Source organism: Aliiroseovarius sp. PTFE2010, from assembly GCF_049943335.1.
In the GTDB taxonomy this organism is placed as follows: Bacteria; Pseudomonadota; Alphaproteobacteria; order Rhodobacterales; family Rhodobacteraceae; genus JBNFVY01.
This window is the reverse complement of sequence record NZ_JBNFVY010000004.1, coordinates 222,342-277,608: the sequence shown is the minus strand read 5'-3', so window position 1 is coordinate 277,608 and position 55,267 is coordinate 222,342. Positions and strand designations below refer to the sequence as shown.

The 55,267-nt window shown below is 62.4% G+C and carries 58 protein-coding genes (2 of these 58 only partly in view); 40 read left to right on the top strand and 18 right to left on the bottom strand.

What is annotated here, in order from left to right:
- The 31 genes from ACP2AV_RS09405 to ACP2AV_RS09255 all read left to right on the top strand — a co-directional run.
- Window positions 1-1,205 carry the 3' portion of a carboxyl transferase domain-containing protein gene (locus ACP2AV_RS09405; protein WP_426372421.1) on the top strand. The gene continues 394 nt to the left of window position 1, outside the view, so 1,205 of the gene's 1,599 nt are visible here — the last part of the coding sequence; its start codon lies off the left edge, out of view; the stop codon is at window positions 1,203-1,205.
- 184 nt (window positions 1,206-1,389) lie between these two features.
- Window positions 1,390-1,638 carry a hypothetical protein gene (locus ACP2AV_RS09400; RefSeq protein ID WP_426372420.1) on the top strand — a complete coding sequence of 83 codons (249 nt, stop codon included), beginning with the start codon at window positions 1,390-1,392 and terminating at the stop codon, window positions 1,636-1,638.
- Window positions 1,638-3,515, top strand: a complete 1,878-nt coding sequence (locus ACP2AV_RS09395; protein ID WP_426372419.1) for an acetyl/propionyl/methylcrotonyl-CoA carboxylase subunit alpha — start codon at window positions 1,638-1,640, stop codon at window positions 3,513-3,515. The genes ACP2AV_RS09400 and ACP2AV_RS09395 overlap by 1 nt, the downstream gene beginning before the upstream one ends.
- Window positions 3,512-4,174, top strand: coding sequence for a glutathione S-transferase family protein (locus ACP2AV_RS09390; protein WP_426372418.1), 663 nt, complete (start codon window positions 3,512-3,514; stop codon window positions 4,172-4,174). The genes ACP2AV_RS09395 and ACP2AV_RS09390 overlap by 4 nt, the downstream gene beginning before the upstream one ends.
- Entirely contained in the window at window positions 4,171-5,022 is an 852-nt protein-coding gene (locus tag ACP2AV_RS09385; RefSeq protein WP_426372417.1) for a hydroxymethylglutaryl-CoA lyase, read from the top strand. The genes ACP2AV_RS09390 and ACP2AV_RS09385 overlap by 4 nt, the downstream gene beginning before the upstream one ends.
- A 394-nt stretch (window positions 5,023-5,416) precedes the next feature.
- Window positions 5,417-5,782, top strand: coding sequence for an NADH-quinone oxidoreductase subunit A (locus ACP2AV_RS09380; RefSeq protein ID WP_426372416.1), 366 nt, complete (start codon window positions 5,417-5,419; stop codon window positions 5,780-5,782).
- Window positions 5,782-6,321: a NuoB/complex I 20 kDa subunit family protein gene (locus ACP2AV_RS09375; RefSeq protein ID WP_426372486.1), complete on the top strand. Its 540-nt coding sequence runs from the start codon at window positions 5,782-5,784 to the stop codon at window positions 6,319-6,321. Before ACP2AV_RS09380 ends, ACP2AV_RS09375 begins: the two co-directional genes overlap by 1 nt.
- 5 nt (window positions 6,322-6,326) lie before the next feature.
- On the top strand, window positions 6,327-6,929 hold the full coding sequence (locus ACP2AV_RS09370) for an NADH-quinone oxidoreductase subunit C (RefSeq protein ID WP_426372415.1): 603 nt from the start codon (window positions 6,327-6,329) through the stop codon (window positions 6,927-6,929).
- Window positions 6,930-7,826: a sulfotransferase gene (locus ACP2AV_RS09365; protein WP_426372414.1), complete on the top strand. Its 897-nt coding sequence runs from the start codon at window positions 6,930-6,932 to the stop codon at window positions 7,824-7,826.
- A 3-nt stretch (window positions 7,827-7,829) separates the two neighbouring features.
- The gene (locus ACP2AV_RS09360; protein ID WP_426372413.1) at window positions 7,830-9,044 is read left to right on the top strand and encodes an NADH-quinone oxidoreductase subunit D; all 1,215 of its coding nucleotides are present in this window, start codon (window positions 7,830-7,832) and stop codon (window positions 9,042-9,044) included.
- Between the two features lie 28 nt (window positions 9,045-9,072).
- Window positions 9,073-9,336 (top strand): hypothetical protein, encoded by a 264-nt coding sequence (locus tag ACP2AV_RS09355; RefSeq protein ID WP_426372412.1) that lies wholly within the window; start codon window positions 9,073-9,075, stop codon window positions 9,334-9,336.
- Window positions 9,336-10,499: an NADH-quinone oxidoreductase subunit E gene (locus ACP2AV_RS09350; protein WP_426372411.1), complete on the top strand. Its 1,164-nt coding sequence runs from the start codon at window positions 9,336-9,338 to the stop codon at window positions 10,497-10,499. The genes ACP2AV_RS09355 and ACP2AV_RS09350 overlap by 1 nt, the downstream gene beginning before the upstream one ends.
- Window positions 10,500-10,540: 41 nt before the next feature.
- A complete protein-coding gene (locus ACP2AV_RS09345) occupies window positions 10,541-11,434 on the top strand; it encodes a hypothetical protein (protein WP_426372410.1) in 894 nt (297 codons plus the stop codon).
- A gap of 10 nt (window positions 11,435-11,444) precedes the next feature.
- Window positions 11,445-11,663 (top strand): DUF5337 domain-containing protein, encoded by a 219-nt coding sequence (locus ACP2AV_RS09340; RefSeq protein ID WP_426372409.1) that lies wholly within the window; start codon window positions 11,445-11,447, stop codon window positions 11,661-11,663.
- A gap of 11 nt (window positions 11,664-11,674) precedes the next feature.
- The gene (gene nuoF, locus ACP2AV_RS09335) at window positions 11,675-12,973 is read left to right on the top strand and encodes an NADH-quinone oxidoreductase subunit NuoF (protein WP_426372408.1); all 1,299 of its coding nucleotides are present in this window, start codon (window positions 11,675-11,677) and stop codon (window positions 12,971-12,973) included.
- Window positions 12,974-12,976: 3 nt separating this feature from the next.
- Window positions 12,977-13,477 carry a DUF3291 domain-containing protein gene (locus tag ACP2AV_RS09330; RefSeq protein WP_426372407.1) on the top strand — a complete coding sequence of 167 codons (501 nt, stop codon included), beginning with the start codon at window positions 12,977-12,979 and terminating at the stop codon, window positions 13,475-13,477.
- Between the two features lie 143 nt (window positions 13,478-13,620).
- The gene (locus ACP2AV_RS09325) at window positions 13,621-14,034 is read left to right on the top strand and encodes a DUF5333 domain-containing protein (RefSeq protein WP_426372406.1); all 414 of its coding nucleotides are present in this window, start codon (window positions 13,621-13,623) and stop codon (window positions 14,032-14,034) included.
- 11 nt (window positions 14,035-14,045) lie between these two features.
- Window positions 14,046-14,432 carry a DUF5333 family protein gene (locus tag ACP2AV_RS09320; RefSeq protein ID WP_426372405.1) on the top strand — a complete coding sequence of 129 codons (387 nt, stop codon included), beginning with the start codon at window positions 14,046-14,048 and terminating at the stop codon, window positions 14,430-14,432.
- A gap of 12 nt (window positions 14,433-14,444) precedes the next feature.
- Complete coding sequence (gene nuoG, locus ACP2AV_RS09315) at window positions 14,445-16,466, top strand: NADH-quinone oxidoreductase subunit NuoG (RefSeq protein ID WP_426372404.1); 2,022 nt, start codon at window positions 14,445-14,447, stop codon at window positions 16,464-16,466.
- Window positions 16,463-16,873, top strand: a complete 411-nt coding sequence (locus tag ACP2AV_RS09310; RefSeq protein WP_426372403.1) for a hypothetical protein — start codon at window positions 16,463-16,465, stop codon at window positions 16,871-16,873. The genes nuoG and ACP2AV_RS09310 overlap by 4 nt, the downstream gene beginning before the upstream one ends.
- Window positions 16,874-16,887: 14 nt before the next feature.
- Window positions 16,888-17,928, top strand: a complete 1,041-nt coding sequence (gene nuoH / locus ACP2AV_RS09305) for an NADH-quinone oxidoreductase subunit NuoH (protein ID WP_426372402.1) — start codon at window positions 16,888-16,890, stop codon at window positions 17,926-17,928.
- Window positions 17,929-17,958: 30 nt separating this feature from the next.
- The gene (nuoI, locus tag ACP2AV_RS09300) at window positions 17,959-18,450 is read left to right on the top strand and encodes an NADH-quinone oxidoreductase subunit NuoI (RefSeq protein ID WP_426372401.1); all 492 of its coding nucleotides are present in this window, start codon (window positions 17,959-17,961) and stop codon (window positions 18,448-18,450) included.
- Window positions 18,447-18,854, top strand: coding sequence for a carboxymuconolactone decarboxylase family protein (locus ACP2AV_RS09295; protein ID WP_426372400.1), 408 nt, complete (start codon window positions 18,447-18,449; stop codon window positions 18,852-18,854). Before nuoI ends, ACP2AV_RS09295 begins: the two co-directional genes overlap by 4 nt.
- On the top strand, window positions 18,851-19,459 hold the full coding sequence (locus ACP2AV_RS09290) for an NADH-quinone oxidoreductase subunit J (protein ID WP_426372399.1): 609 nt from the start codon (window positions 18,851-18,853) through the stop codon (window positions 19,457-19,459). The genes ACP2AV_RS09295 and ACP2AV_RS09290 overlap by 4 nt, the downstream gene beginning before the upstream one ends.
- Before the next feature lie 68 nt (window positions 19,460-19,527).
- Window positions 19,528-19,833, top strand: coding sequence for an NADH-quinone oxidoreductase subunit NuoK (gene nuoK, locus ACP2AV_RS09285; RefSeq protein ID WP_426372398.1), 306 nt, complete (start codon window positions 19,528-19,530; stop codon window positions 19,831-19,833).
- 7 nt (window positions 19,834-19,840) lie between these two features.
- On the top strand, window positions 19,841-21,949 hold the full coding sequence (gene nuoL, locus ACP2AV_RS09280) for an NADH-quinone oxidoreductase subunit L (protein ID WP_426372397.1): 2,109 nt from the start codon (window positions 19,841-19,843) through the stop codon (window positions 21,947-21,949).
- Window positions 21,949-23,484, top strand: coding sequence for an NADH-quinone oxidoreductase subunit M (locus ACP2AV_RS09275; protein WP_426372396.1), 1,536 nt, complete (start codon window positions 21,949-21,951; stop codon window positions 23,482-23,484). Before nuoL ends, ACP2AV_RS09275 begins: the two co-directional genes overlap by 1 nt.
- 10 nt (window positions 23,485-23,494) lie before the next feature.
- On the top strand, window positions 23,495-24,934 hold the full coding sequence (gene nuoN, locus ACP2AV_RS09270; protein ID WP_426372395.1) for an NADH-quinone oxidoreductase subunit NuoN: 1,440 nt from the start codon (window positions 23,495-23,497) through the stop codon (window positions 24,932-24,934).
- Window positions 24,924-25,676 carry a biotin--[acetyl-CoA-carboxylase] ligase gene (locus ACP2AV_RS09265; protein ID WP_426372394.1) on the top strand — a complete coding sequence of 251 codons (753 nt, stop codon included), beginning with the start codon at window positions 24,924-24,926 and terminating at the stop codon, window positions 25,674-25,676. The genes nuoN and ACP2AV_RS09265 overlap by 11 nt, the downstream gene beginning before the upstream one ends.
- A gap of 12 nt (window positions 25,677-25,688) precedes the next feature.
- Window positions 25,689-26,471: a type III pantothenate kinase gene (locus ACP2AV_RS09260; RefSeq protein ID WP_426372393.1), complete on the top strand. Its 783-nt coding sequence runs from the start codon at window positions 25,689-25,691 to the stop codon at window positions 26,469-26,471.
- Entirely contained in the window at window positions 26,464-28,125 is a 1,662-nt protein-coding gene (locus tag ACP2AV_RS09255) for a ribonuclease J (protein WP_426372392.1), read from the top strand. Before ACP2AV_RS09260 ends, ACP2AV_RS09255 begins: the two co-directional genes overlap by 8 nt.
- 318 nt (window positions 28,126-28,443) lie before the next feature.
- Here ACP2AV_RS09255 and ACP2AV_RS09250 read toward each other — a convergent pair whose 3' ends face one another.
- Both ACP2AV_RS09250 and ACP2AV_RS09245 read right to left on the bottom strand, forming a co-directional pair.
- Complete coding sequence (locus tag ACP2AV_RS09250; RefSeq protein ID WP_426372391.1) at window positions 28,444-30,051, bottom strand: DEAD/DEAH box helicase; 1,608 nt, start codon at window positions 30,049-30,051, stop codon at window positions 28,444-28,446.
- A gap of 210 nt (window positions 30,052-30,261) precedes the next feature.
- The gene (locus tag ACP2AV_RS09245) at window positions 30,262-31,848 is read right to left on the bottom strand and encodes a hypothetical protein (RefSeq protein ID WP_426372390.1); all 1,587 of its coding nucleotides are present in this window, start codon (window positions 31,846-31,848) and stop codon (window positions 30,262-30,264) included.
- A gap of 208 nt (window positions 31,849-32,056) precedes the next feature.
- Here ACP2AV_RS09245 and ACP2AV_RS09240 point away from each other — a divergent pair, with 208 nt between their 5' ends.
- On the top strand, window positions 32,057-32,476 hold the full coding sequence (locus ACP2AV_RS09240; RefSeq protein ID WP_426372389.1) for an OsmC family protein: 420 nt from the start codon (window positions 32,057-32,059) through the stop codon (window positions 32,474-32,476).
- A 192-nt stretch (window positions 32,477-32,668) separates the two neighbouring features.
- Here the strand turns inward: ACP2AV_RS09240 and ACP2AV_RS09235 are convergent, their stop codons facing one another.
- From ACP2AV_RS09235 to ACP2AV_RS09215, 5 genes are all read right to left on the bottom strand, one after another.
- On the bottom strand, window positions 32,669-33,448 hold the full coding sequence (locus ACP2AV_RS09235) for a hypothetical protein (protein ID WP_426372388.1): 780 nt from the start codon (window positions 33,446-33,448) through the stop codon (window positions 32,669-32,671).
- 73 nt (window positions 33,449-33,521) lie between these two features.
- On the bottom strand, window positions 33,522-34,001 hold the full coding sequence (locus tag ACP2AV_RS09230; RefSeq protein ID WP_426372387.1) for an invasion associated locus B family protein: 480 nt from the start codon (window positions 33,999-34,001) through the stop codon (window positions 33,522-33,524).
- Window positions 34,002-34,073: 72 nt separating this feature from the next.
- Entirely contained in the window at window positions 34,074-35,108 is a 1,035-nt protein-coding gene (locus tag ACP2AV_RS09225; RefSeq protein ID WP_426372386.1) for a VPLPA-CTERM sorting domain-containing protein, read from the bottom strand.
- A gap of 313 nt (window positions 35,109-35,421) precedes the next feature.
- A complete protein-coding gene (locus ACP2AV_RS09220; RefSeq protein WP_426372385.1) occupies window positions 35,422-37,029 on the bottom strand; it encodes a peptide chain release factor 3 in 1,608 nt (535 codons plus the stop codon).
- A gap of 138 nt (window positions 37,030-37,167) precedes the next feature.
- Window positions 37,168-37,782 (bottom strand): hypothetical protein, encoded by a 615-nt coding sequence (locus ACP2AV_RS09215; protein WP_426372384.1) that lies wholly within the window; start codon window positions 37,780-37,782, stop codon window positions 37,168-37,170.
- 247 nt (window positions 37,783-38,029) lie between these two features.
- Between ACP2AV_RS09215 and ACP2AV_RS09210 the strand changes: the two genes are divergently transcribed.
- Window positions 38,030-38,614, top strand: a complete 585-nt coding sequence (locus tag ACP2AV_RS09210; protein WP_426372383.1) for a hypothetical protein — start codon at window positions 38,030-38,032, stop codon at window positions 38,612-38,614.
- A gap of 121 nt (window positions 38,615-38,735) precedes the next feature.
- Here the strand turns inward: ACP2AV_RS09210 and ACP2AV_RS09205 are convergent, their stop codons facing one another.
- Window positions 38,736-39,746: a Hint domain-containing protein gene (locus tag ACP2AV_RS09205; RefSeq protein WP_426372382.1), complete on the bottom strand. Its 1,011-nt coding sequence runs from the start codon at window positions 39,744-39,746 to the stop codon at window positions 38,736-38,738.
- Window positions 39,747-39,989: 243 nt separating this feature from the next.
- Between ACP2AV_RS09205 and ACP2AV_RS09200 the strand changes: the two genes are divergently transcribed.
- The 6 genes from ACP2AV_RS09200 (at window position 39,990) to ACP2AV_RS09175 (ending at window position 45,390) form a co-directional block, all read left to right on the top strand.
- Window positions 39,990-40,769, top strand: a complete 780-nt coding sequence (locus ACP2AV_RS09200) for an SDR family oxidoreductase (protein WP_426372381.1) — start codon at window positions 39,990-39,992, stop codon at window positions 40,767-40,769.
- A 696-nt stretch (window positions 40,770-41,465) separates the two neighbouring features.
- Complete coding sequence (locus ACP2AV_RS09195) at window positions 41,466-42,551, top strand: ABC transporter ATP-binding protein (RefSeq protein WP_426372380.1); 1,086 nt, start codon at window positions 41,466-41,468, stop codon at window positions 42,549-42,551.
- Between the two features lie 135 nt (window positions 42,552-42,686).
- A complete protein-coding gene (locus ACP2AV_RS09190; protein WP_426372379.1) occupies window positions 42,687-42,899 on the top strand; it encodes a twin-arginine translocase TatA/TatE family subunit in 213 nt (70 codons plus the stop codon).
- A 27-nt stretch (window positions 42,900-42,926) separates the two neighbouring features.
- Window positions 42,927-43,592: a Sec-independent protein translocase protein TatB gene (tatB, locus tag ACP2AV_RS09185; RefSeq protein WP_426372378.1), complete on the top strand. Its 666-nt coding sequence runs from the start codon at window positions 42,927-42,929 to the stop codon at window positions 43,590-43,592.
- Window positions 43,589-44,554, top strand: a complete 966-nt coding sequence (tatC, locus tag ACP2AV_RS09180) for a twin-arginine translocase subunit TatC (protein WP_426372377.1) — start codon at window positions 43,589-43,591, stop codon at window positions 44,552-44,554. Before tatB ends, tatC begins: the two co-directional genes overlap by 4 nt.
- Complete coding sequence (locus ACP2AV_RS09175; protein ID WP_426372376.1) at window positions 44,551-45,390, top strand: ATP-binding protein; 840 nt, start codon at window positions 44,551-44,553, stop codon at window positions 45,388-45,390. Before tatC ends, ACP2AV_RS09175 begins: the two co-directional genes overlap by 4 nt.
- A 163-nt stretch (window positions 45,391-45,553) precedes the next feature.
- Here ACP2AV_RS09175 and ACP2AV_RS09170 read toward each other — a convergent pair whose 3' ends face one another.
- The 3 genes from ACP2AV_RS09170 to surE form a co-directional block, all read right to left on the bottom strand.
- Window positions 45,554-46,699, bottom strand: coding sequence for a LysM peptidoglycan-binding domain-containing protein (locus ACP2AV_RS09170; protein ID WP_426372375.1), 1,146 nt, complete (start codon window positions 46,697-46,699; stop codon window positions 45,554-45,556).
- A gap of 166 nt (window positions 46,700-46,865) precedes the next feature.
- Window positions 46,866-47,510, bottom strand: coding sequence for a protein-L-isoaspartate(D-aspartate) O-methyltransferase (locus ACP2AV_RS09165; RefSeq protein WP_426372374.1), 645 nt, complete (start codon window positions 47,508-47,510; stop codon window positions 46,866-46,868).
- Complete coding sequence (gene surE / locus ACP2AV_RS09160; protein WP_426372373.1) at window positions 47,507-48,289, bottom strand: 5'/3'-nucleotidase SurE; 783 nt, start codon at window positions 48,287-48,289, stop codon at window positions 47,507-47,509. The genes ACP2AV_RS09165 and surE overlap by 4 nt, the downstream gene beginning before the upstream one ends.
- 154 nt (window positions 48,290-48,443) lie before the next feature.
- Between surE and ACP2AV_RS09155 the strand changes: the two genes are divergently transcribed.
- Window positions 48,444-48,983 carry a TetR/AcrR family transcriptional regulator gene (locus ACP2AV_RS09155; RefSeq protein ID WP_426372372.1) on the top strand — a complete coding sequence of 180 codons (540 nt, stop codon included), beginning with the start codon at window positions 48,444-48,446 and terminating at the stop codon, window positions 48,981-48,983.
- Here ACP2AV_RS09155 and ACP2AV_RS09150 read toward each other — a convergent pair.
- From ACP2AV_RS09150 to ACP2AV_RS09120, 7 genes are all read right to left on the bottom strand, one after another.
- Window positions 48,969-49,613: an SDR family NAD(P)-dependent oxidoreductase gene (locus ACP2AV_RS09150; protein WP_426372485.1), complete on the bottom strand. Its 645-nt coding sequence runs from the start codon at window positions 49,611-49,613 to the stop codon at window positions 48,969-48,971. The genes ACP2AV_RS09155 and ACP2AV_RS09150 overlap by 15 nt on opposite strands.
- Window positions 49,614-50,018: 405 nt before the next feature.
- Window positions 50,019-51,488: an amidophosphoribosyltransferase gene (purF, locus tag ACP2AV_RS09145; protein ID WP_426372371.1), complete on the bottom strand. Its 1,470-nt coding sequence runs from the start codon at window positions 51,486-51,488 to the stop codon at window positions 50,019-50,021.
- Between the two features lie 230 nt (window positions 51,489-51,718).
- Window positions 51,719-52,273, bottom strand: coding sequence for a CvpA family protein (locus tag ACP2AV_RS09140; protein WP_426372370.1), 555 nt, complete (start codon window positions 52,271-52,273; stop codon window positions 51,719-51,721).
- Window positions 52,274-52,300: 27 nt separating this feature from the next.
- Window positions 52,301-53,662, bottom strand: coding sequence for a DNA repair protein RadA (radA, locus tag ACP2AV_RS09135; protein ID WP_426372369.1), 1,362 nt, complete (start codon window positions 53,660-53,662; stop codon window positions 52,301-52,303).
- A gap of 9 nt (window positions 53,663-53,671) precedes the next feature.
- Window positions 53,672-54,124, bottom strand: a complete 453-nt coding sequence (locus tag ACP2AV_RS09130) for a paraquat-inducible protein A (protein ID WP_426372368.1) — start codon at window positions 54,122-54,124, stop codon at window positions 53,672-53,674.
- Window positions 54,121-54,606 (bottom strand): hypothetical protein, encoded by a 486-nt coding sequence (locus ACP2AV_RS09125; protein WP_426372367.1) that lies wholly within the window; start codon window positions 54,604-54,606, stop codon window positions 54,121-54,123. The genes ACP2AV_RS09130 and ACP2AV_RS09125 overlap by 4 nt, the downstream gene beginning before the upstream one ends.
- Before the next feature lie 243 nt (window positions 54,607-54,849).
- A protein-coding gene (locus ACP2AV_RS09120; protein WP_426372366.1) for an ABC transporter ATP-binding protein crosses the window boundary here: on the bottom strand, window positions 54,850-55,267 show its 3' portion. It continues 329 nt past the right edge of the window; the window shows 418 of its 747 coding nt (coding positions 330-747); the start codon falls outside the window, past its right edge; the stop codon is at window positions 54,850-54,852.

The window sequence follows — 55,267 nt, the reverse complement described above, 5'->3', positions numbered from 1 at the left end:
AAGAATGCCATCTGCCTTGCATCTATCTGGTCGACAGCGGCGGCGCGAACCTGCCCAACCAGGACGAGGTTTTTCCAGACCGCGATCATTTTGGACGCATCTTTTACAATCAGGCCCGGATGAGCGCCAAGGGCATCGCCCAGATCGCCGTGGTCATGGGGTCGTGCACGGCGGGCGGGGCCTATGTGCCGGCCATGTCGGACGTGACCATCATCGTCAAGGAACAGGGGACGATCTTTTTGGCCGGCCCGCCGCTGGTAAAAGCGGCCACCGGCGAAGTCGTGAGCGCCGAAGAGCTGGGTGGCGGAGACGTTCACACCCGCCTTTCGGGCGTCGCCGATTACCTGGCCGAAGACGACAGCCACGCTTTGGCGCTGGCTCGTCGCGCGGTTGGATCGCTGGCCAAGGGGCCGGCATTTGATTGGGGGCAGGGCGAAGATCCCGCGTATGACCCCGAAGAAATCCTGGGCGTCGTTCCGGCCGACCTGCGGACCCCTTACGACATCCGCGAGGTGATCGCGCGGCTGGTCGACGGCAGCTATTTCGACGAATTCAAACCGCGCTTCGGCGATACTCTGGTCACCGGGTTCGCGGCGGTCAAGGGCTGCACCGTGGGGATCGTCGCCAACAACGGCGTGCTCTTCAGTGAAGCGGCCCAAAAAGGCGCGCACTTCATCGAACTGTGCTCACAGCGCAAGATCCCCTTGGTTTTCCTGCAAAACATCACCGGCTTTATGGTCGGGCGAAAGTACGAAAATGAAGGTATCGCCCGCCACGGGGCAAAAATGGTCACAGCCGTGGCCAGCACCTCGGTGCCCAAGATCACGATGTTGGTGGGCGGCAGCTTTGGCGCGGGCAATTACGGCATGTCCGGGCGCGCCTACCAGCCGCGCTTTTTGTGGACATGGCCCAACGCGCGCATCTCGGTGATGGGCGGCGAACAGGCCGCCGGCGTTCTGGCCACTGTCAAGCGCGACGCCATCGAGCGGCAGGGCGGGGAATGGAGCCCCGAGGAAGAAGCCGCCTTCAAGCAACCCACCATCGACATGTTCGAACGCCAGTCGCATCCCCTCTATGCCTCGGCGCGTCTGTGGGATGACGGAATTGTAGACCCGCGCAAATCGCGCGAGGTTCTGGCCTTGTCCCTGCGCGCCGCCCTGAATGCCCCGATCGAAGATACGCGCTTTGGCGTGTTCCGGATGTGAGGGCGCCATGGCTGTGACTTTCCAAGACACCCGGTTCAGATGCCCCGCCGCAAGGCCGGCTCGCCGACCGGGCCGCATGGCGCAAGCCGGGCGGCGAAACGCTATTCGTTGTGCCCGATTTTATCCTGATCCCGAACGGCTCTGCGAGCCGCTTGCAAGGATCGCGGACGCCGGGGTGCGCGCCATGATCACCCCGCGTTCCGCAAAGCGTTTGGCTGTGAAACTGCCCATCTTGTCGGCCCCCTTGGCCGATGACGCCGTCACCAAGGCCGCCAGATTGGCGGCTCTGGGCGATAGGCCCACGGACGGGGCAGGCGCCAGCGTGGATGCAGGCATCACCGCGATCCAGGCCATGCAACCGGCCGCGCAAATCACCCAACACATGTCACACCAGGGCGCAGACCTGATGAACGGCGGCTGGAGGAGGCCCTGATGTTCCATAAGATACTGATTGCCAACCGAGGCGAAATCGCCGTGCGGATCGCCCGGACCGCGCGTAAAATGGGCGTGGCCACTGTTGCGGTCTATTCCGACGCGGATGCGGGCGCGGCCCATGTCGCGGCCTGTGACGAGTCGGTGCATATTGGCGGACCTCAACCTGCCGACAGCTACCTGCGCGGCGATGTCATCATCGCGGCGGCGCTCGAACGGGGCGCTCAGGCCATTCACCCCGGCTATGGCTTTCTTTCCGAAAACCCGGATTTCGTCGATGCCGTCGAGGCGGCGGGCCTGACATTTATCGGACCGTCAGCTGATGCGATCCGGGCCATGGGGCTGAAGGATGCGGCCAAGGCTTTGATGGAAAAGGCGGGCGTGCCGGTTGTGCCGGGCTATCACGGCGACGAACAACACCCCAAATTGCTGGCGGGCGAAGCAGACCAGATCGGTTACCCGGTCTTGATCAAGGCGGTGGCCGGCGGCGGCGGCAAAGGCATGCGCCTGATCGAGCGGCCAGAGGATTTTGCCGACGGGTTGGCTTCGGCACAACGCGAGGCGCAAGCCGCCTTTGGCAATCCCGCGGTGCTGGTCGAAAAATACATCCTCAAACCGCGCCATATCGAAGTGCAGGTCTTTGGCGATGGAACAGATGCGGTGCACCTGTTCGAACGCGATTGCTCGCTTCAGCGCCGCCACCAGAAGGTCATCGAAGAAGCCCCCGCGCCGGGCATGACAGATGAAATGCGCACCGCAATGGGGCAAGCCGCGGTGCGCGCGGCAAAGACGATCGGGTACAAGGGCGCCGGCACGGTCGAGTTCATCGTGGCCGGGGCGGACGGACTGCGCCCGGACGGCTTTTGGTTCATGGAAATGAACACGCGCCTGCAGGTCGAACACCCTGTAACCGAAGCGATCACGGGGGTCGATCTGGTCGAATGGCAATTGCGCGTTGCTGCGGGCGAACCTCTGCCCGCCGCCCAAGGCGATCTGCACATCACCGGCCACGCTTTCGAAGCGCGGCTCTATGCCGAGGACGCCGCGAACGATTTTCTGCCCGCCACCGGATCGCTGGATTTGCTTCGCTTTCCCAAGCAGGCCCGGATCGACAGCGGCGTGCGCGAGGGCGATGTGATCAGCCCGTTTTATGATCCGATGATTGCCAAGATCACCACCCACGGACCCACCCGCGAGATTGCACTTTCTCAACTCACGCGCGCGCTTGAGGGCACTGATGTGGGCGGAACTGTCACAAACCTTGCATTTCTTCGAAACCTGACCCTGCATGACGGCTTTGCTGGTGGCGACGTGGACACGGGCCTGATCGAGCGTGACGGCAGCCAGCTGACGCAAGTTCCCGAGCCACCGGACGCAGCTGTGGCAGCGGGCGCATTGGCCGCCGCCGCGCCTGCGGATGACGGGTTCACGCTCTGGTCGCCGCTGCGCCGGACAGTTTCGCTTGAGCGAAACGACCCCATCGACGTCGTGCTGGAAATCACCCCGTCCGGGACAACGGCACAGATCGGTGATCGGCAAGTCCAACCGGCAGGATATCCGACATTTCTGCGCGGTCGGCAGGTGCATGTCTGTGGCCCTGTCACGTGGAGTTTTTCCATCATCGACCCGCTGGACGTGGTCAGCGAAGGCGCGGCCGGCAATGTCATCACGGCGCCGATGCCCGGGCTGGTGCGCGACATTTTCGTCGAGCCGGGCGCTAGCGTGGCCAAAGGCGAACGGCTGGCCATTCTGGAAGCAATGAAGATGGAGCATGCCCTGTTGGCAGCGCGCGATGGCACCGTGTCCGAAGTGCTTGCGCAGGCGGGCGATCAAGTGGAAGCTGGCGCTGCGCTAATCGCCTTGGAGGAGGAAGAATGAAGACGCCAATTTTGCACCATGTGCCCGCTGCGCGCGGATTTAGAATTCTGTGGCTGCTGCATGAAATGGGCATCAAGCCTGATCTGAAATTATACCGGATCTCTGACGGATCTTTGCGCGACCCCGAATTTCTGGGCGTGTCGCCTGCGGGCCGGGTGCCGGCGCTGGAAATTGATGGCACCACCATCTACGAAAGCGGCGCGATTACCGAATATCTGTGCGAAACGCGCGCCGAACACGGGCTTGGTCGGGCGCCCGGCGATCCCGAACGCATCCCCTTTCTTGAGGCGCTGCATTTTGCCGAAACTCAGGCCTGCATCCTTGCAAACCTCAATTTGCAATGGATTTTCTTGCGCCCGGTCGAGGCGCGCTCACCTGCGTTGCTGAAAATCGAAGCCGCCCGCCTGGCTGCAACGCTCAAGCCGCTGGAACGCTTGCTTGGGGATCGCGAATTTATTCTGGAAAGCGGCTTTTCCGGCGCTGACACCATGTTGGGGTATAACCTCATGGCTGCGCCGTATTTCGTTCGCTTCGACAAATTCCCCAACCTTCGCGCCTACTGGGACCGCATGCAGGCGCGCCCGGCGTTCCAGGCGGCCAAAGAGCAGGACGGTCCGCAGGAATTCTACACCCAGGACTTCTATGAAGTGAGCCAATGAACGTTGAAATTTTTGAAGTCGGCCCGCGCGACGGGCTGCAGAATGAAAAAGCGCGCATCCCTACGCAGGCCAAGATCGCGTTGGTCGATTGCCTGTCGCGTGCTGGTTTCCGACGAATCGAGGTGGCCAGTTTCGTCAGCCCCAAGTGGGTGCCGCAGATGGCCGATAGCGGCGACGTTCTGCAGGGCATCAAGCGTGCACAGGGGGTCAGCTATGCGGCGCTGACCCCGAACACCACCGGGTTCGAGCGGGCAGTGGATGCCGGCGCGGACGAGATCGCGATTTTCGCGTCTGCCTCGGAAGGATTTTCCAAGGCGAACATCAATTGCACCATCGCTGAAAGCCTGGACCGCTTCCGCCCCGTGATGGATCAGGCAAACGCCGCAAACATCCGGGTGCGCGGTTATATTTCCTGCGTTACCGATTGCCCTTTCGATGGGCCGACCCCGCCGGAAAAGGTGGCCGAGGTTGCCGCCTTGCTCTACGGCATGGGCTGCTACGAGATTTCGCTGGGCGAAACGATTGGCCAGGCCACGCCAGATAGCACGGCCGCGATGCTCGATGCGGTGCTTGATGCCGTCCCGGCCGAGGATCTGGCCGGCCATTACCACGATACCGCCGGGCGCGCGTTGGACAATATCGAAGCGTCTTTGGAAAAGGGCCTTCGTGTGTTCGATGCGGCCGTAGGCGGTTTGGGCGGTTGCCCCTATGCGCCGGGGGCTGCCGGTAACGTGGCCACCGAAGCGGTGCACGCGCGGCTCAGCGAACTGGGCTACGACACCGGGCTAGATGCCGACATATTGGCCGAAGCGGCCGCGATGGCCCAGTCCATGCGCAGTCAGGCCTGAGGTTTGAATCGATCCGTCTGGCCCCGATCCGCACGGGGCGGGGCAGGCGGGCCGGTCTGGCGCATGGGTCATGGGGGATGATGGCTGCTCTGGCGCCATTTCAGACCAACGCCATCCCATCGTTCCTTATGCACAGGCGACGGGCCACGGCGGCGATGCAGATGCGCCCGCCTGACGCGCCCGGCACCGGCCTGTCTGCCGATCAAAAACAGGTCGCTGTGGTGAATATTTGGCCAGTACACCCAATTCAGACACGCCATTGCATACAAAGTAATTTTTGCCCCGACACTTAAATGGTTTTGGGCACGCCCGTTGGTTGACGCTTTCGACCAGCGGCGCTAAACCAGCCAACGAGCCACACACATGCGCCGCGCGCGCGTGAAAGGAGCCACCCTTGGAAGAAATGCTTCGGGAATATCTCCCAATCCTCGTCCTGCTTGGTGTGGGTGCCGCACTTGGTATCGTATTTATCGTTGCTGCACTGATCCTCGCTGTCCGCAACCCCGACGCGGAAAAGGTGTCAGCCTACGAATGCGGATTCAACGCATTTGATGACGCGCGGATGAAATTCGACGTCCGGTTCTACCTGGTGGCGATCCTGTTCATCATCTTCGATCTGGAAATCGCTTTCTTGTTCCCTTGGGCCGTGGCCTTCAAGGATGTCGGCCTGGTCGGGTTCTGGTCGATGATGGTGTTCCTGGGCGTGCTGACCATCGGGTTCGCCTATGAATGGAAGAAGGGGGCGCTGGAATGGGAGTGATGAGCGAGGGCGTTCAGACCGGCGCCAACACCGCCGGCGCCGACCGCGAGGTCGCCACCCAGTCTCTGAACCAGGAACTGCAGGACAAGGGCTTTTTGCTGACCTCGACCGAGGACATTATCAACTGGGCCCGTACCGGCAGCTTGCACTGGATGACCTTCGGGTTGGCATGCTGCGCCGTGGAAATGATGCAGGTTTCCATGCCGCGTTACGATCTGGAACGCTTTGGCACCGCACCGCGCGCATCCCCGCGCCAGTCGGACCTGATGATCGTTGCCGGCACCCTGACGAACAAGATGGCCCCCGCATTGCGCAAGGTCTACGACCAGATGCCCGAGCCGCGCTATGTGATTTCGATGGGGTCCTGTGCCAACGGCGGCGGCTATTACCACTACAGCTATTCGGTGGTGCGCGGCTGTGACCGCGTCGTACCTGTGGATGTTTATGTGCCCGGATGCCCGCCAACGGCCGAGGCGCTGCTTTACGGCATCCTTCAGCTGCAAAAGAAAATCCGCCGTACCGGCACCATCGCGAGGTAACGCCCATGAGCGAAGCACTGGAGCAGCTTGGCGCGCATATTGAGCTCAAGCGTCCCGATTGCGTGGCCAGCTACGAGGTAACGTTCGGCGAATTGACGGTCAACGTGGCCCCGGGCCAGATAGAGGGGTTCGTTGATTTCCTGCGCACCGATCCGACCTGCAAATTTTCGACCCTGATCGACATTACTGCAGTGGACCATCCGGCACGGGCCGCGCGGTTCGACGTGGTTTACCATTTCCTGTCGATGTACCAGAACCAGCGCATCCGCCTGAAGTTGCCGGTGCGCGAAGACGATATGGTGCCCTCGATCACTTCGATCCATCCGTCTGCCAACTGGTTCGAACGCGAAGTGTTCGACATGTTCGGCATTCTCTTTTCCGGCCACCCGGATCTGCGCCGCATCCTGACCGACTATGGGTTTCGCGGCCATCCTCTGCGCAAGGATTTTCCGACCACGGGATATGTCGAAGTGCGCTACGACGAAGTGCAAAAGCGCGTCGTTTACGAACCGGTCAAGCTGGTTCAGGAATACCGCCAGTTCGATTTCATGAGCCCGTGGGAAGGCGCGGAATACATCCTGCCCGGCGACGAGAAGAAAGAGGTCTAAGTGGCAACCGAGCCGACAATCATGATCTGCGCAGGCGCGACCAAAGCGGGGACCACCTCGCTTTATCGCTATTTGCACGATCACGCCGATTGTCATCTGCGCTCGGTCAAGGAAATTCACTACTTCGACACGGTCGAATTCGACGATTACGACCATCAGTTGGGCACGCTGGGGCGGCTGCGCCAGGATCGCGTTGCCAAACAGGATCGCTGCCGCGACGCGGGCGAGGATTGGCGGGTCAGAAACCTGGACCGGCAGATCAAGGACGTGGACGATCTGGTTACATTGCTGCAACTGGGTGACGACGGCGATGCGGCCTATCTGGACTACCTGATGGACGGGGCGGGGGACGCAAAGCTGGTGGGCGATATTACGCCTGGCTATGCGCTGTTGTCGCAAGCGCGCATGGCGCGGATTGCTGCCTTGTCGCCTCATGTGCGTTTCGTGTTCCTGATGCGCGACCCGATCGAGCGGCTTTGGAGCCACGTGCGTATGCAGGCTGTGCGCAACTGTCAGCCGGGTGAAGAAGTGCCGCTGAAGGCCAAGCGCATCTTGAACCGAACCGTGAAAAAGGACATGGAACGCCATATCGCCAAGCGCGGCGATTACGCCGCGATCCTGGACAAGCTGCGCCAGGCAGTCCCCAGCGACCGCCTGTTCGTCGGGTTTTCCGAAGAGGTGCTGCAGGGCGACGGGCTGAAGCGCCTGTGCGATTTTCTTGCGATCGGCTATGTCCCGGTCGAACTCATGCCCCATGTTCACAAGGGCGAACCGTTAAAACTGAATGATCGGCAGCGGCGCGATGCGGCAGAATTTCTGGCCCCGCAATACGCCTATGCCGAACAGCATTATGGCCCACTGCCAGATGCGTGGCAGGCCAATCTGGCGAGGATCTGAGCGATGGACGGCAACTTCAACGATGCCCAGACGGGCGAACAGAAGATCCGCAATTTCAACATCAACTTCGGGCCTCAACACCCGGCGGCGCACGGTGTGCTGCGCCTTGTGCTTGAACTGGATGGCGAAATCGTCACCCGGTGCGATCCGCATATCGGGCTGCTGCACCGGGGCACCGAAAAGCTGATGGAAAGCCGGACGTACCTGCAGAACCTGCCCTATCTGGACCGGCTGGACTACGTCGCGCCGATGAACCAGGAGCATGCGTGGTGCATGGCCATCGAAAAGCTCTGCGGAATCGAGGTGCCGCGCCGCGCCAGCCTGATCCGCGTGCTCTATTCGGAAATCGGGCGGGTTTTGAACCACCTGCTGAACGTCACGACGCAGGCAATGGACGTCGGCGCCCTGACGCCGCCGGTCTGGGGCTTTGAAGAGCGTGAAAAGCTGATGATCTTTTACGAACGGGCCTGCGGTGCACGCCTGCACGCGGCCTATTTCCGCCCTGGCGGTGTGCATCAGGACCTGCCGCCAGCGCTGCTGGATGACATTGAACAATGGGCACATGAATTCCCTGAAAAGCTCGACGATCTGGACACGCTGCTGACGGAAAACCGCATCTTCAAGCAGCGGAACGTGGATATTGGCGTGGTCTCGGAAGAAGATATCCAGAATTGGGCGTTTTCGGGCGTGATGGTGCGCGGCTCTGGCTTGGCCTGGGACTTGCGCCGGGCCCAGCCCTATGAATGCTACGATGAATTCGATTTCCAGATCGCGATTGGCAAGAACGGCGACTGTTATGACCGCTATTTGTGCCGCATGGCCGAAATGCGCGAATCGACCAAGATCATCCTTCAGGCCATCGAAAAGTTGCGCGCGCCCGAAGGGCAGGGCGACATTCTGGCCCGCGGCAAGGTCACGCCCCCCAAGCGCAGCGAAATGAAGACATCGATGGAAGCGCTGATCCATCATTTCAAGCTTTACACCGAAGGGTTCCACGTTCCCGAGGGCGAGGTTTATGCCGCCGTCGAAGCGCCCAAAGGCGAATTCGGCGTGTATCTTGTGGCTGACGGCACCAACAAACCCTACCGCGCCAAGCTGCGTGCACCGGGCTACCCGCATCTGCAGGCAATGGACTACGTGGCTGGTGGCCACCAATTGGCTGACGTTGCCGCGATCATCGGCACGATGGACATCGTGTTCGGGGAGGTCGACCGGTGATCCGATGCGTTTGGCAGGAGCAATTTGCATGAGCTTGGCCCTGGCAATTCCGGCGCAAGCCGCCAGCTACGCACCGACGGTGCAGGCCGGCTCGCTTGAGGATAAAATGGTCCGCTTTCTTGAGCGCAACGACTGCCGCGCGAGCGAGGGGGCGGTATTTTTCGAACTGATGTCGCAGGGCGCAACGCTGCCCGGCGCGCAGGAAATCTTGCAAATCTGGACCGACGAAGGGTGGCTTCGCCCGACGACCAACGACAATTACACGCTTTCGGGCGTGGGGAAGTGTAGATAATGCTCCGCCGTCTGTATCACGATCAGCCCGCCCGTTTCGCGTTTACACCCGCCAACCAGGAATGGGCCGAGGCGCAGATTACGAAATACCCCGAAGGCCGCCAACAATCCGCGATCATCCCGCTGTTGTGGCGCGCGCAAGAGCAAGAGGGTTGGCTGACCCGCCCGGCCATCGAAAGCATCGCCGATCTGCTGGGCATGCCCTATATTCGTGCGCTTGAGGTGGCGACATTCTACTTTATGTTCCAACTGCAACCGGTTGGAAGCATTGCGCATATCCAGATTTGCGGCACCACGTCCTGCATGATTTGCGGCGCCGAAGATCTGATCGCCGTGTGCAAGGACAAGATCGCCGCCAACCCGCATGATCTGTCCCCCGACGGCAAGTTCAGTTGGGAAGAGGTCGAATGTCTGGGGGCCTGCGCCAATGCGCCAATGGCCCAAATCGGCAAGGATTATTACGAAGATCTGACCGCCGAACGCCTGGCCGAGATGCTGGATGAATTGGCGGCAGGCAAGGTGCCCACGCCAGGTCCGCAGAACGGGCGCTATGCGTCCGAGCCGCTGTCGGGCCTGACGTCGCTGACCGAATTTGACAGCGGCAAGACCCAGTACAATGCCAGCGCGCAACGTGCGACGGATATTGGCGACACGATCAAGCGGATTGACGGCACCGAGGTGCCTTTGCTGACCCCTTGGCAGGGAAAACCAAAGGGAAAAGCCACGTCCAAGCCCGCCTCGGAGCCGCGCCCGGCGAAAGGTGCGCCGGCCGATGCAACCGGCGTGACCGAGCAACAGGCGAAAAGCGGGTCCAAGGCCAAGCCGCGCTCAAAGACCGAGCCGAAAGGGTCAACGGGCGGGGCGGTCGAAACGCCCGCTGCGGGCCAGCAGAAAAAGCCACGCACCATGAAAGCGCCGCGCAAGTCGGGTGCGGACGATCTTAAAATGATCAAAGGCGTGGGCCCCAAGCTAGAGCAACTGCTGCATACCCTTGGTTTCTATCACTTTGACCAGATCGCGAAATGGAGCGCGGAAGAAGTTGCGTGGGTGGACGAGAACCTGGAAGGGTTCAAGGGCCGCGTAAGCCGTGACAATTGGGTCGATCAGGCGAAAATCCTTGCCGATGGCGGCGAGACTGAATTCTCTAAGCGTGCTAAGTACTGAACAGGACAAATCAAAAAGAACCTGGGACAGGGAGTTCAATGATGAGTGATAATCACACCGACAGCGTATGGCCCAAGATCATTCTTTGGGCCTGCATCGCTGGCGCCGTGGCGTTTTTGCTGCTGTTGTTCATGGCCGAATATACCGCGGTTGGCGCGTTGTTGCTTGGGGCGCTGGTGACGATCCTGGTGGCTATCCTGCTTTGGATCGGCTGGTACCCGTCGGGCGATAGCGTCGATGCTGTGCCAATGGCGCCCGCGCCCACGTCGACAAACCCTGATCCGGTGGCAACTCAGCCCACCGCGCCCGCCCAAGCCCCGCCCGCCCAAGATAGCACACCGTCATCAGATGACGCGCGCGTGAAAGCGGCGGCGGCGATGCCCCCCCCAGCGGCCCCACCGGCCCCGAGGGCTGAAATCAAGCCGTCCAAAGAATTGGCCGGCCAGACCGAGTTGTCGGAACGCAAGGGCGAGTGGAAATACGAGCCCCCCGCGAAAGCTGCAGGCGTGTCGTCGACCATGGCTTTGGCCGAAACCGCGAAAGAGCTCAGCAAGCCCGAGACTCAAGATGCCAGCAAACCTGCTAAAAAGCCCGCTGCCAAAAAACCGGCCGCCGAGAAACCTGCGCGCAAACCCGTAGCCAAGGACGGCAAGCCCGAACTGCTGGAAAAGGCACGCGCTGGCGGGCCCGACGATCTGAAACAGATCAAGGGCATTGGCCCGAAATTGGAAAGCGTCCTTCATGAAATGGGCATTTTCCACTTCGATCAGATCGCCAGCTGGCGCAAGAAGGAAGTCGAATGGGTGGACAATGCCCTGACCGGCGTGAACAAGGGGCGCCCGACTCGGGACGGCTGGGTTCAGCAAGCCAAGATTCTGGCCAAGGGCGGGCAGACGGAATTTTCGAAACGCGTCACTAAAGGCGGCGTGTATTGAGGACTGACTCGTGACCCCAGACGAAGAACATCGTCTCGCCCGCAAGGCCCGGATGGTCGGGATCGTCATCGCGGCGACGATGATCATCTGGCTGGGGGTCAATTTCGTGGGGCGGCAGATGGGCCTGGATGGATCCTACGCCCTGCTGTTCGACTTCGCGGCGCTGGCGGCCTTTGTCTGGGCGTTGGTGAACATCTATCAGATCTGGCGCGCACGCCAGGACAGTTGAGGACGTAGCACATGCTGAAAGATCAGGACCGGATCTTCACGAACCTTTACGGGATGCACGACCGCACCCTGGCTGGCGCCAAGGCGCGCGGTCACTGGGACGGCACGGCAGGCATCGTGGCGAAGGGGCGCGACTGGATCGTCGAGCAGATGAAGGCGTCGGGGCTGCGCGGGCGTGGCGGGGCAGGGTTCCCCACCGGTTTGAAGTGGTCTTTCATGCCCAAGGAAAGCGACGGGCGGCCATCGTATCTGGTGGTCAATGCCGACGAATCCGAACCGGGCACCTGCAAAGACCGTGAAATCATGCGTCACGATCCGCACACGCTGATCGAAGGCTGCCTGATCGCGTCTTTCGCGATGAATGCGCATACCTGCTACATCTATCTGCGCGGCGAATACATCCGCGAGCGCGAGGCGCTGCAGGCGGCGATTGACGAAGCTTACGACGCGGGGCTTTTGGGCAAGAACGCTGCCGGATCGGGCTGGGATTTCGACCTGTTCCTGCATCACGGGGCGGGGGCATATATCTGCGGCGAAGAAACTGCGTTGCTCGAAAGCCTGGAAGGCAAAAAGGGCATGCCGCGCATGAAGCCGCCGTTTCCGGCGGGGGCGGGGCTCTATGGCTGCCCGACCACGGTGAACAACGTGGAATCCATCGCCGTTGTGCCGACGATTTTGCGCCGTGGCCCCGATTGGTTCGCAGGCTTTGGCCGCCCGAACAACGCAGGCACCAAGCTGTTCGCAATCAGTGGCCACGTCAACAACCCCTGCGTGGTCGAAGAGGCCATGTCGATTTCCTTCGAAGAACTGATCGAGCGGCATTGCGGCGGCATTCGCGGCGGCTGGGACAATCTATTGGCGGTGATTCCGGGCGGATCGTCCGTGCCCTGTGTGCGCGGTGAAAACATGAAAGACGCCGTCATGGATTTCGATTACCTGCGCAATGATCTGCAGTCGGGTCTTGGCACGGCGGCCGTGATCGTGATGGATAAATCAACTGACATCATCAAGGCAATCTGGCGCCTGTCAAAATTCTACAAGCACGAAAGCTGCGGCCAGTGCACGCCGTGCCGCGAAGGCACCGGCTGGATGATGCGGGTGATGGATCGACTGGTCCGCGGCGAGGCCGAGATCGAGGAAATCGACATGCTCTTCGACGTGACCAAGCAGGTCGAAGGCCACACGATCTGTGCCTTGGGCGACGCAGCGGCGTGGCCGATCCAGGGCCTGATCCGCAATTTCCGTGACGAAATCGAAGACCGGATCAAGGCGCAGAAGACGGGCCGCATCGGCGCGATGGCCGCGGAGTAACCCATGCAGCCGAGCGGCCACCAACTTGCGCAATTGAACGTCGGGCGTCTTGTCGCGCCGACGGATGATCCGCGTCTGGCCGAATTCATGCAGAATCTTGACCGCATCAACGACATGGGCAAACGGATGCCGGGGTTCGTGTGGATGATGGAAGGCTCGGGCGCGCCGGGCACTGGCAACACCGACACCAAGATCGCGGGGGACCCGCAGTTCGTGGCGAACCTGACCGTCTGGCAGGACGTGCCCAGTCTGGAAAACTTTGTGTGGAACACGGTGCACAAGATATTCTACGGTCGCCGGCGTGACTGGTTCGACGTGTCGGGCCAACTGCATTTTGTGATGTGGTGGGTGCGCGAAGGTCACCGGCCCACGTTGGATGAGGCATTGGCGCGGCTGGAACATCTGCGCACGCATGGTGCCAGCGATTTCGCCTTTGATTGGGACTATGCCCGCGATGCCCAACTTTATACGGCACATCAATGCGTCACGGTGGCCGCAGAATGAGTGCCGTTATTGCATATCCGCGCGTCGCCGCGCAGCGTGCTGACGAATATGGGGACAGCAAATTGGACCGGGCTATCGTGGCCTGCGCAAAGACGCGACCAATCGCGCGGCGCGGGCGGGCAGCCCAACGGACAAGGATCACCATGACGTTGTCGAACGTGAAAACCGCGCTGTTGGCCGGCGCACTCGGTATGACAGCGGCCAGCGCGCACGCTCTGCCGCCACTGTCGTCGGACAAATACGTACACGATCAACTGCTCGCCGGGTTCATCGGCGACAAGATCGACCAACACTGCGACAAGATCGGGGCGCGCAAACTGGCGGCGCTGCGCAAATTGTATGTCCTGCGCGACTATGCCCGGGCCAAGGGGTATTCGGACGGGCAGATCAAGGCATTCATCGATGACAAGAACGAAAAAGCCAAACTGAACGCCGAAGCGGCGCGCTATCTGGCTGAGCGCGGTGCCAAGCCCGGCGCGCCCCAGAGCTATTGCGTCGTCGGTTATCAGGAAATTCAGGCCAACAGCCTGACCGGCCGATTGCTTTTTACCAAATGAGGACGCGCAGGATGAAACAGGCATTCTTTGCCCTGACGATGCTGGCCGCGACCCCTGCCATGGGCGCCGGTCTGGCCGAGGACCCGAAGTTCCTTGAAATCGTGAACCGCACTTTCGTGGTTGAGGCCGTCAAGCAAAGCTGTCCGTCGGTTGGTGTGCGCATGCTGCGCAGCCAGCGGATGATTGCCGACATGGCCGAATACGTGAGCGCGCAGGGATACTCGCAATCCGAAATGAAAGATGCGCTGGTTGATCCGGCCGCACAAGCAGGTCACATGGCCCGCGCTCAAGACTATATCCGATCAAAAGGCTACGATCTGTCCAAGCCTCAGTCCTATTGCGCCTTTGCAAAGGACGAGAAAAAGGCCCGGACCGAGATCGGCAAGCTATTCAAATAACAGGTGACGCGAATGGCAGATCTCCGCAAAATCATTATCGACGGGCAGGAAATCGAAGTCGATCCGGCGATGACCCTCATTCAGGCGTGCGAGCAGGTCGGTATCGAAGTGCCGCGCTTTTGCTATCATGAACGCCTGTCGATTGCGGGCAACTGCCGCATGTGCCTTGTCGAAGTGGTCGGCGGCCCGCCCAAGCCCGCCGCAAGCTGCGCGATGCAGGTCAAGGATCTGCGGCCCGGCCCCGAGGGGCAGCCGCCGGTCGTGAAAACCAACAGCCCGATGGTCAAGAAGGCCCGCGAGGGCGTGATGGAATTCCTGCTCATCAACCATCCGCTGGATTGCCCGATTTGCGATCAGGGCGGCGAATGTGACCTGCAGGACCAGGCCATGGCCTATGGTGTGGATTTCAGCCGTTTCCGCGAGCCCAAGCGCGCGGTCGAAGAGCTCAACCTTGGTCCGCTTGTCGAAACGCACATGACGCGCTGCATTTCGTGCACCCGCTGCGTGCGATTTACCACCGAGGTGGCCGGGATTACCCAGATGGGACAGACCGGCCGGGGCGAGGATGCCGAAATCACCAGCTATCTGAACCAGACGCTGAATTCGAACCTGCAGGGCAATATCATCGATCTGTGTCCCGTCGGCGCCCTGGTTTCGAAACCCTACGCCTTCACTGCCCGTCCTTGGGAACTGACGAAAACCGAAACCATCGATGTGATGGACGCGATTGGCAGCAACATCCGCGTCGATACCAAGGGGCGCGAAGTGATGCGCATTCTGCCCCGCAACCATGATGGCGTGAACGAAGAGTGGCTGAGCGACAAGTCGCGGTTTGTCTGGGACGGGCTGCGCCGCCAGCGTCTGGACCGCCCGTATATTCGCGAAAACGGCAAGCTGCGTCCGGCCAGCTGGGGCGAAGCCTTGGCCAAGGCGGCCTCGGCGATGACGGGCAAGAAAGTGGCCGCGTTGGTGGGGGATCTGGCCCCGGTTGAGGCGATTTATGCGCTGAAGCAATTGGTTGAAGGCCAAGGCGGGCGCATCGAATGCCGCACTGATGGCGCCAAGCTGCCCATCGGAAACCGCTCGGCCTATGTGGGGACTGCTCGGATCGAAGAGATCGACGACGCCCAGATGATCCAGTTGATCGGGACAGACCCGCGCAACGAAGCCCCGGTTTTGAACGCGCGTCTGCGCAAGGCGTGGATCAAGGGCGCGACCGTTGGCGTTGTGGGCGAAGATGTGGATCTGACCTTTGATACGGTCCATGTCGGCACCGACCGCGCGGCGGTGATCGATCTGGCCAAGAAAGACATTTCGCCAGACACGAAAGCCAAGAAATCCATGGTGATCGTGGGTCAAGGCGCGTTGAGCGAAGCTGATGGCGAAGCGGTCTTGAGCCAGGCGATGAAGCTGGCCGAGAACACAGGCGGCGGGTTCATGGTCTTGCACACTGCGGCCAGCCGCGTAGGTGCGATGGATGTGGGCGCGGTCTGTGAAGGTGGGCTGGATGCCTGTCTGGACGGGGCCGAAGTGGTCTATAACCTTGGCGCGGATGAGGTCGAAATCGCTGATGGCGCCTTTGTGATTTATCAGGGCAGCCATGGGGATCGCGGCGCGCACCGCGCTGACGTGATTCTGCCCGGCGCTGCATATACCGAAGAAAACGGTCTGTTCGTGAACACCGAAGGGCGCCCGCAACTGGCGTTGCGCGCGGCCTTTCCGCCGGGCGAGGCCAAGGAAAACTGGGCCATCGTGCGCGCGCTGTCGGCTGAACTGGGCGCCACGTTGCCCTATGACAGCATGGCTCAGTTGCGCCAGGCGCTGGTGGCGGACGTCCCGCATTTGGCGCAGATCGACGAGGTTCCGGAAAACCCCTGGAACCGTATTCCGCTGCAAAATCCAGCCAAGGCGACGATCCGTTATGCTGGCGGTGACCACTATCTGACCAACCCGATTGCGCGCGCCTCCGAGGTGATGGCCGAGTTGTCGGCGATGGCCAAGGCACGCACCGATGCGCCTTTGGCGGCCGAATGATCCGCAGCGCGATCTCTGTGGTGGCGGCCGTGGGGCTGTCGGCATGCGCGGCGTCGCAGGACCAACCGGTTCAGCGATCCGCGCCGATGGGCGATCGTGTCATCGAATACCTGGGGACCGAAGCGCTGTTGATGGGCCCCGATCTTGTGTCGATCCGGGCCGAATTGCGTGGAGACGAGGTGCGCGCAGCCGTCTCGCGCTATGTCGATTGCGCCGTGGCCCGCTATGCCGTTCAAAACGGTTACGGATTCGCCCGCCATATCCGGACAAATATAGCCAAAGAGGGTGGTGTTTGGCGCGCCGATGCTGTTTACAGCATCACATCAGCGCTGCCGCGCGGGCCACACACGATCGACGCGGAAGTCGTCGCGCAGGACTGCGCCGCAGAAGAAATACCGATGGTCTGAGGGCATGAGGCAAAATGGCTGAATTCTTTACCCAAACCAACCTAGGCATCCTGCTGGTCATTGTCGGCCAGTCGCTTTTGGTTCTTGTGCCACTGCTCGTCGCTCTGGCCTTCCTGCTTTATGCCGACCGCAAGATCTGGGCGGCGGTGCAGCTGCGTCGCGGGCCGAACGTGGTTGGCGTCTTCGGACTGCTGCAGAGTTTTGCAGATTTTCTGAAATATCTGGTCAAAGAGGTTGTGTTTCCGGCCGGCGCCGACAAGACGGTGTTCCTGTTGGCCCCGCTTGTGTCGCTGACGCTGGCTGTTGGCGCCTGGGCGGTCATCCCGTTCAACGAAGGTTGGGTGCTGTCGGACATCAACGTGGCGATTCTCTATGTCTTTGCCGTGTCCTCGCTTGAGGTCTACGGCGTGATCATGGGTGGCTGGGCGTCGAATTCGAAATACCCGTTCCTGGGGTCGTTACGCTCGGCCGCGCAGATGATTTCCTACGAAGTGTCGATCGGCCTGATCATTGTCGGGATCATCCTGTCGACCGGCTCGATGAATTTCAGCGATATCGTGCGCGCGCAGGATGGCGATCTGGGCCTGCTGAACTGGTACTGGCTGCCGCATCTGCCGATGCTGTTCCTGTTCTTTATTTCGGCGCTGGCCGAAACCAACCGCCCGCCCTTCGATCTGCCCGAGGCTGAGTCGGAACTGGTCGCGGGCTATCAAGTGGAATATTCGTCCACCCCATTCCTGCTGTTCATGATCGGCGAATACGTGGCGATCGTGCTGATGTGCGCGCTGGTGACCACGCTGTTTTTTGGCGGCTGGCTGTCGCCCATTCCGGGCTTGCCGGATGGTGTCTTGTGGTTCGTCCTCAAGGTCTGTGTCGCATTTTTCTTCTTCGCGCTCGTCAAGGCAGTCGTGCCGCGCTATCGCTATGACCAGCTGATGCGGATCGGGTGGAAAGTCTTCCTGCCGCTGTCGCTGGCCTGGGTCGTGATCGTGGCCTTCCTGGCCCAGTACGGTGCCTTTGGCGGGGCCTATGCCCGCTGGACGGTTGGGGGCTGACATGAACGCACAACGTATCGGAGCAATCGCATGAGCGTCGATTACACCCGCGCGGTGAAATACTTTCTGCTGACGGACATCTTCAAAGGGTTCGCCGTGGGCATGCGGTATTTCTTCAAGCCCAAGCCGACCCTGAACTATCCGCATGAAAAGGGCCCGTTGTCGCCGCGCTTTCGTGGTGAACACGCCCTGCGCCGCTATCCCAACGGCGAAGAACGCTGCATCGCCTGCAAGCTGTGCGAGGCGATCTGCCCGGCGCAAGCCATCACCATCGACGCCGAACCGCGCGACGATGGCAGCCGCCGCACAACGCGCTATGACATCGACATGACCAAGTGCATCTACTGTGGTTTCTGCCAGGAAGCCTGCCCGGTCGATGCGATCGTCGAAGGCCCGAATTTCGAATTCGCCACCGAGACCCGCGAAGAGTTGTTCTACAACAAGGAAAAGCTGCTGGAGAACGGTGAACGCTGGGAAGCCGAGATCGCCCGCAACCTGGAACTGGACGCGCCTTACCGATGACCGATTTTCAGAAAATGTTCGAGCAGATGATGGAGCAGGGCCAGCAGATGGTGCGTGCCTTCAATCCTGCGTTGGAGCATTTTCAGCCCTCGGCCTTCGACAAGATGTGGCCAACCATGCCGCGCGACATGATGGAAATGTTCTTTGGCAACGCCTTCAATCCCGACGGGCTGGATGCCAAGACCCGGATGCTGGTCGCCCTGGGTGGGTTGGTGGCGCAAGGCGCCGTGAACGAACCGGTGATCAAATCCACCGTGCGCCACGCGCTCGAGGCCGGGGCCACACAGAAAGAGATCGCCGAGGTGATCTATCAGATGTCGATGCTGGGCGGTTTGCCCGCAATGAACAAGGCGCTTGAAATGGCTCAGGTCATTTTTGCCGAAACGCAGGAGGAAGGCGCATGACGGTCGCCGATTTTGCATTCTACGTCTTTGCCATCGTGCTGGTGGCGGCGGGGCTGTTCACGGTCATCGCGCGCAACCCGGTGCATGCGGTGCTGTGGCTGATTCTGACATTTTTGACGGCTGCGGGGCTGTTCGTGCTGTTGGGCGCGGAATTCGTGGCGATGATTTTGGTCATCGTGTACGTCGGCGCGGTCGCGGTGTTGTTTTTGTTCGTGGTCATGATGCTGGACGTCGATTTCGCCGAGCTGAGGGCGGAAATGGCCAAGTACATGCCACTGGCCCTGCTGATCGGGGTCGTGATCCTGATGCAGTTTGCGCTGGCCTTTGGCGCATGGACCAGTGCCGAGCAGGCCGCCGGTCTGCGCGTTGCCCCGATTGACCCGAACATCCAGAACACGGCCGCTTTGGGCCAACTGATCTATGACGACTACATCCTGATCTTCCAGCTGGCCGGTCTGGTTCTGCTGGTCGCGATGATCGGGGCCATCGTGCTGACTTTGCGCCACCGCCAGAACATCAAGCGCCAGAACGTACTGGCCCAGATGTGGCGCGATCCGGCCGAGGCGCTGGAGATGAAAGACGTCAAGCCCGGGCAGGGGCTGTAACCGCCGGGGGCGACCCCGAAATGAATAAACCGCCGACAGGGCGGGGGGACATTGAGACGAGGGACGACATGGTCGGACTTGAACATTACCTGACAGTGGCCGGAGCGCTGTTTGTCATCGGCATTTTCGGGCTCTTTCTGAACCGAAAGAACGTCATCATCATCCTGATGTCGATCGAACTGATGCTTCTGGCGGTCAACATCAACTTCGTCGCCTTCTCGTCCTTTTTGGGCGATCTGGTGGGGCAAGTGTTCACCATGTTCGTGTTGACGGTTGCTGCCGCCGAGGCCGCGATCGGCTTGGCCATCCTGGTGTGCTTCTTCCGCAACCGCGGCACCATCGACGTCGAAGACGTCAACGTGATGAAGGGGTAATCGAGCCATGGCGACCATCATCCTCTTTGCGCCGCTCATTGGCGCGCTCATCGCTGGCTTTGGTTGGCGGATCATCGGCGAAAAGGGCGCGCAGTACCTGACGACGGGGCTGCTGTTCCTGGCTTGCCTGTTGTCGTGGATCATCTTTCTTGGGTTTGACGGGGAAACCCAGCAAATCCAGATCATGCGCTGGATCGAAAGCGGTTCGCTTTCCACCGATTGGAGCATCCGTCTGGACCGCCTGACGGCGATCATGCTGATCGTGGTGACGACGGTTTCGGCGCTCGTGCATATGTATTCGCTGGGCTACATGGCCCATGACGAAAATTTCTCCGATGCCGAACCCTATCGCGCACGTTTCTTTGCCTATTTGTCCTTCTTCACCTTCGCGATGCTCGCGCTGGTGACGGCCGACAACCTGGTTCAGATGTTCTTCGGCTGGGAGGGCGTGGGCGTCGCCTCGTACCTGCTGATCGGTTTTTACTTCAAGAAACCCAGTGCCAACGCTGCGGCAATGAAGGCCTTCGTCGTGAACCGCGTCGGCGACTTTGCCTTCGCTCTGGGTATCTTTGGCCTGTTCTTCCTGGTCGACAGCATCCAGATGGATGACGTGTTTGCAGCCGCGCCGACCCTCGCCGAAACCCAGTTGCGCTTCTTGTGGACCGACTGGAACGCGGCAAACCTGCTGGCCTTCCTGCTGTTCGTCGGGGCAATGGGCAAATCGGCGCAGCTGTTCCTGCATACATGGCTGCCGGACGCGATGGAGGGCCCGACGCCCGTGTCGGCCCTGATCCACGCCGCAACGATGGTGACCGCGGGCGTTTTCCTGGTCTGCCGCATGTCGCCGCTGATCGAATACGCGCCTCAGGCCAAGATGTTCATCATCTATATCGGGGCGGCCACGGCCTTTTTCGCCGCCACCGTCGGGCTGGTACAGAACGACATCAAGCGCGTCATTGCCTATTCGACCTGTTCGCAGCTGGGCTATATGTTCGTGGCCGCAGGCGCAGGCGTTTATTCAGCTGCCATGTTCCACCTGTTCACACACGCGTTCTTCAAGGCGATGCTGTTCCTTGGGGCCGGGTCGGTCATCCACGCGATGCACCATGAACAAGACATGCGGAACTACGGCGGTTTGCGCAAAAAGATCCCCTTTACCTATTGGATGATGATGATCGGCACATTCGCCATCACCGGCGTCGGCATCCCGTTGACGCACATCGGGTTTGCCGGGTTCCTGTCCAAGGATGCGATCATCGAAAGCGCCTATGCCAGCGGTGTCGGGTTTGCCTTCTGGGCCTTGGTGATCGCGGCGCTGTTCACCAGTTTCTACAGCTGGCGCCTGATTTTCCTGACCTTCTATGGCACGCCGCGCGGGGACAAGCACACCCATGACCACGCGCATGAAAGCCCGGCAGTCATGACGATCCCGATGGGCATCTTGTCGCTGGGGGCAATTTTTGCCGGCATGATCTGGTACGGCAGTTTCTTTGGCGATCATGATCAGGTGAACCGCTTCTTCGGCGTTCCCGCCCATCACGAGGAAACCGCTGATCTGGGGGCAAGCGATGACCACGGCGCCGCCGAGGCGCATGCGCAAGCTGACGATCATGGGGCAGGCGATCCCGCCGCTACGGATGATCACGCAATTGCGGGCGTTGCACCGCAGGGCGCGATCTTTATGGCGCCGGACAATCACGTGATGGACGATGCGCACCACGCGCCCACGTGGGTCAAGGTGTCGCCGTTCGTTTCGATGCTGATCGGTCTGGCGCTGGCCTGGCTCATGTACATCCGCAAGCCCGAACTGCCGGGCATCCTGGCCCAGCAGCAAAAGCCGCTCTACAATTTCCTGCTCAACAAGTGGTACTTTGACGAAATCTACGATTTCCTGTTTGTCCGCCCGGCGCAGGCGTTGGGACGCTTCTTGTGGAAGCGCGGTGATGGCAAAATCATCGACGGGACATTGAACGGCATCGCCATGGGCTTCATCCCGATGCTGACGCGCCTCGCGGGGCGGGCCCAATCGGGGTACCTGTTTCACTACGCATTCGCGATGGTTCTGGGGATAGCGCTTTTGATTACCTGGATGACGATCGGCGGGGGGGCTGAATAATGGAAAACCTCCTTTCCCTGATTACGTTTTTGCCATTGTTGGCGGCTCTGATCATGGCGCTGCTTCTGCGTGGCGACGATGAGGCGGCGCAGCGAAACGCCAAATGGCTGGCCATGTTCGCGACCACCGCGACGTTCCTGATATCGCTGTTCGTGATTGCCGAATTCGACCCGAACGACACCGGGTTTCAGTTCGTGGAAGAGCGCGATTGGCTGATGGGTCTGACCTACAAGATGGGCGTGGATGGGATCAGCGTGCTGTTCGTGATGCTGACCACCTTCCTGATGCCGCTGGTGATCTGGTCCTGCTGGGATGTCAAAATCCGGGTCAAGGAATACATGATCGCGTTCCTGGTTCTGGAAACCCTGATGCTGGGCGTTTTCATGGCCCTGGACCTGGTGCTGTTTTACCTGTTTTTCGAAGCTGGCCTGATCCCGATGTTCCTGATCATCGGCATCTGGGGCGGGGCGAACCGCATCTACGCGGCGTTCAAGTTCTTCCTCTACACCTTCCTGGGGTCGATCCTGATGTTGGTGGCGATGGTCGCCATGTATGTGGATGCGGGCACGACGGATATCGTCGCGTTGCTGAGCCACGAATTCAGCGCCGGCCCGATCACCGTGCTGGGCTGGCAGGTCGCAGGCGGGATGCAGACGCTGGCCTGGCTGGCTTTCTTTGCCAGTTTCGCGGTGAAAATGCCGATGTGGCCGGTGCACACCTGGTTGCCGGACGCCCACGTGCAGGCCCCGACGGCCGGGTCGGTTGTGTTGGCCGCGATCTTGCTGAAAATGGGCGGCTATGGCTTTCTGCGCTTCAGCCTGCCGATGTTCCCCATCGCATCAGATATGTTTACCCCGCTGGTGCTGTGGTTGAGTGTGATTGCCATTGTCTACACCTCGCTTGTGGCGCTGGTGCAGGAGGATATGAAAAAGCTGATCGCCTATTCGTCCGTCGCCCACATGGGCTATGTGACGGCCGGTATCTTTGCCGCCAACCAGCAGGGTGTTGACGGCGCAATCTTTCAGATGATCAGCCATGGCTTTGTGTCGGGCGCGCTGTTCCTGTGTGTCGGCGTGATCTATGACAGAATGCACACCCGCGACATTGACGCCTATGGCGGCTTGGTGAACCGGATGCCGGCCTATGCGCTGATCTTCATGCTGTTCACGATGGCCAACGTGGGGCTGCCCGGGACCAGCGGGTTCATCGGGGAATTCCTGGTGCTGATGGGTCTTTTCCAGGTCAACACCTGGATCGCCATGATCGCCACGACAGGTGTGATCCTGTCAGCGCTCTATGCGCTTTATCTCTATCGCCGGGTCGTCATGGGCGATCTGATCAAGGAAAGCCTGAAGTCGATCACCGATATGAGCGCCCGTGAAAAATGGATCTTCGCGCCGCTCATCGTCATGACACTGTTGCTGGGCGTCTATCCCAGCCTGGTGACCGACATCATAGGCCCCTCGGTCGAGGCGCTTGTCGACAACTATCAAGCCGCGCTGCCAGCCGACCAGCTGGCATCGGCAGAACATTGAGGGGCCGGACATGAGCTCTGTTGATATCTCGACCGTTTTGCCCGAGCTGCTGCTGGCTGTCTACGCCATGCTGGCGCTGGTCTTTACCGTCTACACGGGCAAGGACAAGATGGCGCCGTTGCTGGTCTGGGTGACCGCCGCTGTCATGGCCCTGTTGGGCCTTTGGATCGGCGTAACCGGACAGGGCGCCGTGATCGGCTTTGGCTGGATGTATGTCGATGACGCCTTTGCGCGGTTTGCCAAGGTCACGATCCTGCTGTCCGCAGCCGCCGTCCTTGTGATGAGCGAAGGCTACATGGCCAAGCGCGATTTGCTGCGTTTTGAATACCCGGTGCTAGTGGCGCTGGCCACGGTCGGCATGATGGTCATGGTGTCCGCGGGCGATCTGATGGTGCTTTACATGGGGCTCGAGCTGCAGTCTCTGGCGCTGTATGTCATCGCCTCGCTGCGCCGCGATAGTGTGAAATCCACCGAAGCGGGCCTGAAGTATTTCGTGCTGGGCGCGCTGTCCTCCGGCCTGCTGCTGTTTGGTGCATCGCTGGTGTATGGCTTTGCGGGCACCACTGCGTTCAGCGGCATCATCACCGTAGCGCAGGACGGACATGTTTCGCTGGGCCTGTTGTTCGGGCTGGTGTTCATGATCTCGGGTCTGGCGTTCAAGGTCTCGGCGGTTCCGTTCCACATGTGGACGCCGGACGTTTACGAAGGATCGCCCACGCCGGTCACCGCCTTCTTTGCCACCGCGCCCAAGATGGCGGCTATGGGTCTGTTCGCCCGGCTGATGCATGACGCGTTCGGGCAGGTCACCGGCGACTGGACGCAGGTCATCGCCGTTCTGGCCGTGGCGTCTATGCTGTTCGGTTCGGTCGCCGCGATCGGGCAGACCAACATCAAGCGCCTGATGGCCTATTCTTCGATCGCGCACATGGGGTTCGCGCTGATGGGGCTGGCCGCGGGCACGGCGGGCGGCGTGCAGGCGATGCTGACCTACATGGCGATCTATGTGACAATGAACATCGGCACCTTCGCCTTCATCCTGACGATGGAGCGTGACGGCCAGCCGGTCACCGATATCGCCAGTCTGAACCAGTATGCCAAACGCGAACCGCTGAAAGCGCTGGCGCTGATGGTGTTGTTCTTTTCGCTGGCCGGTGTGCCGCCCTTTATCGGCTTTTTTGCGAAACTGGGCGTGTTCCTGGCCGCATGGCAGGGCGGGCTGTCCCTGTTGGTGGTCGCAGCCGGGATCGCGTCGGTCATCGGTTTGTTCTATTACCTGCGCATCGTCTATTACATGTACTTCGGGGAAGAGGGCGACAGCCTGGATCCTGTTGGCGCCGTCGTGCCTTGGGTGTTCCTGATGGCATCCGCCGCGATCATGTTGGTCGGCGCGGTCAACCTGTTCGGCGTTGACGCCATGGCCGCACAAGCGGCGAACGCTCTTGTCCGATAACTGGCCCCCAGGTGTCGGGCGGCGCATCCTGCCCGAAACCGATAGCACCAATGCCGAGGCCGCCCGCGTGGCGGCTTCTTTGCACGGCCCTGAATGGATTCTGGCGTTGACGCAAACCACCGGGCGGGGGCGCCGCGGCCGGGCGTGGGTCATGCCGCCGGGCAATTTCGCCGCGACGCTGGTCATGCGCCCTGCAGAGCCGCCCCAAAAGGTCGCCCTGCGCAGCTTTGTGGCCGCGCTTGCCCTGCATGACGCACTTGTTCGGGCCACCGGGCGCACCGACCCTTTTGCGCTGAAATGGCCCAATGATGTGTTGATGAACGGTGGCAAGGTCGCCGGTATCCTGCTGGAAAGCACAGGGCAGCATGATGCAATCAGCCATATCGCAATCGGCATCGGGGTGAACCTGGCCGCAGCGCCCGATCCAGATGACGTCGAGCCGGGCGCGGTGCCACCCGTCAGCGTGTTGGGCGAAACCGGCGCGCGGATCAGCCCCGAAGAATTCCTGGACCTGCTGGCCCCGGCCTATACGCATTACGAAACGCAGTTCCTCACCTACGGGTTCTCGCCGATCCGGCGCGCGTGGCTGGCCCGCGCCGCCCGGCTGGGCGAGGTGATCACCGCGCGCACCTTGCGCGACGAAACCACCGGTACCTTCGAGACGGTGGACGAGGCCGGCAATCTTGTTCTATCCACGCCAGCAGGCCGCAAGACGATCGCCGCGGCAGAGATATTTTTCTGAAAGGGGCTGGCAATGCTGCTTTGCATCGATACCGGCAACACGAACACCGTGTTCGCGATCTGGGATGGCGGGGAATTTGTTGCCACCTGGCGGGCCTCAACCGAGCATCTGCGCACCGCCGATCAGTACTATGTCTGGCTGTCCACGCTGATGAAACTGGACGGGATCGAAGCCGATATCACCGAAGTCATCATCTCGTCGACCGTGCCGCAGGTTGTGTTCAACTTACGTGTTCTGGCCGACCGCTATTTCAATTGCCGCCCGCTGGTTGTGGGCAAACCCGAATGCGCGTTGCCTCAGGCCGCGCGCGTGGACGAAGGCACCACCGTCGGTCCGGACCGGCTGGTCAATGCCGCGGGCGCCTATGACCGGTTCGGGGGCGATCTGATCGTCGTCGATTTCGGCACGGCGACCACCTTTGACGTGGTGGCCGCCGATGGCGCCTACGTGGGCGGGGTGATTGCGCCCGGGGTCAACCTGTCGCTACAAGCCCTGCACGAGGCCGCCGCCGCATTGCCCCATGTGGATGTCACCAAACCGCAAAAGGTCATTGGCACCAACACGGTCGAATGTATGCAATCGGGCGTGTTCTGGGGCTATGTCGGGCTGGTACGCGGCATCTGCGACCAGATCCGCGCCGAATACGGGCGCCCCATGCGTGTGGTTTCGACCGGCGGCTTGGCGCCCCTTTTTCAGCAGGGCGATGCGCTGTTCGACGTCTTTGACGAATTTCTGACGATCCACGGGCTGACCGTCATCCATAAATACAACAAGGACCAAGGCAACCATGAGTGAACGCCTGATATACCTGCCACTTGGCGGCGCCGGCGAAATCGGCATGAACTGTTACGTCTACGGCTACGGCCCTCAGGGCAAGGAGCGTTACATCCTTGTCGATTTGGGCGTCACATTCCCGGACATGGACGGATCGCCCGGTGTCGATCTGATTTTTGCCGACATCGAATGGATCGCCGAGCGGGCCGACCGGCTGGACGCGATCTTTATCACCCACGCGCACGAAGACCACATCGGCGCGGTGGGACACTTGTGGCCCCGGCTCAAGGCGCCGATCTATGCGCGCTCGTTCACCGCCCATCTGGCGCGCCTGAAGTTCGAAGAACGCGGCCATGACGAACTGGCGATCAAGACCGCCAACAAGTTCCCCGAAATGGTCACGGCCGGGCCGTTCAAAGTGGGGTTCATGCCCATTTCCCATTCGATACCCGAAAGCAGCGCGCTGGTGATCGACACACCAGCAGGGCGGATCGTGCACACCGGCGATTTCAAGGTCGACACCCAACCGGGCGTTGGCGAACCCTTTGACCACGAAGCGTTTTCCGAATTGGGCCGCAGCGGCGTCAAGGCGCTGGTTTGCGATTCCACCAACGTGTTTTCGCCCAAACCGGGCCGCTCTGAAGCGGAAATCATCGACAATATCACCGCGCTGGTGGCCGATGCGCCCAAGCTGATTGCGGCGACGACCTTTGCGTCGAATATCGCGCGGGTCAAGACGCTTGCCGAAGCCGGATCGAAGGCGGGACGCTCGGTTGTGCTGCTGGGTCGGGCGATGCGGCGGATGGTGACGGCCGGGATCGAAACCGGCATTCTGACTGATTTTCCCAAGGTGGTCAGCCCCGAGGATGCGGGCAGCATTCCACGCGAAAACCTGATGCTGCTGACCACGGGCAGCCAGGGCGAACGGCGCGCGGCCACGGCGGCGCTGAGCCGGGGAAAATACCTGGGCTTTCAGCTGCAAGAGGGGGACACGTTCCTGTTCAGCTCGAAAACCATTCCGGGCAATGAAATGTCCGTCGCGCGGATCCTGAACAACTTTTCCGAAATGGGCGTGGACGTGATCAACGACAGCGATCTTTACCACGTGTCGGGCCACGCCAACGCGCCGGATCTGTCCCAGATGCACGAGCTGGTCCAACCCCAGTTCCTGATCCCGATGCACGGCGAACACCGCCACCTGCGCGCCCATGCCAAACTGGGCGGCAAGAACGGCATCAAGTCGGTCATCGCGCCCAATGGCACCATGGTCGAGCTGCAGGGCAACGAACCCAAGATCACGGAATTCGTCGAAACTGGAAGGACTTACCTGGACGGCCGGGTGCAGATCGGGGCGATGGACGGCATCGTGCGCGACCGCATCCGCATGGCGCTGAACGGCCATGTGGTGTGCACGCTGATCATCGACGAAAACGACGAGCCGTTGGGCGAGGCGTGGTGCGAGCTGAGCGGTCTGGCCGAGGTCGGCGCCAGCCGCGCGCCGCTGATCGATGTGCTGGAAGAAGACGTGAACCAGTTCCTGATGCGCGCGGGGGCCAAGACTCTGCGCAATGACGACCGGCTGGAAGAAGAAATCCGCAAGATCATCCGCAAATCCGCGGACAGCGAAATCGGCAAGAAACCCGAAACGACCGTGATCGTCAGCCGTCTGGGCTGAGGCCGGCGGGCGGATTCTTAACCCGGTCTGACGACAGCGCCCGCGCCCCAAGGGGGCGGGCCGCGCGTCATTGGAACGCTCAATCGAATCAACAGGTTAATGGCCCAAAGGCCTGTCGGCTTTGTGTCGGCAAACTGTCTGCATCGCGTCTGCTTGACGTCGGACATGCGTCGGGCAGCTGCCGGGCAGGGGCTGGATTAACGCAACGCCCGATACCCGACCCGATGACCGCCCCAATAGCCCCATGGCTGCGCGCTATGACCCGGAACGCAAAAGGCGGGCCACTGGCCCGCCTTTGTTCGCGTTATCAAGCAGATGTCAGCCCGTGCGCCGTTCGTCAAAGCTGAGCGCAATAAAATCGGGCAGATGATCGCCCATGCCGACGGGCGTGTCGTCATCAGCTTTCTTGCGCCCGCGCCCGCCGCGGGTGCGTTTGGGTTTGTCAGCGGGCGACTCGGGTGCCCTATCTGGCGCTCTGTCTGGTGCAGAGTCTGGAGCCTTATCCGCCGCTTTGTCTGCCGCTTTGCCCGCGTCGCTGTCCGCAGCCTTTTCCGCAGTCTGGTCCGCAGACTTGTCGTCGCGGGCTTGGGCGGCATCATCACGCGCGCTGTCCGCGCCAGACGGTTGCCCGGCCTGGGTCGCCTGATCGGGCGAGGTGTCGGCGGTGTCGGCATCCCTGCGCCGACGGCCCCGGCCGCCGCGGCTACGCTTGGGTTTGTCTTCGGCTGCGGGCTGGGGGGCGGTGCTGGCACCCTGGGTGTCTTCGGCGCCACTGGGGGCGGCGGGGTTTGCCAGCCGGTTGATCGGCTTGCCCAGCAGTTTTTCAACATCGTCCAGGTTCTTTTCGTCGCGCGGTTCGCAGATCGTGATGGCCTTGCCGTCACGCCCTGCGCGGCCCGTGCGGCCGATGCGGTGCACGTAATCTTCGGCATGGCCGGGCACGTCGAAATTGATCACATGGCTGACCGATGGCACGTCAAGTCCGCGCGCGGCCACGTCCGAGGCCACCAGGATTTTCAGTTCGCCATTGCGGAACCCGTCCAGGGTGCGCGTGCGCTGCGACTGATCCAGATCGCCGTGGATCGGCGCCGCGTCATAGCCGTGTTTCGTGAGCGACTTGGCCACGACATCCACGTCCATCTTGCGGTTGCAGAAGATGATGGCGTTGGTCAGGCTGTCGCCTTCGCCGTCGATCAGCGCGCGCAGACATTTGCGTTTTTCGCTGGCGGTGCGGTCGCGGCGGCTGCCTTTGAACATCACCACGTGCTGTTCGATCCGCTCAGAGGCAGTGGCCTGGCGGGCCACTTCGATCTTGGCGGGGTTGGACAGGAAGGTGTTGGTGATACGCTCAATCTCGGGCGCCATGGTGGCGCTGAAAAACAGGGTCTGACGGGTAAAGGGCGTCAGGCTGAAGATCTTTTCGATGTCGGGGATAAAGCCCATGTCCAGCATGCGGTCGGCTTCGTCGACGACCATGATCTTGACGTCCGACAGGATCAGCTTGCCGCGTTCGAAATGGTCCAGCAGGCGCCCCGGCGTGGCAATCAGCACATCGACGCCCTTGTCAATCGCCGCGTCCTGTTCCTTGAACGACACGCCGCCGATCAGAAGCGCCTTGGTCAGTTTCACATGTTTGGCGTAGGTGTCGAAGTTTTCGGCCACCTGCGCGGCCAGTTCGCGCGTGGGCGCCAGCACCAGGCTGCGCGGCATGCGCGCGCGCGCGCGCCCACGGGCCAGCATGGTGATCATCGGCAAGGTAAAGCTGGCGGTTTTGCCAGTGCCGGTCTGGGCGATCCCCAGAACGTCGCGCCCGTCCAGCGCAGGGGGAATGGCCCCGGCCTGAATGGGGGTAGGGGTTTCGTAGCCGGCCTCGTCGATGGCCTTTTGAACCTTGGGGCTGAGGTTCAGATCACTGAATTTCGTCATATCTCTCCGATCGGGTGGCGCAGGGATCTGCGCGTTTGTCCGCGTGTGTTGCGGACAAGTCGGGCCCGCATCGTCGGGGAAGGCGCGACCCGGACGGTCTTGGCCCCGTAAGGGGAGCCTTCCGATGGCGCGTGGCTACCGCAAAAACCCTGCCGCGTCAATGAGACAGCAGGGCTGCGGCGCGTGCATGGCCGGGCGAGGCCCGCCGGCTCAGGCGCGCGGGGGCGTTTGCGCGGCGCGCGCAAGGGTGGCGTCCTGGCGGGGCTGCACCATCGCGGCCACTTTTGCGTCGTCTTGCAGGTCGCCCAGATCCGAGCCCAGTTCGTCGGTATAGGGCACCGCGTCCAGCGCGGGGTTGGCGCGGTGGATGATGTCATTGACCACGTCGCGCTTGCGGCGGGCCACATCGTCAAACCCCAGGGCCAGCCCGATCAGCCGCCGCGCGTTGAACGGCGACAGGTACAGGTTGCGCGACAGGCCCGGAAAGGTCGCCCCGATTGACGACGGATAGTAGATTTCCAGGAACATGAAGTCGATCTGCTTGGCCTGTGCGGCGGGTGGCAGGGTTTGCAGCCATGCGCGGTAATCGGCGTCGAACCGGGCATGGATCCGGGCGCGCTGGTCGCTGGGGCCGATAAGCAACTTGTTGATCTGCCAGTTGAAATTTTTCCATTTGCGCTTGTCGGTGTGGGCGACATAGACGGCGCGCAACAGATCCGTCTGGTGGCCGCGCAACACCACCGTGTTGGGCGCCAGGCCCGAAATCGTGTTGGTCTGGTATTCGTCGGGCAGCGGCAGTTTGGTGGCGGTGGCGACGTGAAAGGCGGCCTGGGCCTGGGCCAGCGATCCGTCGCGCGGGCGCTTGACCTTGCGCTTGTCGTTGACTTGGTGCGGCTGGCCCACCGCCGCGCAAAGCTGTTCGGCCAGCGCCGCATCGCGCCGCGTGGCATAGTTGTTGATGTTGGTGAAAATGGCGGTGACGTTGTCCAGCGCCTGCCCGCCCATGGCCAGCAGCAGGCGGCTGTCGCGCCCGCCGGTCAGCGGCAGATAGCTGTCGAACCCGCCCGAGATATTGGTCATGTGGGCGCGGGTGGTGGCGATGATCTCGTCCATCGCGGCGTCGGGATCGGACAGGGCAAAGCTGTCTTGCCGGGGCCAGAACCGGGTTTCGTGAAAATTGTCCAGATCGAGGTAAAAGTTGGGGTTCATCCGGCGCACCGCACGATCGCGCGTGTGAAAGAGCGAATATTTGCCGCCGTGCTCTTCGTGCCAGCGGTGATCAAAAGCGGGGTTCAGTTCGACGGGCCGGTCCAGGCAGAGCAGCGGGCTGGCCGCGACGCGCCCGGTTTCGCGGTTGTAGACCGCGCCGTGCATGGTGGCCGGGTCGGTGTAGACGCGCGTTTCGTCATTCACCGCCAGCAAGATGGTGTAGCGCCCGGCCAGATCGTCCAGCCAGTCATGAAACCGGTCCAGCGCGCCGGGCGTGCCGGACAAAAGGCCGGGAATGCGATGGCTGGGGCCCAACAGCCCGCCGGGCAGCGAGGCGATGCCGGTCAGATACCCGATGTGCTTGCCGGTTTCATCTTCGATCCGGGTGCGCGCCATGTTGGGCGGGCTGTACAGGATCCACCCGGCCAGCTTGCAGGTGGAAAACCCCGGCAGATCAAGGGTTTCGCGCGTGATGAGGTATTGCTGGCGAAAGGTCCGCCAAAACGGCAGATCCTGCGCTGCGCATTGGGCCAGGGCCTCGATTGGGGCTGAAGTGGATGCCGCAGTTGGGGCTGCAGAAGGTGCCATGATGCCTCGTGTCGTATTTTTCGCCCGGTCTTTCGTTCAGTCTTGCGCGCCAGGGGCAATCTTGCGCGCACGGGGCTGCGGGTAAAGCGGGGCGGGGGCGTTTTCGCGCAGGTGCGTCCCGCGGGTGACAATTAGCGGTGCATGGGGGGAACTGACCGGCGTGCCAGCCGTTGTCCAGCTACATGACCCCGGAAATTGGAGACGCATCATGATCAAGAAACATGGATCCGCCAAGTGGAAAGGCAGCCTGCAAGAGGGAACCGGTAGAATTTCGACCGAAAGCGGCGCCCTGTCAAACACGCCCTATGGCTTTAACACCCGGTTCGAAGGCGCGGCCGGCACCAACCCCGAAGAACTGATCGGCGCGGCCCATGCCGCCTGTTTTTCCATGGCGCTATCGAACATCCTGGGCGACAAGGGCATCACGCCGGACAATATCGAAACCACATCGACCGTCCATCTGTCGATGCAGGACGGGCCCAGTATCGAAAAGGCCCATCTGGACGTGGTCATCACCGCCGACGGCGACAAGGACACCATCATGGCCTGCGCCAAAGAGGCCGAAACCGGTTGCCCGGTGTCCAAGGTGCTGGATTGCGAAATCACGATGGACGCCCGGATCGCCTAGGGTTTTAAGCCGGTTTTTCGCCGGGCCGGTGCGATGAAGGCGTAGATGAACGCGCATGCGTTTCGCCAGCGCTTGTTTCGCGCGCCCTTGTTTCGCGCGCCCTACTGTGTCGCGCCCCGGCCTGCAGGGCGGGGCGGCGGGCAGTTTGCGTCGTTCTTGGTCGGCCTGCACCACGCCCGCACCACAGCCGTATCAGGCGCGGCGGGCTTTCAGGAACTTGTGGCGGATCGTCATCAGGCGGCGAAAGACGGTGCGCTCATCCGCGTCAATCTGCCGGAACAGATCTGCGCCCAGCTTGCCCGATGGCCGGCCGGCGTTGGCCTGGATCAGACCGTGGATCTGGTTCAGCACGTGCAGATCCAGATCGCCGTTGGTGACGGAAAACGGGGACAGCCCCAGGGCCAGCTTGCCCTTTTTACGATTGCCCAGCTTGGGCACCTGCGCGGGGCCAAGGCCAAGGAAGCTGCGGTCGGTGTCGCCCAGTTTCATCATGCCCAACACCAGGAACATTTCGTTGCCCAGGCGGCGCTCGGCTTCGGTCAGCCCATGGCTGCCAAAGGTGCGGATGGCCGAAATTTTCCAACGATTATCAAGGGTTTCGATCAGGTTGTCGGCCTGTTCGTCCCAGATGCGGTGCCAGAGCACCTGCATGTCTTGCGGAAAATTCACGCGCCGCGACATCATGATGAGCTGCGCCACAAGGAAGTCCAGTTCCGATTGCCCCGAAAATTCGTGCGCCAGCTTGGTGCGCCGCCCGGCGAAATCGGTCGCGGGCACATGCGGGCCGTCATAGGGGCCAAGATCGGGGAGCGTGCGCGCGCGCAGCGCATCAAGGTCGATGTCCAGCGCGGGCAGATCGCCGTCGCGAAAGTCAAAGGCGCGCCGGGCGTGCTGGATACGATCGTGGATCGCATCGAACCCCTGCGGATAGCTGCTGGACGGGGACGGGCCGGGACCGGGATCGAATTTCATGATGCCTGCCTTGGTTGTTCGCGGGCCACGCTAGCCAGTTGCGTCAGGCAGGGTCAAGCCGCGATGGCCGCGGTCACTGGCCCAGTTCGGCGCGCGCGCTGGCCAGCGCCTGGGACAGGCCATCCATCGGGGCGGCGACGCTGAGCGGGCGCTCTTGGCCCAGGGCAAAGAACTGGATTTCGGCGGTGTCCGCGCCGGCAAAGGCGTCCAGCGTGGCCGCGTTCACTTCGGCAAAGCCGCGGCAACCATCGGGGAAGCACGACTGGAATGGGGCCTTGATTTCGGTGTCCTCGGCCACAAGGCGAATGCCCGCTTCGATCGCAGTGCCCAGCGGGACCAGCGCGCCCAGGTGGTTCGTGCCGTCCTTGTTGACGATGGCCACGAAGGTGCTGGCGCGGCGGCCGGACTGGGCTTCGGTCATGGAAATGGTCAGGGTGCAGCGGTCGGGCTTGCACTGGGTTTGCCAGCCTTCGGCCTCTTGCGCGGCCAGCGGCGCGGCGGACAGGCAAAGGGCGGTGCCAAGAACGATTGCGGGGGTGCGAATAGCCATCATGGATCCAATATCATCAGAGACAAAAACGGGCGCAGTGTGCGCCCGTTTTCAGTGTTGTCAAAGGGAAAGCGCTCAGGCTTTCTTGCGACGGCTCGCCGCGGCCAGACCGCCCATGCCGGCGATCAGCAACCAGCCAGCGGCGGGAAGCGGAACAGCCGCGCTGCCGCCACCGGGCGGGGGAACAACAACGGTGCCACCCACGCCGGCGAAGGCGAAGATGTAGGTCGGTGCCAGATCGGTCGTGCCGTCGATGAAGCCGTCCTGATCCGCGTCATCTGCCGACCAGCCATACGAATACAGTTCGGCCCCGACTGCGCCAAGCGCGGCGTCAGCTGCGGTTTCGCCAAGAGCACCGCCGTAGAAGATGTCGAAGCTATAGGCTTCGCCGGCCAGGATGCTGCCAAGGGCAAAGTCGAACGCCGCGCCGTGATCGGAGGGGCCACAGGCGGTAAAGTCGACGTCTTCGCCGCACCCGCCAATGTCGAGCAGGTCGGGTCTGGCGATGATGTTGGTATCAGCGAACCCGTCATCCGAACTTTCGTCCAGAAGCGTGGTGGTTGCCGTGCCGCCAATGGTGACGAATTCTGAGAATGGGGTGGGCGAGGTGTCCCAGTCCATCGCGCGGCGATAGGTGACCGCAGCGATGTCGCTTGCGCCGGTGTTTTCCAGCGTCACGGACACTTTATAGAGCGACGCGGTTGCCGAGGGCGTAAATTCGTGGGTAATCCGCAGGTCGCTGCCGATCAGATCGACAACCGAGGTTGCCGTTGTCGCGGTCGAGGTGAAGTTGACAAGCGACAGGCCCGACGCACCACCGGAATTGTTGTTGGCATCGCCGCCAACGCCATCGGCTGCAATGCCCCAGCCTTCGCACAGGCAGCCATGCGAGGTGGATTCGTATTCGTCGCCGCTGGCGGTGTCGACGAAGCGCATGCCGACAATGGTTTCACCCGCAACGTCTGCGGCGCCGCCGCCGATGTTGAGTTGGCCGAAATCATCGACCCCGAGCATGACGTCGCCCGACGCGATAATGGCGCTGGCCGATGCCGTGCCGGACAATGCCAGCAAAGCCGCGGTTGCCGCGCCCATGAGATGAAGTTTCTTCATTACTTCCTCCTGGAAAATGAACAGTAAAATGAAATTGGGCCCACAGGGGCCCTCAATGCACAAAAAGTTTACCACGGATTAAACGCTGATCCAGAAAAATTTGCGCGTTTTGCGTTTGCAATTTGAAAGTCTGAACAAGGCTTTGAAAATTGGATCACAATCATGGATTGCAATGTATTTTATCGTTCTGAGATGCGAAACAATCTTTCGCGATGCGCGGAAATAGCGCGCAAAAATAGGGGTCTAGCCGCGAAAGCGGGTGATTCTGTGTGGTCGGGCAGGGGCGGTGTGCGCGCCCGGCGGGGATGGCCGATCAGACCATCATTTCCTTGGTGGCCGACAAGGTCAGTTCGGGGTGGTCGCGTTCGATCCGGTCGATATCCCACTGCAAGCGTGTCAGGTACACGATGTCGCCGTCGTGGTCATGGCTGATGTGCTGCTTGTTGGCATTCACGAACGCGTCCACCGCATCCTTGGGGCCGGTGACCCAGCGCGCCGAGGTGAACTGCGATTGTTCAAAGCGCACCGGCAGGCCGTATTCCAGTTCGATCCGCGAGGCCAGAACCTCAAATTGCAGCGCGCCGACGACGCCGACGATAAAGCCCGACCCGATCGAGGGTTTGAACACCTTGGCCGCGCCTTCTTCGGCGAATTGCATCAGCGCCTTTTCCAGGTGCTTGGCCTTCATCGGATCGCCCGGCCGCACGCCTTGCAAAAGCTCGGGCGCGAACGACGGGATGCCGGTGACGCGGATCGCCTCGCCTTCGGTCAGGGTGTCGCCGATGCGCAGCTGGCCATGGTTGGGGATGCCGATGATGTCGCCGGCCCAGGCCTCTTCGGCCAGTTCACGGTCCGAGGCCAGAAACATCACCGGATTGGTGATCGCCATCGGTTTCTTGCTGCGCACATGGGTCAGTTTCATGCCGCGCTGAAAATGCCCCGAGGCCAGGCGCAAAAACGCCACGCGGTCGCGGTGCTTTGGGTCCATGTTGGCCTGCACCTTGAACACAAACCCCATCACCTTTTTCTCGTCCGGGCTGATCTGGCGGGGCGTGGCGCTCTGGGGTTGCGGCTGGGGGCCGAAATTGGCGATGCCGTCCATCAGTTCCTTGACGCCAAAGCTGTTGATGGCGCTGCCGAACCAGATCGGGGTCATGGCGCCGTGCAGGAATGACTCGCGGTCGAAGGCGGGCAGCAATTCGCGGGCCATTTCAACCTCTTCGCGCAACTGCGCCAGCTGCGCGGGGGGGATGTGATCGGCCAGTTTGGGATCGTCCAGCCCGTCGATCTTGACGCTTTCGGCGACCTTGTTGCGGTCGGCCCGGTCCATCAGTTCCAGCCGGTTGTTGAGCATGTCGTAACAGCCCAGGAAATCGCGGCCCATGCCGATGGGCCAGCTTGCCGGGGTCACGTCGATGGCCAGGTTTTCCTGGATCTCGTCAATGATTTCAAAGGTGTCGCGGCTTTCGCGATCCATCTTGTTACAAAAGGTCAGGATCGGCAGGTCGCGCAGGCGGCAGACTTCGAACAGTTTCTGGGTCTGGGATTCCACGCCCTTGGCCCCGTCGATCACCATGATGGCCGCGTCCACGGCCGTCAGCGTGCGATAGGTGTCTTCGGAAAAATCGCTGTGACCGGGCGTGTCGACCAGGTTGAACCGGTAGGTGCCAAAATCAAAGGACATCGCCGATGCGGACACCGAAATACCGCGGTCCTGCTCCATTTTCATAAAGTCAGACCGGGTGCGCCGTGCCTCGCCCTTGGCGCGGACCTGGCCCGCCATCTGGATCGCGCCGCCATAGAGCAGGAATTTTTCCGTCAGCGTCGTCTTGCCCGCATCCGGGTGGCTGATGATGGCAAAGGTGCGCCGCCGGGCAATTTCGGCGGGCAGGTCGGGGGCATTTTCGGCGCGGGTCAACATGGGCGCGATATACGGGCGGTCGGGGCGCGCGACAAGGGGCCGTGTTGAGGGGCCGCGACAAGGTGCCGTGTTGAGGTGCCGTGTTGAGGGGCTGTGCAAGGTGCCGTCGCGGGGGGCGTCTCGGGGGGGGCGTGTCGTTCAGCGTTCGCCCAGCAGATCGCCGGTGACGTCATGTGTGCCGTCCGGCGCAGTGATCGGCCCGGCAATGGTGCCTTGGAACCAGTCATAGGTGGGGCCCACGAAGTTCCCTTCGAGCAGCAGCGGATCGAATTCGTCTGACACATGCGCGCCCGCATCCGACGACAGTGTGCCGATCACGTCGGCGCGCACGATCGGGGCGACGTTCGGATCGCCGGTCATGTCGATTTCGCCGTGGGTGATATCCAGTTCGCCCCGCAGCGATTCATCGTCCTGCGTGACGATGTCATAGACGCGGCCGGTCACCTCGCAGCAGTCCCAATCGGCGATCACGTCGACAGACCCGGCCAGCGCGTAGCCGCTGCCATCGCTGAGTGAAACAAGGCCGCTATAGGTTGCGGTGCCCGACTCGGGCAGGTCGTTGGGGGCGGTAAAGGCGCCGCTGCCAGAGGCGAAGGCGTCAAAATCGGCCTGTCGTGCGCTGATGTCGCCCAGGATTGCGGCGAAGGCGCCTGGCGTCGTGCCGCCACCCCCCGTGCCAGCCCCGGTCGTGGTTCCGGTTTCGGCGCCCGAACAGGCGGCCAGAAATCCGGTCAAGATCAACATATGGCGCATGGGCGCGTCTCCTGCTCGGGTCCGTCCTATGCAGCCCTTGGGCGCACAATCCCAACAATAGGCTGGGGTTGCAAGCGTTCGCTTGGCCCGGCGGCGGCGGATGCGCGGGTTTGCGTAGGCCAAATTGTCTTTGGTGTCAGCGTGTTGCATGGATGTCAGTGGCCTTGGCGCCGCCGCCGGCCCGCACGCTTGTTGTTTGGGGCCCGGCGCGGTAAAACCCGGTCGCCGGGTTTGGGGGTCAGTGATCTTGCGACAATTCGTTTTGATGGCGGTGTTGAGCGCGGGTGCCGCGTGCTCGGCCTCAGGCGATGATCCGTTCACCGGGCAGACGGATTTGGTGGACAGTCAGATCGATGCGCTGGGCCGTATCGAGATTACCCCGGCCGCCGCCATGCCAACCACCGGAACGATGCGCTTTGATTCGCTGCTATATGTCTTGGTCGACATGGATAGCTCGCGCGCGAATTCGCCCGGCGATGTTCAGGCGGTCGGCGCGGGGCGGATCGTGTCGGATTTCGGCCCGGCCAAGTCGATAACCGGATCGTTCGACGATTTCGTGGGCGTGGCGCCCAGCGGCAATAACGTGGCGGTCGGGGGCGCGATCGCGCTGGACAACGGCACGATCGGCGCGGCCAAGGCGAATGGGTTCGAATTCACCGTGGCCGGGCGCCTGACCGTCGAGGGCGGCACCTATGATGTCAGCGACACCGTGTCGGGTCGGTTCGTGGGCACGCCGATTCAGGGGTTTGTCGGCACCGGGGCGGGCGCGCCGGTGCTGGTGGACGGCAGCACGGCGCGGACGGGCGCGGTGGTGGTGACGGCCACGAACTGAGGTGACGACCTGAGGTGACGCTGGGGCGCCCAGGCCTTTTGTCACGCTGGGGTTTGTTGCGCTGGGGCGCACAGGTTTGACGTGGCTCTGGTTTGACGTGTTTGACGTGGCGCTGGCGCGCTTAGACGCGCGAGGCGCGGCGCAGCAGATCGACAGCATCGGCGCCCTGTATCAGCGAGTCATCAACTTCGAACGCGGCGGATGTCGTCACGTCGAGACCGCGGTTGAGCAGGCTGGAGCGCACTCCTTCCGGCAAAACGGCAGTGACCTGGGTGTCGACAAACAGGCTTTCGGCGGCGATGCCTTCGGCGTAGATGATCTCGTGCTGATCGAAAAGCAGCTGGTAATAATCCACAAAGCCGCCATCCGATTGCACAACACTGTCGCCGTTGACCAAGAGGCGCGCCTTGACCATCACCTCGGACCGTCCGGCCCGGATCTTATCGCGGCGCTGATAGATGAACAGCCGGTGGTTGGGCGACAAGGTCAGGTCGTTGGCGTTGTTCAGAACGCCCTTTTTGATCACGATCGGCGCAAAGGCCCCGGTGGCGCGGACGGTTTGCTGGCCGATCCAGCGAATGTCGCGCGGGCCATTGTCGCGCGTCAGGATGCGGTCGCCGACGCGCAGGTCTTCAATCGGTTTCTGGGCGCCATTGGCCATGGTGATCAGCGTGCCGTGGGCAAAGCTGACGCAGGCCATTTGCGCAAGCCGCGCACGGGCGGCGGTGCGGTCAATCCTGACCAATGCGTATTCGGTTTGCGGGGCAAGGGGGGCCAACGGCAGCAGGTAGCTGTCGGTGTAGTACCCATCTTCGGTTTCGACCAGCACCAGCGCTTCGACCGTGCTGCCATCCGGGCACATGAAGGTCGCGCAATGATCCGTGACCAGCGTGGCGCCGGCGCGGCCAAGCTGGCTTGTCGCGCCAATGGTAAAATGATCGCCCGCCGGGGCGACCGACAGCCCATGCGTGCGCGCATTGGGGCGCAGCGCATAGATATCGTCCAGCGCCATTTCGCGCGCATCGGTGATCCCATCGCCCAGATTCGCGCCGCTGGTCACGCAAAAATCCCCTGACCGATAGACCGGCAGGGTGCGTTCTGGCGTCGGCTGAATCGCGTTATGTCGCGTCAATGGTCGCTCCTGGTTCTGGTGGCCCTGGGGTTTGCCCTGCGCAGTCCCGGGGTTTGCGCTGTTCAGTCCCTGTGCAGTGCGGTTCCCGCCCGAAGTCGCGCAGATATAGGTATTGGCGCGACGCAGGGTAATGGCAGGCGACGGCTGGCGGTGCAGGGGCCAGTTTCAGGGAATTGTTGCTGGAAACCGTGGCAAGACTGCGGCATGGTCCGCACGAATTCACGACAATGGTGGGGAAAACACATGGATCTGGGTATTTCTGGCAAGCGCGCGCTGGTCTGCGCGTCATCCAAGGGGTTGGGGCTGGGCTGCGCGCGCGCGCTGGCCGAAGCCGGCGTCGATCTGGTGATGAACGCGCGCGGGGCCGATGCGCTTGAGTCCGCCGCACAGTCGATCCGCGATGATTTCGGCGTGGACGTGGTGAACGTGGTCGCCGACGTGACCACGCCCGAAGGACAGGGCGCGGTGCTGAAGGCTGCCCAAGGGGTGGATATTCTTGTCACCAATGCAGGCGGTCCGCCGCCGGGCCTGTGGAGCGACTGGGAGCGCGAGGATTTCATCCAGGCCCTGGACGCCAACATGCTGACCCCGATCGCGCTGATGAAGGCGCTGCTGCCGGGGATGATCGACAAGGGCTGGGGGCGGGTGGTCAACATCACCTCGCAATCGGTCAAGGCCCCGATCCCGGCGCTGGGCCTGTCCAATTCGGCGCGCACCGGGCTGACGGGCTATGTCGCGGGGACATCGCGCCAGGTCGCCCAGCACGGGGTGACGATCAACAATCTGCTGCCGGGCAACCATGATACCGACCGGATCGCATCGCTGGACAGCACCGTGGCCCAGCAGCAGGGCATTGGTCGCGACGAAGCGCGCGCCGCCCGCGAGGCGACGATCCCCGTGCACCGCTACGGCACGGCCGAGGAATTCGGCGCCACCTGTGCTTTCTTGTGCTCGCAGTACGCCGGGTACATCGTCGGGCAGAACATCCTGCTGGACGGTGGCGGCGTCAATTCGACCATGTAGGGTGCGTTGGCGGTTGCGATAATACACAATTATATGAGTATGTTGCGCTGCTATCTTGATGTGATCCGAGATGTGACCTGAGGGATGTGGGCCGGGGGCGCATGTCTGCTGCGTTCCGGGCGTCATGCTCTTCGGTGCCACGCTTTTTTGGGCTCCTTGCTTTGCGGTGCGATATACTCGGGCCGCCTTTCGGCTTTGCAGTATTTCGCCCCCCATACGCAGGCGTATGGGGCGAATAATTGAAGCTATATTTTCCCTCTAAATTCAAATAGAAACCAAGCGATCTTAAACCTGATCAGGCAGTTCTGATGTCCCGGGGATTGCATCGGCGTCTTGAATGGCGCGACCAATCTGGCAGTGGCACACGACAGGGCACAAGACAGGGCAACAAAGAACGTTGCCCGGCGCACATTTCTGGACCGGCTGAACTGGTCTGCCGATCCACCCCCAGCCCGCGCTGGACCCGCATTTCGCGCTGGCCGATGCCTGGCCTGACCCTCGCCCTGACCCATGCCCTGACCCATGCCCTGACCTGTGGCCCATAGGGAATCGCCCACATCCCCCACGGTTTTTACAGCGGGGCTGAGGCAGGGCTGACCCCGGACGCCCGCAAAAGCGTCGCAGCGGGCGGATGTTGCTAAGCGCGCGCGGGGCTGCTAACTCGGCCCCCTACCTGACTGTTTTGCTGGGATACCCATGCCCGCCGCTACACCGCGCCTTGAAATTCGCAACATCACCCGTCAGTTCGGCGGGCGCACGGTTGTGGATAATGTGTCATTGTCGGTGATGCCGGGGCAGGTGACGTGCCTGCTGGGTCCGTCGGGTTGCGGCAAGTCGACCACGCTGCGGGTGATCGCGGGGGTCGACATGCAAGACAGCGGCACCATCCATGTGGACGGCAAACTGGTGTGCGACACGGTCTATCGGGTGCCACCCGAAGGCCGGTCCATCGGCCTGATGTTCCAGGATTTCGCCCTGTTCCCGCATCTGAGCGTCGAAGACAACGTGGCTTTTGGCCTGAAAGGCGCGCGCGGGCAAAAGCGGGCGCGGGTGGAAGATCTGCTGGCGCGGGTCGGGTTGAGCGGCGCGATCGACAAGTTTCCCCACCAGCTGTCGGGGGGCGAACAGCAGCGCGTGGCACTGGCCCGCGCCCTGGCGCCGCGCCCGTCGATCATGCTGATGGACGAGCCGTTTTCCGGCCTGGATGAGCGCCTGAAGGACGATATCCGTGACGCCACGCTGGACGTTCTGAAAGAAGAAGGCACCGCCGTTTTGCTGGTCACGCATGAGCCGGACGAGGCAATGCGCATGGCCGATGATATCGCGCTGATGCGGGGCGGGCGCATCGTGCAGCAGGGCGCGCCCTATAACGTGTATAACGCGCCGGTTGACCGCGCCGCGGCCGGATTTTTCAGTGATATCAACGTGATCACGGGCACCGTGCAGGGCGCGCTGGTTGACACCGCCTTTGGCGAATTCCTGGCCCCCGGCCATCGCGACGGCACGCGCGTGGATATCGTGATCCGGCCCCAGCATTTGCGGATTGACTTTGATCGCGACGGGCGCGGCCCGAATCCGACCCCCCAGGACGGCGTCCCGGCGCGCGGCATCGTGCAGCGCGCCCGCTTTATGGGGCGCGAAAGTCTTGTCGAATTTCGGATGGACTATGACGGGTCGATCCTGCGCGCCACGGTGCCGTCGGTGTTCATGCCAAAACCGGGCACGCCGCTGTGGCTGATGCTGCGTCGCGAACGCTGCTTTGTCTTTCCGCAGCGCGACTGATCGCACGCCATTCGCCCCTGTCCGTTCACAAATAAGCATATAAACACTTTTGAGCCTTTTATCGGCGCGCGCGACGCAATAGATAAGGTACCTGAGTTTGCGGGCCTAAATCCCGCACCCAAACGGAGATTCGAGATGCTCAACAATATCGGTCTTCCCGGCCTGATCCTGATCGCCATCGTTGTTCTGGTCCTGTTTGGCCGCGGCAAGATATCGTCGCTGATGGGCGAAGTCGGCAAAGGTATCACCGCGTTCAAGAGGGGCGTTGATGACGGGAAAAAAGAGCTGGATACACAGGACGCCGAGCTGCGCGACGTGACCCCCGCCGAGGAAAAGGACAAGGCGTAAGCGCCCGTCCCACCGGAGACTTCGCGCATGTTTGGCATCGGCACGTCCGAGCTCATCGTGATCGGGATCGTGGCGCTCATCGTGGTGGGCCCCAAGGATCTGCCGGTCATGTTCCGTACCCTTGGTCGGTTCACCGGCAAGGCGCGTGCAATGGCGCGCGAATTCAGCCGCGCGATGGACGACGCAGCCGATCAATCGGGGATGAAAGACGCGGCCGATACGCTCAAGGCGGCGGCGAACCCGCGCTCTTTTGGCATGGACAAGCTGAAGGACGCCGCGAGCGCTTTCGAAGACTGGGACCCATCGGCCAAGGTGGCGGCCCCGGAAACCCCCAAGCTGAGCGAAGAGCGCGCCGAAGCGGCCCGCAAGATCGCCGCGAAAACCGCCGACGCCGCGCGTGAGCGTCAGGCGCGCGATGCGGGCGAAGCCGGTGCGCCGGCCAAGGGCGTAGCAGATGCTGCCCCGGCAAAAGCACCCGCTGCGAAAAAGCCTGCCGCCAAGGATGCCGCACCCAAGAAGCCGGCAGCCAAGAAGCCGGCAGCCAAGAAACCTGCGGCGAAAAAGCCGGCTGCCAAGACCACACAGGCCAAGACCGCACAGGCGAAGCCGGCTGCCAAAAAACCGCCTGCCAAAACGCCTGCTGCCAAAAAGGCCACCCCAAAGACCCCCGCCAAGGATAAAGCCGCGAAATGAGCGACGAGGACACGATCGAAGACAGCTCGGCCCCGCTGATCGAGCATCTGGCCGAACTGCGCTCGCGGCTGATCCGCGCCGCCATCGCCTTTATCATCGGCATGGTTTTGGCCTTTACCGTGGCCGAACCGATCCTGCAGTTCCTGCTGGGCCCGATCGAAGAAACCCTGCGCGAACTGGGCGACCCGTCGCCCACGATGCAGTACACCAGCCCGCAAGAATACCTGTTCACGCTGTTTCGTATTTCGATGGTTTTCGGATTTGCGCTGGCCTTCCCGGTGATTTCCTACCAGCTGTGGCGCTTCGTGGCCCCGGGTCTGTACAAGTCGGAAAAAGGCGCGTTCCTGCCGTTTCTCATCGCATCGCCCTTCATGTTCCTGCTGGGCGCCAGCTTTGCCCATTTCGTGGTCACGCCGCTGGCGATGGCGTTTTTCCTGGGCTTTGCCGATGTCAGTTCGATCTTTGCCAACCTGATGTCGAACACGGCGCCCGATCTGCCGCCCGATGCGGCCGTGGTGCCCGAAACGGCCGATGGAGTCAGGATCACCTTTTTCGGCAAGGTAAACGAATCGCTGGATATCACGCTGAAATTCATCATGGCCTTTGGCCTGTGCTTTCAGTTGCCGGTGCTTTTGACGCTGATGGGCAAGGCCGGTCTGGTCAGTTCCAAGGGGCTGAGCAAGGTGCGCAAATACGCCATGGTGGCGATCCTTGTGCTGGCCGCGCTGGTCACGCCGCCAGATGTGACCACGCAAGCGATTTTGTTCGTCGTGGTCTATGGGCTGTACGAAGTGTCGATCCTGCTGGTGCGCTATGTCGAAAAAGACCGCGAAAAGAAGTTGAAAGCTGAAGGACTGTGGGATGAGGATATCCACGGCGATGGAGGTTTCGGTGATGCAGATTTCGAAGACGATGCAGACACCTTGCTGGGGCCGGACGATGACGAAGGGCGCAAGCCGTGACTGACGCGGCCCTGACCCGCATCGCCGAGGCGCTGGAACGCCTGTCGCCCCCGCCCAGCCGCGCGCCCGATTTCGCGCTGGCCGATGCCTTTGTCTGGCATGTGGCGCCCGATCGTCTGTCGCCGGTGCCGCGCGTCAACCGCGTTGCGCTGGACCTGCTGGTGGGGGTCGACCGGTCGCGCGACACGCTGCTGGCCAATACGGTCCAATTTGCCCGCGGCTTTCCGGCCAACAACGCGCTGCTCTGGGGCGCGCGCGGGATGGGCAAATCGTCTTTGGTCAAGGCGGTGCACGCGGCGGTGGTGGCGCAGGGTCATGCGCTGAAAATCGTTGAAGTGCAGCGCGAGGATCTGCCCAGCATCGGCCGGCTCTTGGGGCTGTTGCGGGCGTCTGAGCACCGGTTCGTGCTGTTTTGCGATGATCTGTCCTTCAGCCACGACGATCAGCACTACAAATCGCTCAAGGCTGTTCTGGATGGCGGGATCGAAGGGCGCCCGGACAACGTGGTGTTTTATGCCACGTCGAACCGGCGCCATCTGATGCCGCGCGACATGATTGAAAACGAACGCTCATCCGCGATCAACCCGTCCGAAGCAAGCGAAGAAAAAGTGTCGCTGTCGGACCGGTTCGGGCTGTGGTTGGGTTTCCACCCCTGCAGCCAGGACGAATACCTGACCATGATCCGGGGCTATTGCGATGCCCACGGGGTTCAGATTTCCGACGAAGACATGCACGCCGAAGCGATCGAATGGCAGGCCACGCGCGGTGGGCGGTCGGGCCGGGTGGCCTGGCAGTATTTCACCGATCTGGCCGGACGGCGGGGCATCGCGCTCTAGCTAGCGCTGACACGGCGATGGCGCCCTGCGGATGGGGGGCACGGCTGGTTGTGCTGGCAGTTTGGCCCGCTAGTCGGGGCGGTCATGGGCCAAGCTGGGACCGGGCGGGTGCGATGCCTGCCAGAATTCCCTGCCGCCCAGACCCGACGCTTTTTCGAAATGCTTATTCGAAATACGGGGCCGGATCGACGGCTTGCGTGCCTTTGAAGGTCATGAACTGTAGCGCGCCGAATTCGTTCTGCGCGACGGTGGCCACGGCTTGCCCGCGCTTGACGCTCTGGCCCTTTTTCACCGCAATGTCCTTGATGAAACTATAGGCGGTCTGCAGCCCGCCGCCGTGGTCGAGCACCAGGATTTCCACCCCGTCGGCGTTCTTGGACACCAGCTTGACCGTGCCGTCTGCAGCGGCCTGGACCGGGGTGCCATTCGACGCCTTGAACAGCACGAATGCCGATTTCGACTTGTCGAAGGTGCGGATGATCGGCCCCGAAACGGGCAGGGCGAAACGGGCGCTGGTGGTCTGTTCGGCGCCCAGATCGGGCGACGCAGGCGCGGGCGCGGGCTTTGCGGTTGTCTTTTCGGCGGGCAGGGGCGCGGCGGCCGACGGCGGGACCGGGGTGGGCGATCCGACACCGGGCGCAGGCGCTGCGGCGGGTTTGGCCGCAGTCTGGTTGCTCGCGGCGACGGGGATCAGCAGCGCCTGACCTTCGCGCAGGCTCAGATCGGTGCCCAGGCCGTTCCATTCCGCCAGGTCTTTGACCGACACGCCGTATTTGCGGGCGATGGAATAGGCGGTTTCGCCGCGGGCCACGCGGTGCTGGTTCGGTTCAAGCCCGGTCTGGGCGCCGGGCGGGGCGATAGTGGAACTTTCGGCCCGATCGATGGCATTCCCGGCCAGGGTGGTCACGTCGACCTGATCGGCCGGGCGGATCGGCCCGGTGCCCACAGCGCCCGTGGCGGGCGATGGTTCGGGAACGCGGGTGGGCAGCGCGATGATTTCGCCGTCGCGCAGGGGGGTGTCCAGGCTGATGCCGTTGTGCCGGGCCAGGGTGGCCGCATCGACGCCAACACGGCTGGCCACATCGGCGATCTTGTCACCACGCCGGGCCACGACAACCTGGTAGTTGGGATAGGAAATTACGCCGCGATCATCCGGGGCGGGGCGCGGCGCGCTGGCCTGGCGGACCGCATCCGAAGTGTCGAACCCATTGCCCAGGTCACGCAGGTCGAAGTCGAAGGGCTGATTGGGATCGCAGGCGGCCAGCGCCATGCAGGTGGTTCCGAGAAACAGGAAACGGGTCAGGGCCATTGCTCATCATCCTCATATGCGCCGTTTTCGCGGCCCTCGTTGGATGGGGCCTTTGGCGCTCTTGCACTGCCGGGCGTTTGCCGCCCATCTACTCTTTGGGCCAACATACGCGAGTGAACGCGCTCTGCCTAGCCTGCCAAATGGGCGCCATACGCGCCCGTATGGATCAATCGTCCTGTCCCATGCCTTCCAACAGCGGAACGAACCGGACGGGGCGCAGTTCGTCATAATCAAAACCGGTTTCGGTGCGGGTCACCTTGATCAGGCTTTGGACGGCATCAGACTGGCCGACCGGCAGCACCATGATGCCGCCAACCTTCAACTGGGCCAGCAGCGGGCCGGGCGGATCTTCTGCCGCCGCGGCGACCAGAATCCGGTCAAAAGGTGCCTGGTCGGGCAGCCCGTGCGAGCCATCGGCGGAAAAGGCGGTCACATTGGTCAGGTCCAGCGCATCGAACACTTTTTTCGCCTCGCGCACCAGGCGCCGGTGCCGGTCCACCGTGTAGACGCGGCGGGCAAGGCAGGACAGGATCGCCGCCTGATAGCCCGACCCGGTGCCGACCTCGAGCACCTTGTCGCGCGGTTGCACGTTGAGCGCCTGTGTCATCAGCCCCACCACCGACGGCTGGCTGATCGTCTGCCCGCACGCGATCGGCAGGGGCATGTCTTCGTAGGCGCGTTCGGCGAACAACCCTTTGACGAACCGGCCCCGGTCGATCTTTTCCATCGCTTCCAGCGTGCGCTTGTCGGTCACGCCCTTGGAACGGATCGCGTAAAGAAACTGCATCAACCGTTCGGGGTCGGTGGTCATCCCATCGCCTCTTGCAGCCCGGCCAAGGCGTCATAGGCGGTCAGGTCGGCCCGCATCGGCGTGATCGAAATATAGTCGTCCAAATTCGCGTGAACATCCGTTCCCGGCGCGGTCGGGGCGTTCTGGATGCCGCCCTTGATCCACAGGAACCGTTTGCCGGCGGGGGAATCATGTGCTTCGACACTGAAATGCGTGTCCTTGCGGAACCCTTGCGCCACGACGCGGTGGCCCTTGACCTGATCGGCCGGGACGGGCGGGAAATTCACGTTGTAGAACAGCCGGTAATCGGCGTTGTCCCACTGCCCATAGTCCAGAAGGGCGCGCACCGTTGCCGCGCCGTGCAGGCGGGCCGCTTCGAACATATCGGGTTCGTTGAAGTTGCGCGGGCCCAGGAACTGCGAAAACGCAATCGCCGGCAGACCCTGCAAGGCCGCTTCCATCGCGCCGCCGATGGTGCCGGAATAGAGCGTGTTCTGGCCTGCGTTGTTGCCGCGGTTGACGCCCGACAGGACCAGGTCGGGGCGCGCGTCCATCACCTCGTAGAGCGCGGCCAAGACACAATCGGCGGGCGAGCCTTCTGTCGCGTATCGCCGTTCGCCCATCTTGGCCAGCAGCATCGGGTGGGTGTAGCTGATGCAATGGGCCACCCCCGATTGTTCAAAGGCGGGCGCCACGGTCCAGACTTCGCCGTCCGGCCCTGCGATGTCCTGGGCGATGGCCTGCAACACCTCAAGTCCCGGTGCGTTGATCCCGTCGTCGTTGGTGATGAGAATGCGCATGGGGTCCCCCTGATGACTGCTCTGCCCCCTGTCTAGTGGAGGCTCTGGCGGGCGACAAGCGGGCAGGGCCGTTAAACCGTCGTTAACCTTGGCGACATACGGTCCGGTACGGGCGCAAAACGCTGCCCGACGCCACCGTATGGAGAACGAGAACATGGCCAAATCAAAACTAACCCGCCAGGACTGGATCGCGGCGGCCGAAGATGCCCTGCGCAGTGGCGGGCCTTTTGCGGTCCGTGTTGAACCCATTGCACGCACGCTTGGCGTGTCCAAGGGATCGTTTTATTGGCATTTCAAGGACCTGCGGACAATGATCGAGGCGCTGTGGAGCGGCTGGCGGGACCAGGCGATCGCCCGTGTCGCGCAGTCTTCGGACCGGGACGCGTTGCCGGTCAAGCGCCTGATGGAATGGGTCAATGGCGAGGACGCGCGCGAGGACGACATGTTCACATCCACCGAAGCGGCGCTGCGGTCCTGGGCCCTGACCGAGCCCGTACTGGCCCGTATGGTGCGCGAAGTTGACAATGCCCGGATCAACGACCTGGCCGACAGTCTGCGCGCAACGGGCGTCAGCCGACCGGGTCACGCCGCCCAGATGTTGCACGCGACCAAGCTGGGCCTGTCTGCACTGGGATCTGGCGGCACGGCCGAACGGCGCGCCCTGTTGGAGCTGGTCAGCTCAGAGGCTGGCTAGCAGGCGTCTGGCCTCAGACGCGGGGCTGGCCAGCGCGCTGCGATCTTCGCCCGGAAAGAACCGGGCGCGCACGGCGGTGGGCATCGGCGCGGGCGTCAGAACCCGCACAACGGTGCCGCCCTGAACTGCCTCGGCCTCCCACGAACGGGCCAGCGCGATCTGCGCCGCCTTGGTGGACCCATAAGAGCCAAAGAATTTTTGGCCCGCACGCGGGTCATCAAAGAAAAGCGCCATGGACGCGTCGGAATAGCCCAGCAAGGCCCCGATCATCGGAACCAGATGGCCCATGGCGGTCACGTTCACCTCTACCGATTTTCCCCAGTCTTTGGCGTCGATGTGGTGGGCCGGGGTCAGCGGCGCGGCATGGATCGCCGTATGCGCCCAAAGATCGGCGCGCCCCCAGCGGTCGTGAATGGCGCGGCACAGATGGGCCATCGCATCGGCGTTTGTGATGTCCATCGGGGCCAGCGTCGCTTCGCCGCCGCGCGCCTTGATCCGGTCGTCCAATTCTTCCAGCGCGCCGGTGGTTCGGGCCACGGCCACGATGTGATGCGTGGGGCAGAGTTCTTCGGCCAGCGCGGCGCCAAGACCGCGCGAGGCCCCGGTGATGAGGGCGATTTTCTTATCCATGGCGCGGGGTTTGGCGGGTTTGCGCGGCGCGGTCAAGCCCTGCGCATTGCGCGCCGCCGCCGTGCGATCACCTGCCGCAAGCCGGTCGGTCCGGATCGACGCGCCCGGATCGCAGAGCCCACCAGACAAGTGGCGCGGGCCGCGTTAGGTAGCGCGCGCCGATCGGGGGTCCTGGCCCGTGCGTACGGTGCGGCAAAACGGGCCGAAAGCAACATTTCAATTGTGGGGGGCGGCATCTGCGCCCTGTTTGCCCCGCCTCACGCAAGGGGAATGGCGCGGGACGTGCGTTCGCTGAACGGTACAGAAGGAATGCGGTGGCGTGCGGCGATTTGCAGGCGCCGCGCGATCCGCCGCGCGCCGCGCCCATCTGCTGGCACCACCGCAGTGCCAGCCGCTACCGGGCGGTTATTCCGCGGCGGGTTTCAGCTGAAAGCCCTTTTCGATCATGTCGGCCGGTTCCACCGGATATTCGCCGGAAAAACACGCATCGCAATAGCGCGGGCTGGCGGGATCGCGCCCTTCGGCCACGCCGGCGGCGCGATAGAGCCCGTCGAGCGAAATGAACCGCAGACTGTCCACGCCCAGATGGTCGCGCATTTCATCTTCGGACATGTTGGCGGCCAGCAATTTTTCGCGTTCGGGCGTGTCGACGCCGTAGAAACAGGGCCAGGCGGTGGGCGGGCTGGCGATGCGAAAGTGCACCTCGGCCGCGCCGGCGTCCAGGATCATATCCTTGATCTTGCGGCTGGTTGTGCCGCGCACCACCGAGTCATCAACCAGGATCACCCGCTTGCCGCGGATCAGCGCCCGGTTCACGTTCAGCTTCAGCCGAACGCCCATGTTGCGGATCTGCTCGGTCGGTTCGATAAAGGTGCGGCCCATGTACTGGTTGCGGATGATCCCCATCGCGTAGGGAATTCCGCTTTCTTGCGAAAACCCGATGGCCGCGGGCGTTCCGCTATCGGGCACGGGGCAGACCAGATCGGCGTCGACCGGCGCTTCGCGCGCCAGTTCCACACCGATCTGCCGGCGGGTTTCATAGACCGACCGCCCTTCGAGGATCGAGTCGGGCCGTGAGAAATAGACATGTTCAAAGATGCAAAAGCGCGATTTCTTGGGTTCGAACGGCTTGAAGCTTTCAACGCCGCGCTCGGCGGAAATCACGACCATTTCACCGGGTTCGATGTCGCGGATGAATTCGGCGCCAATGATGTCCAGCGCACAGGTTTCCGAGCTTAGCGCCCAGCCATCGCCGATCTTGCCCAGCACCAGCGGGCGCACGCCCAGCGGGTCGCGCACGCCGATCAGTTTGGTGCGGGTCATGGCAACGACGGAAAACGCGCCTTCGACACGGCGCAGCGCGTCTTTCATCCGTTCAGGAATGTTGCGCTGCAGCGAGCGGGCCATCAGGTGGATGATGCATTCGCTGTCAGACGAGGATTGAAAGATCGAGCCGCGCTCGATCAGTTCGCGCCGCAGCTGGTCCGCGTTGGTGATGTTGCCGTTATGGGCGATCGCCGCGCCACCCATCGAAAATTCGCCAAAGAAAGGCTGGACGTCGCGGATCGCGGTGTTGCCCTTGTTGCCGGCAGTGGAATAGCGCACGTGGCCGATTCCGATGGGACCGGGCAGGGTTTCCATGACCTTGTGCGAGGTAAAGTTGTCGCGCACGTAGCCAAAGCGGCGGGCGCTGTTAAAGCCCTGTTCGGGATCGTGGACGACAATGCCGCCCGCTTCTTGTCCGCGATGTTGAAGGGCGTGCAGGCCGAGCGCGACGAAGTTGGCCGCGTCAGCGACGCCGGCCACGCCGAAGACGCCGCACTCCTCTTTTAGTTTGTCGTCGTCAAAGGGATGGGCAGGGGGCATCGCGCGCATGAGGGCGTGGGCTCCGAATTCGGAATGTGGCAGGTTAAGGGTCGTTTAACGGCTTGGGCCGCGGCTGTCACGAAAGGATCGCAGAACTTTTTCGCGAGAAGTGCAAAAAAATGTATAAAAGAACATCGCCGCCCGGTCAGGCGGCGATGTGTATCACAATACGGGCAGTGTCAGATGCCGCCGGATCAGGCGCAAAAGTGTCAAATGCTGCGGGGTCAGACGCCGCAGTGTCAGACGCCGCAGTGGCCGACCAGCGTGTTGTAGCGCTCGATGATCCAGCCGGGCGCGTCATCGGGGATTTGTTCGGCCAGTGAATCCTGCGAGCGGGCAAACACCTTGGCCGTGCGGCTTTCGCCGACGTGCAGCACGTCTTCGCCCAGCACGACGTTGTCATAGACGATCAGCGCGACGGCAACCAACAGCACCCCGCGCGCCACGCCGAACAAAAAGCCCAGCCCCTGATCGACGGCCCCGACGGCCGACCGCTGCACGACCGACGAAAACAACGGTGTGAACACGGATACGACCACAAGGGCCAGCGCAAAGATCGCCGCAAAACCGGCGATGGTCGACAATTCGCAACTGTCGGCCAGGAATTCCTTGACGTAGGGAATTTCCTTGATCAGCGGCACTGCCTTGGGGGCGAACATATAGGCCAGAATGGCCGCCGCGATCCAGCCGACGATCGACATCGCTTCGCGCACAAACCCGCGCGAATAGGCCAGGATGGCCGATATGATGATGACCAGCGCGACCACGCCGTCGATGATGTTGAACCCTTCCATCGGTTCAGTCCTTTTTGCCAGCGACGCTTAGCCTGCGCCGAATACTTCTCCTACGACCCCAGCAAGGTCGGCCATGGTCTGCAAAGACAGGCCGCCGCCGTCGCCCTTGGAGCGGGCTGGCAGGATCGCCCCGTGAAACCCCAGTTTGGCGGCTTCTTTCAGGCGATTGTCCGTCTGGCCGACGGGTCTTAGCGCACCTGATAGGCTAATCTCGCCAAAAACGACAGTATCGGCGGGCAGGGCGGTGTCTTCGCGCGCAGAAAGTAGCGCGGCGGCCACAGCCAGATCGGCGGCGGGTTCCGAGATCTTGATGCCGCCGGCCACGTTCAGATAGACATCGAGCCCGCCAAAGGGAATGCCGCAGCGGCTTTCCAGCACCGCCAGAATCATGGCTAGGCGGGCGCCGTCCCAGCCCACCGTGGTGCGGCGCGCCTGGGCGTGGGGCGACGGGGCGACAAGGGCCTGGAATTCCACCAGAACGGGGCGGGTGCCTTCGATTCCGGCAAAGACGACACTGCCCGGCGCGGGGGTGTCGCGTTCGGACAGGAACAGGGCGGATGGGTTTGCGACCTCGGCCAGCCCGTCGCCGGTCATTTCGAAAACGCCGATTTCGTCGGCCGGGCCGAAGCGGTTCTTGACCGCGCGCAGGATGCGGAACTGGTGGCCGCGTTCGCCTTCGAAATAGAGCACCGTGTCGACCATGTGTTCGACCACGCGCGGGCCGGCGATCTGACCTTCCTTGGTGACATGACCGACCAGCACCACGCTGATCCCGTTGCGCTTGGCAAAGGTGGTCAGTTCATGCGCCGCGGCGCGCACTTGCGCCACGCTGCCCGGCGCGCTTTCGACGTTGTCGGCCCACATCGTCTGGATCGAATCGATGATCGCCAGGTCGGGTTTTTCAGCCTCCAGCGTGGTCAGAATGTCGCGCAGGTTGGTTTCGGCGGCCAGTTTGACGGGCGCGTCTTTCAGCCCCAGCCGCTGAGCACGCATGCGGACCTGGGCGCTGGCCTCTTCGCCCGACACATAGATGCATTTCAGCCCGCCCCGCGCAAAGCTGGCCGCGGCCTGCAAAAGCAGCGTCGATTTGCCGATGCCCGGATCGCCGCCGACAAGAATCGCGCTGGCAGGCACAAGCCCTCCGCCCAGCACCCGGTCAAGTTCGCCCATGCCTGAATTGGTGCGGGGTGGGGGCGCCTCTTCGGTGGCCAGATCGGTCAGCGGAATTTTTCGCCCGCGCATGGCGCCCAGCGATTTGGCGGCGGGGCCGGCCGACAGGGGGGCCTCTTCGGCAATCGTGTTCCATTCGCCGCAGCTATCGCAGCGGCCGGACCATTTTGACGTGACCGCGCCGCAGGCGTTGCAGGTGAAGGATTTGGTTTTTGCCATAGGCGCTGATTACCCGTGTTCGGCGCGGCGGTGCAAGCGGTGCGTTGCCGCCGTGATGCCAAGCGATGCCAGCACGCAGAATGTGAACAGATAAAGGCCCCACCCGACGTCCAGTCGGCCCACGCCGATTCCCTTGGCCACGGTGATATAGATGGCGATCAGAAACACATCCGCCATCGCCAGCCGCCCAAGCACATGCACCGCCCCCAGCCATTCCGGCCCGGCCCGCCCGAAATGGACGGCCGATAGGGACAAGGTCTTGGCGATCGGGGCCACCAGCGCAAAGAGCACGACCAGAAGGGCAAGGAAGATATCCTCGGACCACAGGGCGGCGATGCCGGACAGGACGGTGATTTCCGTCATCCCGAACAGCGGCAGCAGACCCGCGCGCAGCAAAGGCGCGGCCCAAGCCAGGGGAAACAGCAATAGCAGGGCCAGGTTGGCCCACCGAAGAACGTTCATCCGGTGGACGTGGCACCCCCGGCGTGGGAATTCAAGCGGCGAGTCTTGAAGGCCGTGCGTTCGGCTTTTTGCGGGCCGGTCTCCATATCTGACCCGTGGGTGGGAAACCGCGTGTAGTCGTAGGTCGGGGGGCGCGCGCCCACCACGCTGTGGTCGATGTCGTCAGAGTAAACACTGGGGCTGTAGCCGTCCGACCGGCGCACGTAATAGCGCGACCGGCGGGTAAAGGCGCACACGACGATGGTGGCAATCCAGATTGGCGCGGCCGAGATCGCGGCGGCGACAGCGCCAAGCGGCACCTGGGGGGCAAACAGCAGGTCGCGGGCGGAATAGATGATCAGCGCGATGGCCGCGACAAAGACCAAACCGTATATCGGGCGATTGACGCTGCGCGAGCGGCGAAACCGGAACAGGGCCAGTGCGGCCACGATCAAAGGACAGGCGAAGAGGCTAAGGCGCAATATGATATCAAAAGGTGGCATCGTTACATAAACCCCCGATGGCTTTGTAAAGTTCCAAATTAACTTGGGTCGCCGCAATGTGGGTAGGTCATGGTAAACAAATGATAAACGGGGCACGAGAAACCGTGTTGCGGCGATGGTATTTCCCTTTGATCCTACCTTTCGCACCTGCAGCATGCGCGTTAATTTAGGTTAACGCGGCCGCATCGGCGGAATTTGACCCATCGGGGGATTTGTCGGCACAATTTTTGCGCCAAACCTGCGTTATCGCAGGGTTTCGATCGGGCCGGTGGCGCTGCCAGAGATAAACTGGCGCAAATAGGGATCGTCGGCGCTGTCCATGTCGGCCACGGGCCCCTCCCAGCGGATCGTGCCCCCGTGCAACATCGCCACGCGGTCGGCAATCGCGCGGACCGAGGTCATGTCGTGGGTGATGGTCATGGCCGTGGCGCCCATTTCGACGACGATTTCGCGGATCAGTTCGTTGATAACCCCCGACATGATCGGATCCAGCCCGGTGGTCGGTTCGTCGAAAAAGATGATTTCAGGTTCGGCGGCGATGGCGCGGGCCAGTCCGACGCGTTTTTGCATGCCGCCCGACAGTTCGGCGGGGAACAGATCGGCGACATCGGGGCCCAATCCCACGCGGCGCAGTTTTTCAATGGCGATTTCGCGCGCTTCT

What these genes read in the sequence shown, in the direction of transcription:
- ACP2AV_RS09400 (WP_426372420.1), top strand. Translation starts at nt 1,390, where the DNA reads ATGATCACCCCGCGTTCCGCAAAGCGTTTGGCTGTGAAACTGCCCATC.
- ACP2AV_RS09395 (WP_426372419.1), top strand. Translation starts at nt 1,638, where the DNA reads ATGTTCCATAAGATACTGATTGCCAACCGAGGCGAAATCGCCGTGCGG.
- ACP2AV_RS09390 (WP_426372418.1), top strand. Translation starts at nt 3,512, where the DNA reads ATGAAGACGCCAATTTTGCACCATGTGCCCGCTGCGCGCGGATTTAGA.
- ACP2AV_RS09385 (WP_426372417.1), top strand. Translation starts at nt 4,171, where the DNA reads ATGAACGTTGAAATTTTTGAAGTCGGCCCGCGCGACGGGCTGCAGAAT.
- ACP2AV_RS09375 (WP_426372486.1), top strand. Translation starts at nt 5,782, where the DNA reads ATGAGCGAGGGCGTTCAGACCGGCGCCAACACCGCCGGCGCCGACCGC.
- ACP2AV_RS09370 (WP_426372415.1), top strand. Translation starts at nt 6,327, where the DNA reads ATGAGCGAAGCACTGGAGCAGCTTGGCGCGCATATTGAGCTCAAGCGT.
- ACP2AV_RS09360 (WP_426372413.1), top strand. Translation starts at nt 7,830, where the DNA reads ATGGACGGCAACTTCAACGATGCCCAGACGGGCGAACAGAAGATCCGC.
- ACP2AV_RS09355 (WP_426372412.1), top strand. Translation starts at nt 9,073, where the DNA reads ATGAGCTTGGCCCTGGCAATTCCGGCGCAAGCCGCCAGCTACGCACCG.
- ACP2AV_RS09350 (WP_426372411.1), top strand. Translation starts at nt 9,336, where the DNA reads ATGCTCCGCCGTCTGTATCACGATCAGCCCGCCCGTTTCGCGTTTACA.
- ACP2AV_RS09345 (WP_426372410.1), top strand. Translation starts at nt 10,541, where the DNA reads ATGAGTGATAATCACACCGACAGCGTATGGCCCAAGATCATTCTTTGG.
- nuoF (WP_426372408.1), top strand. Translation starts at nt 11,675, where the DNA reads ATGCTGAAAGATCAGGACCGGATCTTCACGAACCTTTACGGGATGCAC.
- ACP2AV_RS09330 (WP_426372407.1), top strand. Translation starts at nt 12,977, where the DNA reads ATGCAGCCGAGCGGCCACCAACTTGCGCAATTGAACGTCGGGCGTCTT.
- ACP2AV_RS09325 (WP_426372406.1), top strand. Translation starts at nt 13,621, where the DNA reads ATGACGTTGTCGAACGTGAAAACCGCGCTGTTGGCCGGCGCACTCGGT.
- ACP2AV_RS09320 (WP_426372405.1), top strand. Translation starts at nt 14,046, where the DNA reads ATGAAACAGGCATTCTTTGCCCTGACGATGCTGGCCGCGACCCCTGCC.
- nuoG (WP_426372404.1), top strand. Translation starts at nt 14,445, where the DNA reads ATGGCAGATCTCCGCAAAATCATTATCGACGGGCAGGAAATCGAAGTC.
- ACP2AV_RS09310 (WP_426372403.1), top strand. Translation starts at nt 16,463, where the DNA reads ATGATCCGCAGCGCGATCTCTGTGGTGGCGGCCGTGGGGCTGTCGGCA.
- nuoH (WP_426372402.1), top strand. Translation starts at nt 16,888, where the DNA reads ATGGCTGAATTCTTTACCCAAACCAACCTAGGCATCCTGCTGGTCATT.
- nuoI (WP_426372401.1), top strand. Translation starts at nt 17,959, where the DNA reads ATGAGCGTCGATTACACCCGCGCGGTGAAATACTTTCTGCTGACGGAC.
- ACP2AV_RS09295 (WP_426372400.1), top strand. Translation starts at nt 18,447, where the DNA reads ATGACCGATTTTCAGAAAATGTTCGAGCAGATGATGGAGCAGGGCCAG.
- ACP2AV_RS09290 (WP_426372399.1), top strand. Translation starts at nt 18,851, where the DNA reads ATGACGGTCGCCGATTTTGCATTCTACGTCTTTGCCATCGTGCTGGTG.
- nuoK (WP_426372398.1), top strand. Translation starts at nt 19,528, where the DNA reads ATGGTCGGACTTGAACATTACCTGACAGTGGCCGGAGCGCTGTTTGTC.
- nuoL (WP_426372397.1), top strand. Translation starts at nt 19,841, where the DNA reads ATGGCGACCATCATCCTCTTTGCGCCGCTCATTGGCGCGCTCATCGCT.
- ACP2AV_RS09275 (WP_426372396.1), top strand. Translation starts at nt 21,949, where the DNA reads ATGGAAAACCTCCTTTCCCTGATTACGTTTTTGCCATTGTTGGCGGCT.
- nuoN (WP_426372395.1), top strand. Translation starts at nt 23,495, where the DNA reads ATGAGCTCTGTTGATATCTCGACCGTTTTGCCCGAGCTGCTGCTGGCT.
- ACP2AV_RS09260 (WP_426372393.1), top strand. Translation starts at nt 25,689, where the DNA reads ATGCTGCTTTGCATCGATACCGGCAACACGAACACCGTGTTCGCGATC.
- ACP2AV_RS09255 (WP_426372392.1), top strand. Translation starts at nt 26,464, where the DNA reads ATGAGTGAACGCCTGATATACCTGCCACTTGGCGGCGCCGGCGAAATC.
- ACP2AV_RS09250 (WP_426372391.1), bottom strand. Translation starts at nt 30,051, where the DNA reads ATGACGAAATTCAGTGATCTGAACCTCAGCCCCAAGGTTCAAAAGGCC.
- ACP2AV_RS09245 (WP_426372390.1), bottom strand. Translation starts at nt 31,848, where the DNA reads ATGGCACCTTCTGCAGCCCCAACTGCGGCATCCACTTCAGCCCCAATC.
- ACP2AV_RS09240 (WP_426372389.1), top strand. Translation starts at nt 32,057, where the DNA reads ATGATCAAGAAACATGGATCCGCCAAGTGGAAAGGCAGCCTGCAAGAG.
- ACP2AV_RS09235 (WP_426372388.1), bottom strand. Translation starts at nt 33,448, where the DNA reads ATGAAATTCGATCCCGGTCCCGGCCCGTCCCCGTCCAGCAGCTATCCG.
- ACP2AV_RS09230 (WP_426372387.1), bottom strand. Translation starts at nt 34,001, where the DNA reads ATGATGGCTATTCGCACCCCCGCAATCGTTCTTGGCACCGCCCTTTGC.
- ACP2AV_RS09225 (WP_426372386.1), bottom strand. Translation starts at nt 35,108, where the DNA reads ATGAAGAAACTTCATCTCATGGGCGCGGCAACCGCGGCTTTGCTGGCA.
- ACP2AV_RS09220 (WP_426372385.1), bottom strand. Translation starts at nt 37,029, where the DNA reads ATGTTGACCCGCGCCGAAAATGCCCCCGACCTGCCCGCCGAAATTGCC.
- ACP2AV_RS09215 (WP_426372384.1), bottom strand. Translation starts at nt 37,782, where the DNA reads ATGCGCCATATGTTGATCTTGACCGGATTTCTGGCCGCCTGTTCGGGC.
- ACP2AV_RS09200 (WP_426372381.1), top strand. Translation starts at nt 39,990, where the DNA reads ATGGATCTGGGTATTTCTGGCAAGCGCGCGCTGGTCTGCGCGTCATCC.
- ACP2AV_RS09195 (WP_426372380.1), top strand. Translation starts at nt 41,466, where the DNA reads ATGCCCGCCGCTACACCGCGCCTTGAAATTCGCAACATCACCCGTCAG.
- ACP2AV_RS09190 (WP_426372379.1), top strand. Translation starts at nt 42,687, where the DNA reads ATGCTCAACAATATCGGTCTTCCCGGCCTGATCCTGATCGCCATCGTT.
- tatB (WP_426372378.1), top strand. Translation starts at nt 42,927, where the DNA reads ATGTTTGGCATCGGCACGTCCGAGCTCATCGTGATCGGGATCGTGGCG.
- tatC (WP_426372377.1), top strand. Translation starts at nt 43,589, where the DNA reads ATGAGCGACGAGGACACGATCGAAGACAGCTCGGCCCCGCTGATCGAG.
- ACP2AV_RS09170 (WP_426372375.1), bottom strand. Translation starts at nt 46,699, where the DNA reads ATGGCCCTGACCCGTTTCCTGTTTCTCGGAACCACCTGCATGGCGCTG.
- ACP2AV_RS09165 (WP_426372374.1), bottom strand. Translation starts at nt 47,510, where the DNA reads ATGACCACCGACCCCGAACGGTTGATGCAGTTTCTTTACGCGATCCGT.
- surE (WP_426372373.1), bottom strand. Translation starts at nt 48,289, where the DNA reads ATGCGCATTCTCATCACCAACGACGACGGGATCAACGCACCGGGACTT.
- ACP2AV_RS09155 (WP_426372372.1), top strand. Translation starts at nt 48,444, where the DNA reads ATGGCCAAATCAAAACTAACCCGCCAGGACTGGATCGCGGCGGCCGAA.
- ACP2AV_RS09150 (WP_426372485.1), bottom strand. Translation starts at nt 49,613, where the DNA reads ATGGATAAGAAAATCGCCCTCATCACCGGGGCCTCGCGCGGTCTTGGC.
- purF (WP_426372371.1), bottom strand. Translation starts at nt 51,488, where the DNA reads ATGCGCGCGATGCCCCCTGCCCATCCCTTTGACGACGACAAACTAAAA.
- ACP2AV_RS09140 (WP_426372370.1), bottom strand. Translation starts at nt 52,273, where the DNA reads ATGGAAGGGTTCAACATCATCGACGGCGTGGTCGCGCTGGTCATCATC.
- radA (WP_426372369.1), bottom strand. Translation starts at nt 53,662, where the DNA reads ATGGCAAAAACCAAATCCTTCACCTGCAACGCCTGCGGCGCGGTCACG.
- ACP2AV_RS09130 (WP_426372368.1), bottom strand. Translation starts at nt 54,124, where the DNA reads ATGAACGTTCTTCGGTGGGCCAACCTGGCCCTGCTATTGCTGTTTCCC.
- ACP2AV_RS09125 (WP_426372367.1), bottom strand. Translation starts at nt 54,606, where the DNA reads ATGCCACCTTTTGATATCATATTGCGCCTTAGCCTCTTCGCCTGTCCT.